General features: G+C 72.2%; 49 protein-coding genes, 2 tRNA genes and 1 pseudogene. 29 read left to right on the top strand and 23 right to left on the bottom strand.

Going from position 1 to position 56860, the window contains the following annotated elements; translation table 11 throughout:
* Positions 1-28 precede the first annotated feature (28 nt).
* A complete protein-coding gene (locus ACFVWU_RS00500; protein WP_387613475.1) occupies positions 29-250 on the top strand; it encodes a hypothetical protein in 222 nt (73 codons plus the stop codon).
* Positions 251-322: 72 nt separating this feature from the next.
* Positions 323-898 (top strand): dCTP deaminase, encoded by a 576-nt coding sequence (gene dcd / locus ACFVWU_RS00495; RefSeq protein WP_387613472.1) that lies wholly within the window; start codon positions 323-325, stop codon positions 896-898.
* Positions 899-965: 67 nt separating this feature from the next.
* Here dcd and ACFVWU_RS00490 read toward each other — a convergent pair whose 3' ends face one another.
* The 4 genes and pseudogenes from ACFVWU_RS00490 to ACFVWU_RS00475 form a co-directional block, all read right to left on the bottom strand.
* Entirely contained in the window at positions 966-1856 is an 891-nt protein-coding gene (locus tag ACFVWU_RS00490; protein WP_387613469.1) for a metal-dependent hydrolase, read from the bottom strand.
* Between the two features lie 86 nt (positions 1857-1942).
* On the bottom strand, positions 1943-2965 hold the full coding sequence (locus ACFVWU_RS00485) for a Yip1 family protein (RefSeq protein WP_387613466.1): 1023 nt from the start codon (positions 2963-2965) through the stop codon (positions 1943-1945).
* A 181-nt stretch (positions 2966-3146) separates the two neighbouring features.
* Positions 3147-4220 (bottom strand): annotated as a pseudogene (locus ACFVWU_RS00480) (sugar phosphate nucleotidyltransferase); the annotation flags it as partial.
* Positions 4221-4510: 290 nt separating this feature from the next.
* Complete coding sequence (locus ACFVWU_RS00475; RefSeq protein WP_387613463.1) at positions 4511-6739, bottom strand: (Fe-S)-binding protein; 2229 nt, start codon at positions 6737-6739, stop codon at positions 4511-4513.
* 292 nt (positions 6740-7031) lie between these two features.
* On the opposite strand from ACFVWU_RS00475, the gene dnaK reads away from it, so the two are divergent.
* The 6 genes from dnaK (at position 7032) to ACFVWU_RS00445 (ending at position 13815) form a co-directional block, all read left to right on the top strand.
* Entirely contained in the window at positions 7032-8870 is a 1839-nt protein-coding gene (dnaK, locus tag ACFVWU_RS00470) for a molecular chaperone DnaK (RefSeq protein ID WP_387613460.1), read from the top strand.
* Positions 8867-9487, top strand: coding sequence for a nucleotide exchange factor GrpE (grpE, locus tag ACFVWU_RS00465; RefSeq protein WP_387613458.1), 621 nt, complete (start codon positions 8867-8869; stop codon positions 9485-9487). The genes dnaK and grpE overlap by 4 nt, the downstream gene beginning before the upstream one ends.
* A gap of 223 nt (positions 9488-9710) precedes the next feature.
* Positions 9711-10865 (top strand): molecular chaperone DnaJ, encoded by a 1155-nt coding sequence (gene dnaJ, locus ACFVWU_RS00460; RefSeq protein ID WP_387613456.1) that lies wholly within the window; start codon positions 9711-9713, stop codon positions 10863-10865.
* A gap of 7 nt (positions 10866-10872) precedes the next feature.
* The gene (locus ACFVWU_RS00455; protein WP_387613453.1) at positions 10873-11400 is read left to right on the top strand and encodes a heat shock protein transcriptional repressor HspR; all 528 of its coding nucleotides are present in this window, start codon (positions 10873-10875) and stop codon (positions 11398-11400) included.
* 274 nt (positions 11401-11674) lie between these two features.
* A complete protein-coding gene (locus tag ACFVWU_RS00450; RefSeq protein ID WP_387613450.1) occupies positions 11675-12601 on the top strand; it encodes a helix-turn-helix domain-containing protein in 927 nt (308 codons plus the stop codon).
* A 596-nt stretch (positions 12602-13197) separates the two neighbouring features.
* The gene (locus tag ACFVWU_RS00445) at positions 13198-13815 is read left to right on the top strand and encodes a hypothetical protein (RefSeq protein WP_387613447.1); all 618 of its coding nucleotides are present in this window, start codon (positions 13198-13200) and stop codon (positions 13813-13815) included.
* Between the two features lie 119 nt (positions 13816-13934).
* Here ACFVWU_RS00445 and ACFVWU_RS00440 read toward each other — a convergent pair whose 3' ends face one another.
* The 4 genes from ACFVWU_RS00440 to ACFVWU_RS00425 form a co-directional block, all read right to left on the bottom strand.
* Entirely contained in the window at positions 13935-14900 is a 966-nt protein-coding gene (locus ACFVWU_RS00440; RefSeq protein WP_387613445.1) for a LuxR C-terminal-related transcriptional regulator, read from the bottom strand.
* Between the two features lie 78 nt (positions 14901-14978).
* Positions 14979-15932 (bottom strand): LuxR family transcriptional regulator, encoded by a 954-nt coding sequence (locus tag ACFVWU_RS00435; protein ID WP_387613442.1) that lies wholly within the window; start codon positions 15930-15932, stop codon positions 14979-14981.
* Positions 15922-16914, bottom strand: a complete 993-nt coding sequence (locus ACFVWU_RS00430; protein ID WP_387613440.1) for a LuxR C-terminal-related transcriptional regulator — start codon at positions 16912-16914, stop codon at positions 15922-15924. The genes ACFVWU_RS00435 and ACFVWU_RS00430 overlap by 11 nt, the downstream gene beginning before the upstream one ends.
* A 632-nt stretch (positions 16915-17546) precedes the next feature.
* A complete protein-coding gene (locus ACFVWU_RS00425; protein ID WP_387613437.1) occupies positions 17547-18665 on the bottom strand; it encodes a TDT family transporter in 1119 nt (372 codons plus the stop codon).
* A 70-nt stretch (positions 18666-18735) separates the two neighbouring features.
* Between ACFVWU_RS00425 and ACFVWU_RS00420 the strand changes: the two genes are divergently transcribed.
* The gene (locus ACFVWU_RS00420; RefSeq protein ID WP_387613435.1) at positions 18736-19668 is read left to right on the top strand and encodes a LysR family transcriptional regulator; all 933 of its coding nucleotides are present in this window, start codon (positions 18736-18738) and stop codon (positions 19666-19668) included.
* A gap of 138 nt (positions 19669-19806) precedes the next feature.
* Positions 19807-22428 (top strand): ATP-dependent chaperone ClpB, encoded by a 2622-nt coding sequence (gene clpB / locus ACFVWU_RS00415; protein WP_387613432.1) that lies wholly within the window; start codon positions 19807-19809, stop codon positions 22426-22428.
* 109 nt (positions 22429-22537) lie between these two features.
* Here clpB and ACFVWU_RS00410 read toward each other — a convergent pair whose 3' ends face one another.
* A complete protein-coding gene (locus tag ACFVWU_RS00410; protein WP_387613429.1) occupies positions 22538-22807 on the bottom strand; it encodes a helix-turn-helix domain-containing protein in 270 nt (89 codons plus the stop codon).
* A gap of 346 nt (positions 22808-23153) precedes the next feature.
* Here ACFVWU_RS00410 and ACFVWU_RS00405 point away from each other — a divergent pair, with 346 nt between their 5' ends.
* The 6 genes from ACFVWU_RS00405 to pyrE all read left to right on the top strand — a co-directional run bounded on the left by ACFVWU_RS00405 (position 23154) and on the right by pyrE (position 29557).
* Entirely contained in the window at positions 23154-23708 is a 555-nt protein-coding gene (locus ACFVWU_RS00405) for a YbjN domain-containing protein (RefSeq protein ID WP_387613426.1), read from the top strand.
* Between the two features lie 118 nt (positions 23709-23826).
* A complete protein-coding gene (locus tag ACFVWU_RS00400) occupies positions 23827-24990 on the top strand; it encodes a pyridoxal phosphate-dependent aminotransferase (protein ID WP_387613423.1) in 1164 nt (387 codons plus the stop codon).
* A gap of 489 nt (positions 24991-25479) precedes the next feature.
* Positions 25480-26007 (top strand): DUF2617 family protein, encoded by a 528-nt coding sequence (locus tag ACFVWU_RS00395; protein WP_387613420.1) that lies wholly within the window; start codon positions 25480-25482, stop codon positions 26005-26007.
* A 154-nt stretch (positions 26008-26161) separates the two neighbouring features.
* Entirely contained in the window at positions 26162-27793 is a 1632-nt protein-coding gene (locus ACFVWU_RS00390) for a polyamine aminopropyltransferase (protein WP_387613417.1), read from the top strand.
* A 141-nt stretch (positions 27794-27934) separates the two neighbouring features.
* Positions 27935-28951: a hypothetical protein gene (locus tag ACFVWU_RS00385; RefSeq protein WP_387613415.1), complete on the top strand. Its 1017-nt coding sequence runs from the start codon at positions 27935-27937 to the stop codon at positions 28949-28951.
* A 69-nt stretch (positions 28952-29020) separates the two neighbouring features.
* The gene (pyrE, locus tag ACFVWU_RS00380; protein ID WP_387613412.1) at positions 29021-29557 is read left to right on the top strand and encodes an orotate phosphoribosyltransferase; all 537 of its coding nucleotides are present in this window, start codon (positions 29021-29023) and stop codon (positions 29555-29557) included.
* An 89-nt stretch (positions 29558-29646) separates the two neighbouring features.
* Here pyrE and ACFVWU_RS00375 read toward each other — a convergent pair whose 3' ends face one another.
* The gene (locus ACFVWU_RS00375; protein ID WP_387613409.1) at positions 29647-30363 is read right to left on the bottom strand and encodes a DedA family protein; all 717 of its coding nucleotides are present in this window, start codon (positions 30361-30363) and stop codon (positions 29647-29649) included.
* A 322-nt stretch (positions 30364-30685) separates the two neighbouring features.
* On the opposite strand from ACFVWU_RS00375, the gene fbaA reads away from it, so the two are divergent.
* Positions 30686-31708, top strand: a complete 1023-nt coding sequence (gene fbaA, locus ACFVWU_RS00370) for a class II fructose-bisphosphate aldolase (protein ID WP_380608809.1) — start codon at positions 30686-30688, stop codon at positions 31706-31708.
* Between the two features lie 105 nt (positions 31709-31813).
* Here fbaA and ACFVWU_RS00365 read toward each other — a convergent pair whose 3' ends face one another.
* Entirely contained in the window at positions 31814-32233 is a 420-nt protein-coding gene (locus ACFVWU_RS00365) for a DUF3151 domain-containing protein (RefSeq protein ID WP_387613407.1), read from the bottom strand.
* Positions 32234-32496: 263 nt separating this feature from the next.
* On the opposite strand from ACFVWU_RS00365, the gene ACFVWU_RS00360 reads away from it, so the two are divergent.
* Positions 32497-33282: a DUF3152 domain-containing protein gene (locus tag ACFVWU_RS00360; RefSeq protein ID WP_387613404.1), complete on the top strand. Its 786-nt coding sequence runs from the start codon at positions 32497-32499 to the stop codon at positions 33280-33282.
* A 61-nt stretch (positions 33283-33343) separates the two neighbouring features.
* The gene (locus tag ACFVWU_RS00355; protein WP_387613402.1) at positions 33344-34054 is read left to right on the top strand and encodes a hypothetical protein; all 711 of its coding nucleotides are present in this window, start codon (positions 33344-33346) and stop codon (positions 34052-34054) included.
* Here ACFVWU_RS00355 and ACFVWU_RS00350 read toward each other — a convergent pair.
* From ACFVWU_RS00350 to purS, 4 genes are all read right to left on the bottom strand, one after another.
* Entirely contained in the window at positions 34051-34863 is an 813-nt protein-coding gene (locus ACFVWU_RS00350) for a sterol carrier family protein (protein ID WP_387613399.1), read from the bottom strand. The genes ACFVWU_RS00355 and ACFVWU_RS00350 overlap by 4 nt on opposite strands.
* Before the next feature lie 74 nt (positions 34864-34937).
* The gene (gene purL, locus ACFVWU_RS00345) at positions 34938-37193 is read right to left on the bottom strand and encodes a phosphoribosylformylglycinamidine synthase subunit PurL (protein WP_387613396.1); all 2256 of its coding nucleotides are present in this window, start codon (positions 37191-37193) and stop codon (positions 34938-34940) included.
* The gene (gene purQ, locus ACFVWU_RS00340) at positions 37193-37870 is read right to left on the bottom strand and encodes a phosphoribosylformylglycinamidine synthase subunit PurQ (RefSeq protein WP_354641513.1); all 678 of its coding nucleotides are present in this window, start codon (positions 37868-37870) and stop codon (positions 37193-37195) included. Before purQ ends, purL begins: the two co-directional genes overlap by 1 nt.
* Positions 37867-38121 (bottom strand): phosphoribosylformylglycinamidine synthase subunit PurS, encoded by a 255-nt coding sequence (gene purS / locus ACFVWU_RS00335; protein WP_030278336.1) that lies wholly within the window; start codon positions 38119-38121, stop codon positions 37867-37869. The genes purQ and purS overlap by 4 nt, the downstream gene beginning before the upstream one ends.
* A gap of 468 nt (positions 38122-38589) precedes the next feature.
* Here purS and ACFVWU_RS00330 point away from each other — a divergent pair, with 468 nt between their 5' ends.
* The 7 genes from ACFVWU_RS00330 (at position 38590) to ACFVWU_RS00300 (ending at position 43214) form a co-directional block, all read left to right on the top strand.
* On the top strand, positions 38590-38907 hold the full coding sequence (locus tag ACFVWU_RS00330; protein WP_380608816.1) for an Lsr2 family protein: 318 nt from the start codon (positions 38590-38592) through the stop codon (positions 38905-38907).
* A gap of 142 nt (positions 38908-39049) precedes the next feature.
* A tRNA-Gly gene (locus ACFVWU_RS00325) sits at positions 39050-39122 on the top strand.
* A gap of 40 nt (positions 39123-39162) precedes the next feature.
* Positions 39163-39238: transfer RNA gene (locus ACFVWU_RS00320), tRNA-Gly, on the top strand.
* Positions 39239-39407: 169 nt separating this feature from the next.
* A complete protein-coding gene (locus ACFVWU_RS00315; protein ID WP_387613393.1) occupies positions 39408-40418 on the top strand; it encodes an ABC transporter ATP-binding protein in 1011 nt (336 codons plus the stop codon).
* Complete coding sequence (locus ACFVWU_RS00310; protein ID WP_387613390.1) at positions 40415-41251, top strand: ABC transporter permease; 837 nt, start codon at positions 40415-40417, stop codon at positions 41249-41251. The genes ACFVWU_RS00315 and ACFVWU_RS00310 overlap by 4 nt, the downstream gene beginning before the upstream one ends.
* 93 nt (positions 41252-41344) lie before the next feature.
* Positions 41345-42577, top strand: coding sequence for a sensor histidine kinase (locus ACFVWU_RS00305; protein ID WP_387613387.1), 1233 nt, complete (start codon positions 41345-41347; stop codon positions 42575-42577).
* A 13-nt stretch (positions 42578-42590) separates the two neighbouring features.
* Positions 42591-43214, top strand: coding sequence for a response regulator (locus ACFVWU_RS00300; protein ID WP_387613384.1), 624 nt, complete (start codon positions 42591-42593; stop codon positions 43212-43214).
* 25 nt (positions 43215-43239) lie between these two features.
* Here the strand turns inward: ACFVWU_RS00300 and ACFVWU_RS00295 are convergent, their stop codons facing one another.
* From ACFVWU_RS00295 to purD, 4 genes are all read right to left on the bottom strand, one after another.
* The gene (locus ACFVWU_RS00295; RefSeq protein WP_387613382.1) at positions 43240-44139 is read right to left on the bottom strand and encodes a phosphoribosylaminoimidazolesuccinocarboxamide synthase; all 900 of its coding nucleotides are present in this window, start codon (positions 44137-44139) and stop codon (positions 43240-43242) included.
* Between the two features lie 89 nt (positions 44140-44228).
* A complete protein-coding gene (locus tag ACFVWU_RS00290; protein WP_387613379.1) occupies positions 44229-45767 on the bottom strand; it encodes a N,N-dimethylformamidase beta subunit family domain-containing protein in 1539 nt (512 codons plus the stop codon).
* Between the two features lie 295 nt (positions 45768-46062).
* Positions 46063-47646: a hypothetical protein gene (locus ACFVWU_RS00285; RefSeq protein ID WP_387613377.1), complete on the bottom strand. Its 1584-nt coding sequence runs from the start codon at positions 47644-47646 to the stop codon at positions 46063-46065.
* A gap of 631 nt (positions 47647-48277) precedes the next feature.
* The gene (gene purD / locus ACFVWU_RS00280; protein WP_387613374.1) at positions 48278-49525 is read right to left on the bottom strand and encodes a phosphoribosylamine--glycine ligase; all 1248 of its coding nucleotides are present in this window, start codon (positions 49523-49525) and stop codon (positions 48278-48280) included.
* 367 nt (positions 49526-49892) lie between these two features.
* On the opposite strand from purD, the gene ACFVWU_RS00275 reads away from it, so the two are divergent.
* Positions 49893-50678 carry an SLATT domain-containing protein gene (locus ACFVWU_RS00275; protein WP_387613371.1) on the top strand — a complete coding sequence of 262 codons (786 nt, stop codon included), beginning with the start codon at positions 49893-49895 and terminating at the stop codon, positions 50676-50678.
* A 73-nt stretch (positions 50679-50751) separates the two neighbouring features.
* Here ACFVWU_RS00275 and ACFVWU_RS00270 read toward each other — a convergent pair whose 3' ends face one another.
* The 3 genes from ACFVWU_RS00270 to ACFVWU_RS00260 all read right to left on the bottom strand — a co-directional run bounded on the left by ACFVWU_RS00270 (position 50752) and on the right by ACFVWU_RS00260 (position 53459).
* Complete coding sequence (locus tag ACFVWU_RS00270) at positions 50752-51399, bottom strand: hypothetical protein (protein ID WP_387613368.1); 648 nt, start codon at positions 51397-51399, stop codon at positions 50752-50754.
* Between the two features lie 116 nt (positions 51400-51515).
* Positions 51516-52523 (bottom strand): GntR family transcriptional regulator, encoded by a 1008-nt coding sequence (locus ACFVWU_RS00265; protein ID WP_387613366.1) that lies wholly within the window; start codon positions 52521-52523, stop codon positions 51516-51518.
* 138 nt (positions 52524-52661) lie between these two features.
* On the bottom strand, positions 52662-53459 hold the full coding sequence (locus ACFVWU_RS00260) for a carbon-nitrogen family hydrolase (protein WP_387613363.1): 798 nt from the start codon (positions 53457-53459) through the stop codon (positions 52662-52664).
* A 173-nt stretch (positions 53460-53632) separates the two neighbouring features.
* Between ACFVWU_RS00260 and ACFVWU_RS00255 the strand changes: the two genes are divergently transcribed.
* The gene (locus ACFVWU_RS00255) at positions 53633-54454 is read left to right on the top strand and encodes a maleylpyruvate isomerase family mycothiol-dependent enzyme (protein WP_387613361.1); all 822 of its coding nucleotides are present in this window, start codon (positions 53633-53635) and stop codon (positions 54452-54454) included.
* Positions 54455-54612: 158 nt separating this feature from the next.
* Positions 54613-55440, top strand: coding sequence for a Bro-N domain-containing protein (locus ACFVWU_RS00250; protein WP_387613359.1), 828 nt, complete (start codon positions 54613-54615; stop codon positions 55438-55440).
* 70 nt (positions 55441-55510) lie between these two features.
* Here ACFVWU_RS00250 and ACFVWU_RS00245 read toward each other — a convergent pair whose 3' ends face one another.
* The gene (locus ACFVWU_RS00245) at positions 55511-56848 is read right to left on the bottom strand and encodes a nitrate/nitrite transporter (RefSeq protein WP_387613357.1); all 1338 of its coding nucleotides are present in this window, start codon (positions 56846-56848) and stop codon (positions 55511-55513) included.
* Positions 56849-56860: the final 12 nt, after the last annotated feature.

Raw genomic sequence — 56860 nt, 5'->3', positions numbered from 1 at the left:
TACTGGGTTAGGGATGGGAAGGGGATCGATGGAGCAGCGCGCCGTCGTTCGTTGTGCCGAGGGGCACCTGTTCAGCACCACCACGTTCCCGATGCAGAACCTCGGTCCCGGGCGGCTCGGGCCCGGGCGGTTGATCCGCTGTCCGCAGTGCGGACGGCTCCGGAGCTCGGTGCTGGCCGACGCACGGGAGCTGTCGACGGCGCAACTGGCGCGGGCGATGCGGACGGAGGCCGCGGAGTTCCTGGCCTGACGGCCGTCGGAAGGACGTAGCGGGCCCCGGGCGGATTCGTCCGGGGCCCTGTCGTGCACGTAACCTCGAAGCGTGCTGCTCTCTGACAAGGACATCCGGACCGAAATCGACCTGGGCCGGGTCGGCATCGACCCGTTCGACCCGGCGATGATCCAGCCGTCGAGTATCGACGTGCGCCTCGACCGCTTCTTCCGCGTGTTCGAGAACCACAAGTACCCGCACATCGACCCCTCCGAGGAGCAGCCGGATCTGACCCGGCTGGTCGAGCCGGACGGCGACGAGGCGTTCATCCTGCACCCGGGCGAGTTCGTGCTGGCCTCGACGTACGAGGTCATCACGCTGCCCGAGGACGTGGCCTCCCGGCTGGAGGGCAAGTCGAGCCTGGGCCGGCTGGGCCTGCTCACCCACTCCACGGCCGGCTTCATCGACCCCGGTTTCAGCGGCCACGTGACGCTGGAGCTGTCGAACGTCGCGACGCTGCCGATCAAGCTGTACCCGGGGATGAAGATCGGGCAGCTCTGCCTGTTCCGGCTCTCCTCGCCGTCGGAGCACCCGTACGGCTCCGAGCGCTACGGCTCGCGCTACCAGGGCCAGCGCGGCCCGACGCCGTCCCGCTCCTACCTGAACTTCCACCGCACCGAGGTCTGATCCCGGCAGAGTGCACGCACGGCGGGCGGCCGCCCCTCACCGCGAGGGGTGGCCGCCCGCGGCGTTCTCAGGCCCGCTTGGGGCTGGTGACCGCGACCAGCTCGGTGCCGTCCTCGGACAGCCGCAGCTCGGTGCGCAGTTCGGCGAGCTCGCCGAGGTGGTGCAGGTGCGTGCCGCCGCAGAAGATCTGCGCGCCCCCCTCGGGCAGTTCGCAGTGCCACTGGCGGCGGGCGGTGAGCTCGGGGCCGGGGACCTCGATCCGGACCGGCGCGTCGGCCGCGACCCAGGCCGCGAGCCGCGCGTTGACGGCCTCGGTGAGGGCGGGCAGGGCGTCGGCGAGGGCGGGGAACTCCTCGGTGGCGTCCGCCGTGAAGCCCTTCTTCTTCAGCGACTTGCCCAGCCGGTAGGTGTCGGTGCTGGCCTCGGTGTCCATCACCGAGCTCGCCATCGCGAGGCTGTCGAAGTCGGGGTTGCCGAAGGCGTCCGAGCGGCCCGGGTCCTTGCGCCAGCGCGGGGCGAGCGCGGCGTTCAGGGCGAGGGCGAGCAGGTGGCAGCCGCTGTGCGAGGCGCTCAGGGCGGCCCGGCGCCCGGCGTCGACGGCGAGGGTCGCGGTGCGGCCCGTGATGTCGCCGGGGTCGGTGTCGAGGACGTGCAGGACCAGCCAGGACCACGCCTCGTCCCCGCGCTTCACCGGGATCTCGGCGCCGACCAGCAGCGCGCCGCCGTCCGGGCCGACCGCGCCGGTGAGGCAGTCCACCACGGCCAGCTCGGCGCCGTCGACGGTCAGGGTGCCGTGGTCGGCCGGCTGGTCGGGCCAGGTGTGGTCGAGCGGGTGGAACGGGGTCGTCCCGGTCACCACGGCGTACCGGCCGTCGGCCAGCGGGTGCACCGCGAGCACCGGGGACTCTCCGGTCACCGCCCCGGCCGGGAAGCTGACGTGGGTGGTGGGGAGGGTCATGGCTGGCTCCGGTGGCTGTGGACGAACGAGGTCGAGCGGGCCCTGGCCTACCGGCCCGACCCGCCCACCATTCTGCCTCCCGCCCCTCAGCCCAGGGTCGGCAGCTTGATCAGCACCAGCAGCGCGACCAGCTGCACTGCCGCGGCCGCCGCCGCCTTGCCCCAGGGCAGGTCGTGCAGCCGCCGGACCATGCTGGTCAGCAGGTACGCGCAGAACATCCAGGTGGCCCAGCCGACGACCTGGACCACCGCGCTGCCGGAGGGCAGCACCAGGTCCAGCAGCAGCCGGGGGGCGTCGGTCAGCCAGCCGACCAGCGCGGCCAGGCCGACCGTCGACTTCCACGGGCCGTCGCCGCCGAGCTGGCGGGCCAGCGCGTAGGTGACCGCGCCGAAGATCCCGCCGGCCAGGGTGAAGCCGACGGCGGCGGCGAACAGGCCGGTCAGCGCCACGGAGAAGGTCGAGTTGACGATGTCGTCGTGGGTCAGCCCGATGGCGAGCACCGCGAGCGCGCCGTACAGCAGCGAGACGGTGAGGGCGGGCAGCCAGACCTGGTGGTCGCGGGTGCGGTCGAAGATCGCGGTCGGGCTGCGGAAGAGGCCGGTGAACAGCTCGCGCCACTGCGGCCGGGGCCCGGCGACGTGCGGCGCGGACTGGCCGCCCGCCCGGTAGACCGCGACGTTGTCCTGGCCGTACGGCGGCTGCGGCTCCTGGCCGTACGGCGCGTGCTGGTCCTGGCCGTACGGCGGCTGCTGCCCGTAACCGTCGTCGTAGTGGCCGGGACCCGGGCCCTGGCCGTACCAGCCCCGGTCCTGGCCCGGACCGGGCTCGTGACCGTACGGCTGCTGCCGGCCGTACGGGTCGCCGACCGGGAAGGAGCGGGTGCTGCCCGGCCGGTCGGCCGCGTACGGGTCGTACCCGTCGCCGACCGTACCGCCGGGACCGCCGGCAGGACCCCCCGGGCCACCGGCCGCCGTCGGGTGCGGGGCCGTGAAGTACTCCGGCCCGTCCGGCTGCCCGTGCCCCCCGGGCGCCCCCGCCGACGGCGGGGCCGACCATCCGCCGTGCGGGCGGTCGGCGCCCTGACCGCTGTCGTATCGATTACCAGCCACGCTCCGAAGGTACCCGTCCGGCCCAACGCGCGTCGGCCCCGGACGGAGCCGGGGCCGGTTTGCAGCGAGCCTGAGACGAACGGGTCCGAAAGCCCCCGGGATGTCGCTACCGCTGGGCGGTGACCGACGGCCCGTGCACCGCGGCGGCCGCGCTGGTGCCGGCCGGGCAGCCGCCCGGGCCGGCCGAGACGCGCACCGCGCCGACCGGCAGCAGGGTGCCGCAGGCGACCCGGATGCCGCTGGGCAGCTCGTTGTCGGACTCCACGATCGCGCCGTCGCCGATCACCGCGCCGTCCAGCGCCGAGCGGTCGCCGACGGTGGCGAAGGCGCCCACGATCGAGTCCTTGACCAGGGTGTCCGGGCCGATCACCGCGCCGGGCAGGATGACGCTGCCCTCGACGATCGCACCGGCCTCGATCACCGCGTCCTCGGAGACCACGGTGCCGCCGCTGAGCACCGCGCCCGGGTGGACGGTGGCGCCGGGCAGCAGCAGGGCGTCGCCGGTCGGGCCGGGGACGGCCGGGGAGTCGACCTTGCCGAGCACCAGGTCGGCCGAGCCGCGGACGAACGCGGCCGGGGTGCCGAGGTCCAGCCAGTACGAGGTGTCGACGACGCCGCGCAGCAGCGCGCCGGTGGCCAGCAGCTCGGGGAAGGTCTCGCGCTCGACGGACACCTCCCGGCCGGCCGGGATGCGGTCGATGACGGAACGGGTGAAGACGTAGCAGCCGGCGTTGATCTGGTCGGTGACGATCTGCTCCGGGGTCTCCGGCTTCTCCAGGAACTCCAGCACCCGCCCGTTCCCGTCGGTCGGGACGAGGCCGAAGGCGCGCGGGTCCTCGACCCGGGTGAGGTGCAGGGTGACGTCGGCCCCGGCGGCCACGTGGCCGTCGCGCAGGGCGGCGATGTCCAGCCCGGAGAGGATGTCGCCGTTGAAGATCAGGACCGGCTCGTCCGGCCCGCAGGTCAGCCCGGAGGCGGCGTTGCGGATGGCCCCGCCGGTGCCCAGCGGCTCGCGCTCGGTCAGGTAGACCAGCTCGATGCCGTACGGGGTGCCGTCCTGGAAGTGGTCCTCGAACACTTCGGCCAGGTACGAGGTGGCCAGCACCACGCGGGTGACCCCGGCTGCGGCGGCACGGGCCAGCTGGTGCGCGATGAACGGGACACCCGCCACGGGCAGCATCGGCTTGGGGGTGTGGGTGGTCAGCGGACGCAGTCGCGTGCCCTTACCACCGACGAGCATGATCGCCTCGGTCATGGTCTGCGCTGTTCCCCTTGTGGTCTCTGCGGCCCGGCCCGGCGGGCCGATACCTCCGTCGGTCTTCTGACCCGTCCGGAACGGGTCGACCGGCCTCGCGGCCGGTCCGGCGCCTACTGTATTTCCTTCCGACCGAATGCCCGTCCGGCGGCCGTGCGATCGATGTCACCCTCCGCCCGGCCGCCCGGCCCCGGGGCCCCGACCGGGGGCGCCAAAAGCCCGGCCCGGCGGGCGCGTTGGCGGCGTCCACCGGGCCGGGCGGTTGTAGCAGAACTGTCGAACAGCGGTCGCTACGCGTCCACCGTCGCGGGCTCCTCGGCCTCGGCCGGCGGGGTCGCCTTCACCGAGTCGAGCAGCAGCTGGGCCACGTCGACCACCTTGAGGTGCTCCTTGGCCGCGCCCTCGTTCTTCTTGCCGTTGACCGAGTCGGAGAGCATCACCAGGCAGAACGGGCAGGCGGTGGAGACGATGTCCGGGTTGAGCGACAGCGCCTCGTCCACGCGCTCGGTGTTGATCCGCTTGCCGATGCGCTCCTCCATCCACATCCGGGCACCGCCGGCGCCGCAGCAGAAGCCGCGCTCCTTGTGGCGGTGCATCTCCTGCTGGCGCAGACCGGGGACCTTGTCCATGATCTCGCGCGGCGGGCTGTAGACCTTGTTGTGGCGGCCCAGGTAGCAGGGGTCGTGGTAGGTGATCAGGCCCTCGACCGGGTTGACCGGGACGAGCTTGCCCTCGTCGATCAGGTGCTGCAGCAGCTGGGTGTGGTGGATCACCTCGAAGTGCCCGCCGAGCTGCGGGTACTCGTTGGCGATGGTGTTGAAGCAGTGCGGGCAGGTGGCCACGATCCGCTTGGTCGGGGCGTCCTCCAGCGCGGCGTTCAGCGTCTCGACGTTCTGGGCGCCGAGCATCTGGAACAGGAACTCGTTGCCCAGGCGGCGCGGGGAGTCACCGGTGCAGGTCTCCTCCTTGCCGAGGATCGCGAACTTCACGCCCGCGGTGTGCAGCAGCTCGGCGAAGGCCTTGGTGGTCTTCTTGGCGCGGTCCTCCAGGGCACCTGCGCAGCCGACCCAGTAGAGGTACTCGACCTCGGCCGGGTCGATGTCCTCGCCGATCACCGGCACCTCGATGCCGGTCTCCTTCTTGAGCTCCTTGACCCAGTCCAGGCGGGCCTTGGTGGCCATGCCCCACGGGTTGCCCTTGTTCTCCAGGTTCTTGAGCATCGTCCCGGCCTCGGTCGGGAAGTTGCTCTCGATCATCACCTGGTAGCGGCGCATGTCGACGATGTGGTCGATGTGCTCGATGTCCACCGGGCACTGCTCGACGCAGGCGCCGCAGGTGGTGCAGGACCACAGCACGTCCGGGTCGATGACGCCGTTCTCCTCGGCGGTGCCGATCAGCGGGCGCTCGGCCTCGGCCATGGCGCTCGCCGGGACGTCCTTGAGCTGCTCGGCGGTGGCCTGCTCGGTGCCCTCCATGTCCTTGCCGCCACCGGCCAGCAGGTACGGCGCCTTGCCGAAGGCGTGGTCCCGCAGGCTCATGATCAGCAGCTTCGGGGAGAGCGGCTTGCCGGTGTTCCAGGCCGGGCACTGCGACTGGCAGCGGCCGCACTCGGTGCAGGTGGAGAAGTCGAGGATGCCCTTCCAGGAGAAGTGCTCGACCTGGGAGACGCCGAAGACGGCGTCGTCGGCCGGGTCCTCGAAGTCGATCGGCTGGCCGCCCGAGGTCATCGGCTGCAGCGCGCCCAGCGCGACGGCACCGTCGGCGTTGCGCTTGAACCAGATGTTCGGGAAGCCCAGGAAGCGGTGCCAGGCCACGCCCATGTCGGTGTTCAGCGAGACCGTGATCATCCAGATGAAGGAGACGGAGATCTTGATCATCGCAACCAGCCAGAGCAGGTTGTGCAGGGTGCCGACGCTCAGTCCGGAGAACAGCTTCACCAGCGGGTACGAGACCACGTACGCGACCGAGTAGTGGTCGACACCCAGCTGGGCGCCCTCCAGGCCGCGCAGGGTCAGGATGGCCGCGCCGATGACCAGGATGACCGCTTCGATGAAGTACGCGAAGCCCATGTTGGAGCCCGCGAAGCGGGACTTGCGGCCCGCCTTGTTCGGCAGGCTCAGCTGGCGGATCACGGTCAGCACCGCGATGCCGAGGAAGGTCACGAAGCCGAGCAGTTCCTGGAACACCAGGTACGGCGTCCAGTCGCCGACGATCGGGACCTCGAAGTCCGGGTCGAAGAGCTGACCGAACGCGCCGACCAGGGTGAGGATCAGCGCGTAGAAGCCGACCGCGACAGCCCAGTGGGCGACGCCGACGACGCCCCACTTGTTCATCCGGGTGTGCCCGAGGAACTCACGGATCAGGGTCACCGTGCGGGCCACCGGGTCGTTGATCCGCGCGCCCTTCGGGACGGGCTGGCCGAGCCGGACGAACCGGTAGATCTGCGCGATGGCACGAGCGAACAGCGCTACGCCGACCACGGTCGTGCCCAGTGAGATGACGATCGCTGCTAGCTGCATCCGGCTTCTCCGTACTCCAGCGGCGGTGAAGGTATAGGTCGGTCAAGTGTACTCGTGGGTAACTTAACCACCCACCGGCCGGACCTTACCGCCCGTTAGCGCCGATTCAGAAGGTGCTCAAGATATGGCGGCAGTCACGTAAGGCCATAGTCATCCATTCGGAGCAAAACGGAAGAGGGGAATCACCGCCGCAGCAAAGTTGAGCCAGGACAGCTCAAGGCTGTTGACTCGTTCGTGGACCTCGTGCATGCTTGAGCCCGTAAAGCTCAACTCTTCCGTGGAGGTATCTACGATGGCACGCGCGGTCGGCATCGACCTCGGCACGACGAACTCGGTCGTCAGCGTTCTCGAGGGTGGCGAGCCCACCGTCATCACGAACGCCGAGGGCGCGCGGACCACGCCGTCCGTCGTCGCCTTCGCGAAGAACGGCGAGGTCCTGGTCGGCGAGGTGGCCAAGCGCCAGGCGGTCACCAACGTCGACCGCACCATCCGCTCGGTCAAGCGCCACATGGGCACCGGGTGGAAGATCAACATCGACGGCAAGGACTTCACGCCGCAGCAGATCTCGGCCTTCGTGCTGCAGAAGCTGAAGCGCGACGCCGAGGCGTACCTGGGCGAGACCGTCACCGACGCCGTCATCACCGTCCCGGCGTACTTCAACGACTCCGAGCGCCAGGCCACCAAGGAGGCCGGCGAGATCGCGGGCCTGAACGTCCTGCGCATCGTCAACGAGCCGACCGCGGCCGCCCTCGCGTACGGCCTGGACAAGGACGACCAGACCATTCTGGTCTTCGACCTCGGCGGTGGCACCTTCGACGTCTCCCTGCTGGAGATCGGCGACGGGGTCGTCGAGGTGAAGGCCACCAACGGTGACAACCACCTCGGTGGTGACGACTGGGACCAGCGCGTCGTCGACCACCTGGTCAAGGTCTTCCAGTCCGGCCACGGCGTCGACCTGTCCAAGGACAAGATGGCCCTGCAGCGTCTGCGCGAGGCCGCCGAGAAGGCCAAGATCGAGCTGTCCTCGTCCTCCGAGACCTCGATCAACCTGCCGTACATCACGGCCTCCGCCGAGGGTCCGCTGCACCTGGACGAGAAGCTCACCCGGGCCCAGTTCCAGCAGCTGACCTCGGACCTGCTGGAGCGCTGCAAGGTCCCGTTCCACAACGTGATCAAGGACGCCGGCATCTCGCTCTCCGAGATCGACCACGTCGTCCTGGTCGGTGGCTCGACCCGCATGCCGGCCGTCGCCGAGCTCGTCCGCGAGCTGACCGGCGGCAAGGACGCCAACAAGGGCGTCAACCCGGACGAGGTCGTCGCCATCGGCGCCTCGCTCCAGGCCGGTGTCCTCAAGGGTGAGGTCAAGGACGTCCTCCTGCTGGACGTCACCCCGCTGTCCCTCGGCATCGAGACCAAGGGCGGCATCATGACCAAGCTGATCGAGCGCAACACCACGATCCCGACCAAGCGCTCCGAGATCTTCACCACGGCCGAGGACAACCAGCCGTCCGTGCAGATCCAGGTCTACCAGGGCGAGCGCGAGATCGCCGCGTACAACAAGAAGCTCGGCATGTTCGAGCTGACCGGCCTGCCGCCGGCGCCGCGCGGCCTGCCGCAGATCGAGGTCACCTTCGACATCGACGCCAACGGCATCATGCACGTCGCGGCCAAGGACCTCGGCACCGGCAAGGAGCAGAAGATGACCGTCACCGGCGGCTCCTCGCTGCCGAAGGACGAGGTCGATCGCATGCGCCGCGAGGCCGAGCAGTACGCCGAGGACGACCACAAGCGCCGCGAGGCCGTCGAGACCCGCAACTCCGCCGAGCAGCTCGTCTACTCGACCGAGAAGTTCATCGCCGACAACGCCGAGAAGCTCCCGGCCGACGTCAAGACCGAGGTCGAGACCGCCATCGGCGAGCTCAAGGAGGCCCTGAAGGGCGAGGACATCGCGACGATCCGCGAGGCCTCGGAGAAGGTCTCCACCACCGCCCAGAAGCTCGGCCAGGCGCTGTACGCCGACGCCGGTGCCGGTGCGGCCGCGGCCGGCGAGTCCACCCACGCCAAGGAGGACGACGTCGTCGACGCCGAGATCGTGGACGACGAGAAGCCCAAGGGCGGTGCGTCGGCATGACGGACAAGCCGCAGGGCGGCAAGCCCGGCGACGACTCCGCCGCCGAAGAGGCCGTGATCAAGGCTGCCGAGGAGGCCGCGGCGGTGGGTGCCGGCGAGGGTTCCGAGGACCTCGCCACGGCCAAGCGCGAGCTGGCCGAGCGCACCGCGGACCTGCAGCGACTGCAGGCCGAGTACCAGAACTACCGCAAGCGGGTCGAGCGCGACCGGCTGACCGTCCGCGAGATCGCGGTCTCCAACATCCTGGAGTCCCTGATCCCGGTCCTGGACGACATCGGCCGCGCCCGCGAGCACGGCGAGGTGACGGGCGGCTTCAAGTCCGTCGCCGAGTCCCTGGAGACGGTCGTCGCCAAGCTGGGCCTCCAGCAGTTCGGCAAGGAGGGCGAGCCCTTCGACCCGACCCAGCACGAGGCGCTGATGCACAGCTACTCCTCGGACGTCACCGAGGACACCTGCGTGCAGATCCTCCAGCCCGGCTACCGCATCGGCGAGCGGATCATCCGCCCGGCGATGGTCGCCGTGGCGGAGCCCCAGCCGGGCACACAGACGACGTCCGCCCCGGACGCCGAGGCGAAGTCCGCCGACTCGGACACGTCCGACGGTGGCTCGGACAGCTGACAAGCTGTGACAGCTGACAACCAGTGCGCTGCGGAGTCGTACGCCGGCCAACACGGCGGCCGGCTCCGCAGCGCGTTGTCAACGGCTCTTCTTCCAGTTGCCGTTGACAGCGCAGTGACGATGGACATCGGGAGGTGGCGGAGGCCGTGAGCGAGCGCAGCGAGCGAACCGTCAAGAGGTGCGCGTGCCGCGAATCGGCTGCCGAGCGAAGCGAGGTGGGCGCATGAGCGGCAAGGACTTTGTCGAGAAGGACTACTACAAGGTCCTCGGCGTGCCCAAGGACGCCACCGCCACCGAGATCAAGAAGACCTACCGCAAGCTGGCGCGCGAGTTCCACCCGGACGCGAACAAGGGCGACGCCAAGGCCGAGGAGCGCTTCAAGGACATCTCCGAGGCGTACGACGTCCTCTCCGACGAGAAGCGCCGCAAGGAGTACGACGAGGCCCGCAGCCTCTTCGCCAACGGCGGCTTCCGCACCGGCGGCCCCGGCACCGGCAGCTACAGCTTCGACTTCGGCGACCTCTTCAGCGGTAACCAGGGCGGCGGCAGTGGCGGCGGGCTCGGCGACGTCTTCGGCGGCCTGTTCAACCGCGGCGGTACCCGGCAGGCCCAGCCCCGGCGCGGCGCCGACGTCGAGACCGAGGTGACGCTCTCCTTCGAGGAGGCGGTGGACGGCGCGACCGTCCCGCTGCGGATGACCAGCCAGGCCCCCTGCCGCGTCTGCAACGGCACCGGCGCCAAGTCCGGCACCACCCCGCGGGTCTGCCCGACCTGCGTCGGCTCCGGCACCGTCAGCCGCGGCCAGGGCGCCTTCGCGCTCTCCGAGCCGTGCAAGGACTGCCGCGGCCGGGGCATGATCGTCGACGACCCGTGCACCGACTGCCACGGCAGCGGTCGGGCCAGCTCCGCCCGCACCATGCAGGTCCGCATCCCGGCCGGCGTCCAGGCCGACCAGCGGATCCGGCTCAAGGGCAAGGGCGCCCAGGGCGAGCGCGGCGGCCAGCCCGGCGACCTCTACGTCACCGTCCACGTCGACCCGCACCCGGTGTTCGGTCGCAAGGGCGACAACCTGACCGTCACCGTCCCGGTCACCTTCCCCGAGGCGGCCCTCGGCGCCACCATCGAGGTGCCCACGCTCGGCGGCCCCGCCGTCAAGCTCAAGCTGCCCCCGGGCAGCGCCAACGGTCTCACCATGCGCGCCCGTGGCAAGGGCGCCACCCGCAAGGACGGCACCCGCGGCGACCTCCTCGTCACCGTCGAGGTCGTGGTGCCTCAGCACGTCGACGGCGACGCGCTGAACGCCCTGGAGCAGTACCGCGAGGCCACCGCCTCCGACGACCCGCGAGCCGCCCTCTTCCGGGCGGCGAAGGGAGCGTGACGACCAGATGTCCCCGAACCCGATGACCCCCGACAGCCCGATCGGCCCCGGCCTCGGCGAGGGCCTTCCCGGCGACGGCCCCCGCCGCACCCGGCGCACCGCCGCGGCCCCGCCGCAGTACGTGCTCACCGAGGAAACCCCGGTGTACGTCATCTCGGTCGCCGCCGAGCTGTCCGGCCTGCACCCGCAGACCCTGCGCCAGTACGACCGCCTCGGCCTGGTCTGCCCCGACCGCACCGCCGGCCGTGGCCGCCGCTACTCCGCCCGCGACATCCAGCAGCTGCGGGAGGTCCAGCGGCTCTCCCAGGACGAGGGCATCAACCTGGCCGGCATCAAGCGGATCATCGAGCTGGAGAACCAGGTCGCCGCCCTCCAGGCCCGCATCACCGAGCTGGTCGACTCGCTCGAAGGCGCCGCCACCGCCCTCCAGCAGCGCGAGGCCGCCGTCCACGCCTCCTACCGCCGCGACCTCGTCCCGTACCAGCCCCCCACCCCCCAGTCCAGCGCCCTCGTCGTCTGGCGCCCCAAGCGCTGACCCGGGGCACCGCTCACCTCGCCAGCCGCCGGCTCCCTCCTGTTCGGGGGGTGCCGGCGGCTCTGTTGCGGTGAGAGAGTGTCACCCAACCAACCGCCGGGATCCACTCCGGATCAGCATGACCATCCTCCGATCGGGGATCGGCACCCTAAAATCCAGGAGACCAAATCTTGGACATCTTCGGAACGACGACAGGGAGCCGCAGATGAGTGGACGAGCCCACGCGGGTTCCACTCCAGCTGGGACGCACGCCCTCTCAGCAGAAGCGCGCGCCGTGTACCTGGAGATCGTCAAGAATGGCGGCCGCTTTCCTTGCGACACGCATTCCCTCGAGGACGGCGATCGACTGGCCGAGTTGCTCGGCATGGGGTTGCTGGTTCCTGATTCGGATGAACCTGACGTCCTGGTCGCCGTCGATCCCGCGCAACTCGCCGACCGCATCAGCAACACCTGGCAACGGCAGGCACTGGATCTGCTGTCGCGCGCGGTTTCACTTCCACTTGAACTTCAGGAACTCTCCCAGGAGTTCCACTCCCAGCGGCAGACCGGCGGCTCGATCGAATACGTTCACGGAAAGGTTCTGATAAACCAGCGCCTGGGACAGTGCATTTCTGCCGGAATGGAGGAGGCGCTGGCGCTCCAACCTGGGGGTCCGCGCCCGCCCGAGCTCCTTGACGCCATGATCGAGCGCGATCTGGAGACGCTGGAGCGCGGCACCACGATGCGCACGATCTACCATGCCAGCACCCGCTACCATCAACCGACGCGGGACTATGTGGCAAAGCTCGCCGGAGCCGGCGGACAGTTCCGCACCTTGGACGAACCGTACATCCGCCTGATTGTCATCGACCGGCGAATTGCTGTCGTGCCGATCGCGGACGACATGACATCAGCCGCCTTCATATTCGAGCCGACGATCGCGAATTACCTGGCCGAGGCGGTGTTCGAACCGAGCTGGAATCGGGCACTGGATTTCGACGGCGACCGCGCCGTACCACAGCAGGTGGTGCCTCGCCTGCGACAGACGATCATCGACCTGCTCCTCGCTGGAGCCAACCACCGTGTCATCGCACGGCGGTTGGGCATCAGCGAACGAACACTGGCTCGGCACATCGCGGAGATGAGGGAGGAGTACAACGTCGATTCCCTCTTCCAGCTGGGGTACGCCCTCGCCAGAGCCTCGGAGGGATCCCCCGAGTAGTGCCGTCGCCCTGGAACCGGCGTCCCGGCGCCTCGGACCACAGCAGGGGATCAGCACCTATCCAGCGCCCGACCCCGAAGGGGTCATTCGCAGGAATGTCAGGACCACCCCAGGTCCTCAGCGACAACGGTGGCCGCAGAAACCGACGGGGGCTGGGCGTCCGTGCCACCTGCCGCGAGATGCGCACTCACCAAAGCAGCCGCACCAATAACCAGAGGCAGCATCACCTTACGGACAAACCGGTGCATACGAGACATGCGCCCACCCCTTCCGTCTTGTATCGAACGAATCATCAAGAGAAGCACTATCGTCCACCATGCTGCCGCACACCACTCATAGCTGCCAAGCTCTCCCACCTTGGCAGCCGCGTCATCTCCCTGCCAGGCATCCAGATGACACGGGGCAACCCTGGACGCGGCGGGCCGGCTCGATGGACGATCAGTTCGCTCTCGATGGTCTCAGCAAGACCCGCCAACTTGGCAATGCTCATTCAAATGAGCAGCCACCGCCTCACCACACAAGTCCAGAGCCTGAGCAGCCACCGTTCCCGCCAGTCGGCGTGCCGATAGGCCTTAAGGCAATCCCCCGGAGTCGACATGACCGAGCCCTACCTGCGTCACCACGACAGCCAGGCCCCTGAGGGTCGGCGTGCACGTGTGTTCCTGGCCGCGCCGCTGATGCGGCTGACCGGCCCCGCGGACAGCGTGGTGACGCTCGCCAGCCGGACGCGGCTGACGACGCTTCGCACCACCCTGCTCCGCAGCGGCGCCGCCGTGTACAGCGCGCACCACAGCGATGCCTGGACCGTCGCGGGCCGTGCGCCCGAGCCCCGGGTGCCGTCCGACTTCCGCGCCCTGCAGTCCGCGGACCTGGTCTTCGCCTACGTCGGAGCGCCGCTCTCGGCCGGGGTGAGCCTGGAGCTGGGCTGGGCGTCGGCCCTGCGGAAGCCGATCGTCCTGCTCGTCGACGAGGCGATCACCCACAACCCGCTGATCGCCACCATCGAGCAGGTCGCCCCTGTCCTGCCGCTGGTCTTCGACGACACCTGGTCGCAGGAGGCCCTCCACCACACGGTGGAGACCGCCCTGGACTGGGCCGGTATGGCGCTCTCCCTCCGCGAGGGCTTCTGGACCGCCCCCGGCGACCGGTTCAACGTCCCCCGACAGCAGTCCTCCGTCCCCGGCTACTGGCCGACCGGCGCCGCGACCGGCTGAGCAGAGCGCACCCCCCGGATCCCCCTCCGGGCTCTTGCTTCCGCCGCTTGCCGCGCAGCCCGGCTGCCTCCGCCCGGGCTGCGCGGCTCAATGGCAGCCCGGGCAGGTCGAGTACCGGCTCAGGCATCGCGGGCTCCCCTCATCTGCCAGCCGAGTTGGAAGAGCGTCTCGGCGTCGTACCGCTCGCGCAGACGGGCGATGTGACCGGCCACCGTGCGCTCGCTCAAGCCCAGTCGGGTGGCGATGGCGCGCTGGGTGAGGCCCTGAGCGAGCAGGCGGCCCACCTGCTCGTGAGCGGCGGAGTCGGTGGCGCCGGCGGCCAAGGCGGCCCAGTTGACGCCCTCGGCGAGTTGCCAGAAGCGCTCGAAGACCTCGGCCAGGAAGGCGACCGTGGCTGGGTCCTCCACGAATGCCGCGGCGCCGAGGTCCGCCGAGGCCGGGATGACGGCCACCGCGCGGTCGAAGATCATCATCTTGGTCAGGGAGAAGGGCACGACCCTGATGTGGCACCCGATGCCCGTCAGCCGAGCGGCCAGAGCGACCGTCGGACCGTCGGACCGGGCTGTCGACTCGTAGACGGTGCGGATCGAACCGCCGCCCTCCAGGATCCGGCGGTCGTAGTCCACGATGTCGTCGACGGCGTCCATGGGACGCGCTCCGCCCGGCTGAAGGGACAGCACCTCGTGGCGCAGCTCTTCGGAGATCTGGGAGATCCGGTGCCGGATGTTCTCCGCACCCTCGACGATCCGAACGACTCCGGTGCAGTCGTGGCGCCGCGGAGCAGTGTCGTAGGCCGCGGTCAAGTCGCCCAGTAGGTCCGGGAGTTGTTCGGCCTGTACCAACAGGCGGGTACCCGCCGCCCGGAGGTCGGCGCCGAGGCGGGCGGTGACCGAGCGCGGGTTGATCGCGCTGAGCGACCCGTCCGAGATGTACGGCTTCAGCAGGCCCAGGTCCAGCAGCGTCTGGACGGTCGCCGCGTCCTGCTCCGGGATGTCGGCGATGCGGATGCGGCCGCCCTCGCGGAGGATCGCGCGGTAGAGCTCGCGGGCGGCCTCGTCGGGCAGGGCGAGGCTGCGGTTCGTCACGGCTGTTCTCCCGTCGTCTGCCGGGCCGGCTCGAGCGGTTCCCCTGCACCTCCTGCACCGAGGAGGAGGGTGGTCGGGTCAGTCATGCCGCTCCCCCCGGAGGTGCCAGCCGAGGTGGAAGAGGGTCTGGGCGCCGTAGTGGTCGCGCAGGCGGGCGATGTGGCCGGCGACGGTGCGTTCGCTGAGGCCCAGTCGGGTGGCGACGGTGCGTTGGGTGAGGCCGCGGGCGAGGAGGCGGCCGATGCGGACGGTGGTGGGGTGCGGGGCTTCGAGGTGGCGGTCGGCGGGGGTGGCGCGGGCCCAGTCGCGTTCGAAGTGGGCGACCAGGTAGGCGACGGTGGTGGGGTCGGTGAGGAAGGCGGCGCGGCTGCGGTCCTCGGCTGCCGGGATGACGGCCACCGAGCGGTCGAAGACCAGTAGCCGTTCGTAGGGTTCGGCGAGCACCCGGACCTGGGCGCCCTGCCGGGTGCGGAGGGCGATCTGCCGCAGCACGGCGCGGTCGGTGAGGGTGACCGGCTGGTAGAGGGTGCGCATCGAGCAGCCGCGGCGGAGCAGGGAGAGGTCCTGGGAGAGGGCCATCTGGAGGCCGTCGACGGGGCGCGGCCCGGGTTGGGCGGCAAGCAACTCCTCCTTGCACTCGGAGATGAGCTCGGCGATGCGCTGGCGGATGTCGATGGCGGTGTCGAACTCCACGCTCTCCGGCCCGAAACCGCCCGGCCCGTCCGGCCCGTCCGGTCGGCGAACCGCCTCGTAGGCCCGGGTGAGCGGTCCGAGGGCGACCGGGAGGCGCTCGGCGTGGAGCAGCAGGCGGGTGGCGCGGGTGCGGAGTTCGACGCCGAGGCGGTCGCCGAGGGCGCGCTGGTTGGCGGCGGTGTAGCCGGTGGCGGTGGGGTTGAGGAGGCCGCGGGCGACGAGGGCGGCGACGGTGGGGCGGTCGGCGGGGGCGAGGTCCTCGGGGCGCAGCCGGCCGCCGCCGCGGACGGCTGCGAGGTAGAGGACGCGTTCGGCCGGGCCGGGCTCGTCAGTCGTCACGGGAGCCTCTCATCAGCCACCCGAGCTGGAAGAGGGTCTGGGCGCCGTAGCGGTCGCGCAGTCGGGAGATGTGGGCGGCGACGGTGCGCTCGCTCAGGCCCAGCCGGGTGGCGACGGCGCGCTGGGTGAGGCCGCGGGCGAGCAGGCGGCCGACCCGGTCGGGGATGGTGCGGGCGGGGCTCTGGCCGAGGCAGCCGGCGGCCTCGGTGGTGTCGGCGCGGGCCCAGTCGCGTTCGAAGGCACCGATCAGGAAGGTGAGGGCGGCCGGGTCACTGATGAAGGCGGCGGTGCTGTTGTCGTCGTTGGCGGCGATGACGGCGACGCTGCGGTCGAAGACGATCAGCCGCTGGAAGGGCTCGTCGAGGACCCGGATCTGCGAGCCGTGCCGGGTGACCTCCTCGGCGTAGGCGAGCGCGGGCGGGTCGGCGAACGCGACCGGCTGGTAGATGGTGCGCAGCGAGCAGCCGCGCTGGAGGAGCTGGACGTCCTGGGTGAGGGCGACCTGCAGGGTGTCGGCGGGCCGGTGGCCGGGCTGGGCGGTGAGCACCTCGACGCGGCAGTCGGAGACCAGTTGGGAGATCCGTTGGCGGATGTGCACGTGGCCCTCGACGTAGACCGCGCCGCCGGACCGGCCGGACGGGCGGGGCATCGTGTCGTAGGCACGGGTGAGGCTGTCCAGGGCACCCGGGAGGTTCTCCGCGCGGACCAGCAGGCGGGTCGCCTCGCTGCGGAGTTCGGCGCCGAGGCGGTCGCTGACCGAGCGCGGGCTGACGGCGGTGTAGCAGTGGTCCATCCGGTTGGCCATCAGCAGGCCGATGTCGAGGAGTTGCCGGAGCGCGTCGCGGTCGGTGTCCCCGATGTCGGCGCAGGGGATGCGGCCGCCTTCGGCGATGATCGCCAGGTAGAGCTGCCGGGCCGCCTCGTCGGGCTCCCCGCCCGCGGGTACCGCGTGGTGCGGCGTGACCGCCGGTTCCGCCGTCACGTCGCACTCTCCCTGCCGGACGCCTCTCGCCTGGTGTTGCCCCTGCCCGTACGCGCGAGTCGCGGGTGCGCGGTACCGGCTGCCGGGCGTGCTCACGGTACCGGTCGGACGGCGGGCCCCGGGTCCGGGTGCCGTCGCACACCGGGTGTCCGGGGGCCGCCGTCGGCGCGCCAAGGCCCGGGCGCTTCCGTCGAGCCGGAGCAGCAACGCCTCGACGGATCCGGGTCCGGAGTCCATCACCACACATGGACCCCGGCCGGAGCTCTTCCCCCCCGTTCCACGCGTGCGGAACGTTGCACACGCGGTCAGACCTGAAGAGCAAGTCGCCACCATCGGGCTGCGGTTGCCCGGCGACCTTGGCGTGCCTCCACCCTCACAGCGTGACGCCCGGTGGACAAGTGCCGCCCGAGTGCAGGTTCGCGCATTTGCAGTTACCTGCATCCCGGTGCCGGTGCGGTGCCGTGGGCGGCGGGCGGGATTCCGGTAAAGCCCGAGGCCAGCGGGGGGTGCGGGCGGCGGCGGCCGGTTGGCTGTGCACGGTCAGCCCGAAGGTGCGCATTCCTGCAACGGCGGCGTGCTCCTGAGCTGGGGTCATTCCTCCGACTGACCGTCCGGCCGGGCGTCCGACCGGGTCAGCGCGCCAGCAGTCGCCCGCGCACCAGCCCCGCGGCGGTACCCCCCGCCGCCAGCACCCAGGCGACGACCAGCAGCAGGTAGAGCCCGGCGGCCAGCGCGGTGAAGCCGCCGAAGCCGGTGTGCCGGGCGAGCGCGGCGGCGCCGGTGACGCAGGTGCCGATCGGGAAGGTGTAGGCCCACCAGGTCATCGCGAACGGCATCCCGGCCCGGCGGGCCCGCAGGTTGGCGGTGAGCGCGACAGCCAGCCAGAGCATCGCGACGCCGATCACCGCGATGCCGTACAGCTCGGCCAGCGGCAGCATGACGGGCGCCAGGGAGGGCAGCACCGGGCGGGCGGCGTCGGCGAGCTGGTGGATCGCGGTGACGGACTGGCCGAGCGGGCCGAGCACCAGGAACAGCGCGGGGGTGAGCGTCAGGACGGGCAGCTTGCTGTGGAACAGCCCGGTGAACACCACCGGCAGCAGCACCAGGGTGGCCAGCAGGCCGACCCCGAACAGCGCCCAGCAGCCGTACAGCAGGGCCTGTTGGGGCGCTCCGGCGGGCAGGTGCGGGACGAGGGCCGGGCCGCAGGCGGAGGCGACCAGCGGGGCGACCACCGGCAGCAGCCAGGTCGGGTTGGCCTCCAGCGCGGACACCGGGTGCCGGGTGATCATCAGGTACGGGATGCCGGCGGCGACGGTCAGCGCGTACAGGGTGCCGACGCCCCACAGCACGGCGTCCAGGGCGACCGCCGGACCGGTGCCGATGACCCGGGAGCCGAGCAGCAGGGTGCCGAGCCCGACCGCCAGCAGCGCCATCGGCGGGCAGCCGTAGAAGACCGCGGTGGCCGGGTTGTCCAGCAGCTGGGCGCGGGCCGCCTCGCGGTGCCGGGTGAGGTGGACCAGCCGGGCCCCGGCCAGCACCAGCAGGGCGGCCAGCCCGAGCGCCCACATCGCCTCGCCGAAGCCGATCAGCCCGGGCACCCGGACCGGCAGGGCGGCGGCGCCGTTGGCGATGATCGCGGTGCCCATCACGGCGGCGTACCAGTTGGGGCCGAGCTGGGCGAGGTCGAACCGGAAGAGCCGGGTGCGGGGAGCGGGACGGGTGAGCGGACGGACATCGGCCGAGGTGGACATGGTTCCACCCTGGCCCGGCGGCCCGGCCGCCGGTAGCGCCGCGGATCCTATGAGGACATAGCCTGAACCTATGCCTCTCTCCCCGCACGTCCCCGAACTGGGCGCCCTGGAACTGCTGCTCGCGGTGGCCCGGCTGGGCAGCGTCGGCCGGGCCGCGGCCGAGCTGGGCGTCAGCCAGCCGACCGCCAGCGCCCGGATCAAGGGCATGGAGCGGCAGATCGGCGTCGCGCTGCTGGAGCGCTCGCCCCGGGGCAGCCGGCCCACCGAGGCGGGCCGGCTGGTGGTCGAGTGGGCCCGACAGGTGGTGGAGGCGGCCCAGGCGCTGGACGCCGGGATCGACGCGCTGCGCGAACGGCGGGACGCCAAGCTACGGGTGGTGGCCAGCCTGACCGTCGCCGAGTACCTGATGCCGGGCTGGCTGCTGGCGCTCGCCGAGGCCAGCCCGGGGACGGCGGTGACGCTGCGGACGGCGAACTCGGCGGAGGTCGCCGGGCACGTGCTGGCCCGGGAGGCCGACCTCGGCTTCGTCGAGGGCCCGTCCACCCCGCCCGGACTGGCCGGCGCCGTGGTGGCGGCGGACCGGCTGGTGGTCGTGGTGGCGCCCGGCCACCCGTGGTCGCGTCGGCGCACCCCGCTGACCGGGACCGAGCTGGCGGCCACCCCGCTGGTGCTCCGGGAGCCCGGCTCGGGCACCCGGGAGGTGCTGGAGATGGCGCTGACGCCGTACGGGGGCGCGGCCCGGCCCCGACTGGAGCTGGCCTCGTCCACCGCGCTGAAGGCGGCGGCGATGACCGGGGCGGGGCCGGTCTGCCTGAGCGAGCTGGCGGTGATGGAGGAGCTGGCCACCCGGCGGCTGGTCGAGGTGCCGCTGGCGGAGGAGCTGGACCTGCGGCGGCCGCTGCGCGCGGTGTGGCCGGCCGGGCACCGGCCGAGCGGGCCGGCCCGGGAGCTGCTGGGGCTGACCCGGCGGACGAACGGCCGGACCACCAAGAGGAAGAGTTAAGGGTCGGGCAAGAGGAAGAGTTGAGGGTCGGGCCAGGGGAAACCCGGGCCCGATGGAAAAACTTGAGCGGAATAGACTCAAGTTAGTGCATGCTGTACGTAGCAGTAGTGAAGGACGACGAGGGAGGATCCCCCAGCAGTGGACGCCAGCAAGTTCACCACCAAGACGCAGGACGCCCTGTCCGCCGCGATCCGGCAGGCGGGCGCGGTCGGCAACCCGGACGTCAAGCCGGTGCACATCCTGATCGCCCTGCTGGAGCAGCCCGAGGGCATCGCCCGGCCCCTGCTGGAGGCGGTCGGGGCGAACGCCGCCCGGATCGACGCCGAGGCGCGCCGCCAGCTGACCGCGCTGCCCAGCGCGATGGGTTCGACGGTCGCCGCCCCGCAGCTCGCCCGGGACACCCTCGCCGTACTCACCGAGGCCGGCAAGCGCGCGGACGACCTGGACGACCAGTACGTCTCCACCGAGCACCTGATGGTCGGCCTGGCCGCCGAGGGCGGGCCGGTGGCCGAGCTGCTGGTGCAGCAGGGCGCCACGCCCAAGGCGCTGCTCGCCGCCTTCAAGGACGTCCGGGGGAGCGGCCGGGTCACCTCCCCGGACCCGGAGGGCACCTACAAGGCGCTGGAGAAGTACGGCACCGACCTCACCCAGGCCGCCCGGGACGGCAAGCTCGACCCGGTGATCGGCCGTGACCACGAGATCCGCCGGGTGGTCCAGGTGCTCTCCCGCCGGACCAAGAACAACCCGGTGCTGATCGGCGAGCCCGGCGTCGGCAAGACCGCCGTGGTCGAGGGCCTGGCCCAGCGCATCGTGGCCGGCGACGTGCCGGAGTCGCTGCGCGGCAAGCGGCTGGTCGCGCTGGACCTCGGCGCGATGGTGGCCGGCGCCAAGTTCCGCGGCGAGTTCGAAGAGCGGCTGAAGGCCGTCCTGAACGACATCAAGGCCTCCGACGGCCAGGTCGTCACCTTCATCGACGAGCTGCACACCATGGTCGGCGCGGGCGCCGGCGGCGACTCCGCGATGGACGCGGGCAACATGCTCAAGCCGATGCTGGCCCGCGGCGAGCTGCGGATGGTCGGCGCCACCACGCTGGACGAGTACCGCGAGCGGATCGAGAAGGACCCGGCCCTGGAGCGCCGCTTCCAGCAGGTGCTGGTCGGCGAGCCCAGCGTGGAGGACTCGATCGCCATCCTGCGCGGCCTCAAGGGCCGGTACGAGGCGCACCACAAGGTGCAGATCTCGGACGCCGCCCTGGTCGCCGCCGCCACCCTGTCCAACCGCTACATCACCTCCCGCTTCCTGCCCGACAAGGCGATCGACCTGGTCGACGAGGCGGCCTCCCGGCTGCGGATGGAGATCGACTCCTCCCCGGTCGAGATCGACGAACTCCAGCGCGCCGTCGACCGGTTGCGGATGGAGGAGCTGGCCCTGGAGAAGGAGTCGGACCCGGCCTCGGTCGACCGGCTGGCCCGGCTGCGGCGCGATCTCGCCGACCGGAACGAGCAGTTGAGCGTGCTGACGGCGCGCTGGGAGCAGGAGAAGAAGAGTCTCAACCGGGTCGGCGAGCTCAAGGAGCGGCTGGACGACCTGCACGGCGCGCTCGAACGGGCCCAGCGCGACGGGGACTTCGAGCGGGCGTCCAAGCTGATGTACGCCGAGATCCCGGCTGCCGAGAAGGAGCTCACCGACGCCCAGGAGCGCGCCGCCACCGCGAACGACGAGACCGGGTCCGCCTCGCCGTCGATGGTCAAGGAGGAGGTCGGCCCGGACGACGTGGCCGATGTGGTCGCCTCCTGGACGGGCATTCCGGCCGGCCGCCTGATGGAGGGCGAGAGCGCCAAACTCCTACGCATGGAGGAGGAGTTGGGCAGGCGCCTGATCGGCCAGACGGAGGCCGTGCAGGCGGTCTCGGACGCGGTGCGCCGCACCCGCTCGGGCATCGCCGACCCGGACCGCCCGACCGGCTCCTTCCTGTTCCTCGGTCCGACCGGTGTCGGCAAGACCGAACTCGCCAAGGCGCTGGCCGACTTCCTGTTCGACGACGAGCGGGCGATGGTCCGGATCGACATGAGCGAGTACGGCGAGAAGCACTCGGTCTCCCGCCTGGTCGGCGCCCCGCCCGGGTACGTCGGCTACGAGGAGGGCGGCCAGCTCACCGAGGCGGTCCGCCGCCGCCCGTACAGCGTCGTGCTGCTGGACGAGGTGGAGAAGGCCCACCCGGAGGTCTTCGACGTCCTGCTCCAGGTGCTGGACGACGGCCGGCTCACCGACGGCCAGGGCCGCACGGTGGACTTCCGCAACGCGATCCTGATCCTCACCTCCAACCTGGGCAGCCAGTACTTGGTGGACCCGGCCACCCCCGAGGACAAGAAGAAGGCCCTGGTGCTGGACTCCGTCCGGGCCGCGTTCAAGCCGGAGTTCCTCAACCGGCTGGACGACATCGTGGTCTTCGACCCGCTGGGCACCGGCGAGCTCAGCCGGATCGTCGACATCCAGGTGGCCCGCCTCGGCGAGCGGCTGCGCGAGCGGCGGCTCACCCTGGACGTCTCCTCGGCCGCCCGTGACTGGCTGGCGCTCACCGGGTACGACCCGGCGTACGGCGCCCGCCCGCTGCGCCGGCTGGTGCAGTCCGCGATCGGCGACCAGCTGGCCCGGGCGATCCTGTCCGGCCAGGTGCACGACGGGGACACCGTCCTGGTCGAGCGGGACGAGGAGGGCGACCGCCTCACCGTCCGCGGTCGAGGCCCGCTGGAGAAGTAACCCCTGAAGGGCCGGTTCGGGCCGGTTCGGGCCGCTCCCCGCGCTCAGGCGCGCGGAGCGGCCCGAACCGCGTCGTGCCGACTCCCCGCAGTCGGTCGGCTCCCCGCGGTCAGTCCGCCGCGCCCCGCCGCTGCCGCCGCGAGCGGTCCCGCCAGGTGCGTGCCAATTGGTGCAGCTCGGCCCCCTGCGCCTGTGGCAGGCTCCACGTCTGGGTGAGCAGCCGCAGCGTGGAAACCCGCGGGCAGGACACCCCTCGCTCCAGGTCGCGGATCGACCGCACGCTCAGTCCCGACACCTCCCCCAACTGCTCCTGCGTCATCCCCCGCTCCAGCCGGATGTTCCGCAGCAGCCTCCCGAGCGAGGCACCCTCCCCGGTCACCGTACGCTCCATCCCGCTTCCCCCCTTCAGCTCAAATCACCTCAACTCGCCCACCGGATACGGATGTTGCCAACGGCGAGTTCCGTCGCACGCTAACCGCATCCGGCCGGTACGGCAGCCGAACCCGGGCGCCGGGCGCGTGACTTGGCTCACCCGCGCACCGGGCGCGCCGCCCTGCCTCCGCTCGCCGGGCACCCTGGGTGACCGGTGTGCGCCGTACCCCGAAAGGAAGATCGACGCGCCCCCGGGTGCCCCTGTGAGCGAGGCCCCGAATGAGGCAGGATGGGAGGTGGAAAGGGCGGCCTCTCATTGCCGGCCACCACGTGCACTGAGGAAGAGGACCCCCATGAGCATCGACCCGTCGTCCATCCCGTCCTTCGGCGTACCCGGAGGCGGCCAGCCCGGTGGCCAGGGCGGGCGGCCGGCCGGCCCTCCGCCGATCATCGTCCCGGACCAGGGCCTGGTCACCCAGCTGCTCGACCAGATGCAGCTCAAGCACGTCGTGGACGAGGAGGGCGACCTCACCGCCCCCTGGGAGGGCTTCCGCGTCTACTACATGTTCCGCGGCGAGCAGAAGGAGCTCTTCGCGGTGCGCGCCTTCTACGACCGGGCGTACCCGCTGGAGAAGAAGGGCGAGATCCTCGACCTGATCGACGAGTGGAACCGCGAGACCCTCTGGCCGAAGGTCTACACCCACACCCACGAGGACGGCGTGGTCCGTCTGATCGGTGAGGCCCAGATGATCGTCGGCACCGGCGTCAACCTGGACTACTTCGTCACCACCACCGCGAACTGGACCCAGGCCGCGGTGGGCTTCGAGCAGTGGATCGTCGAGCGCCTGGGCCTGCAGAACGAGATCGAGGGCGAGGAGGGCGAGGGCGAGGGCTCCGACGAGGCCTGATCCCCGCTTCCCCCCGTACGGCCCGCCACCGCGTTCACGTCGCGGTGGCGGGCCGTCCTTGTCCCCGGCCCCCGGCTGCCCCAGGATGGGCGCGACGACGACGCGTGAGGAGCCACCGATGGGTACCAGGCCGCTGCTGAACCGCCGACTGGCCGGGATGGGAACGACGATCTTCGCCGAGATGTCCGCCCTGGCCACGGCCACCGGCTCGATCAACCTCGGCCAGGGCTTCCCGGACACGGACGGGCCCGAGGAGGTCCGGGAGACCGCCGTACGGGCCCTGCGCGAGGGCCGCGGCAACCAGTACCCGCCCGGCCCCGGCATCCCCGAACTGCGCACCGCCATCGCCGAGCACCAGCAGCGCTTCCACGGCCTGAGCTACGACCCGGACACCGAGGTGCTGGTCACCGCCGGCGCCACCGAGGCCATCGCCGCCGCCCTGCTCGCCCTGCTGGAGCCCGGCGACGAGGTGATCGCCCTCGAACCCTTCTACGACTCCTACGCCGCCTGCATCGCGATGGCCGGCGCCACCCGCGTCCCGCTGACCCTGCGGGCCCCGCACTTCCGCCCCGACCTGGACGAGCTGCGCGCCCTGATCACCCCGCGCACCCGACTGCTGCTGATCAACACCCCGCACAACCCCACCGGCACCGTCCTCACCGCCGAGGAACTCGCCGGCATCGCCGAACTCGCCGTCGAGCACGACCTGCTGGTGGTCACCGACGAGGTCTACGAACACCTCGTCTTCGGCACCGCCGCCCACCACCCGATCGCCGCCCTCCCCGGCATGCGCGAACGCACCGTCTCCATCTCCTCGGCCGGCAAGACCTTCTCCTTCACCGGATGGAAGGTCGGCTGGGTCACCGCGAGTCCGGCCCTCGTATCGGCGGTCCGCACCGCCAAGCAGTACCTCACCTATGTCAGCGCCGGCCCCTTCCAGTACGCGGTCGCCGAGGCGCTCCGCCTCCCCGACAGCTACTTCGACGCCCTGCGCACCGACCTGCTGCGAAAGCGGGACCTGCTGGTTGACGGTCTCTCGTCGGCGGGCTTCCGCGTGTTCAACCCCGAGGGCACCTACTTCATCACCACCGACATCACCCCGCTCGGCGAGAAGGACGGCATCGAGTTCTGCCGCGCCCTGCCCGAGCGCTGCGGCGTGGTCGCGATCCCCAACGCCGTCTTCTACGACGACACCGCGGCCGGCCGTAGCCTGGTCCGCTTCACTTTCTGCAAGAAGGACGAGGTGCTCCAGGAGGCCGTGGCGCGACTGCAGCGCCTCTGAGCGCCCGCGCGCCCCCTCGAACGAAAGCAATTCCGGCCCGACACCAGGTTTGATTGGCCATCAACTCTCCTGAGTGGCATGCTCGTTTGCTGCCAGGGAGGCAATTCAGCCGACCTCCCTGGCACACCCGCCCGCCCTCCACGCCCGGTGTGTGGAGGGCGGCGGCACGTAAAGCGCGCGGACAGCGCACTCCCGGCGCGCACGGCGCACGGGCCGGTTGCAGGGGCGCGCGCTGTGCAAAGTCGCACACCGGGTCGATCAGAGCCGGGAAGTAGGTGTGCTCTTAACGGTGAATGCTTGACAAAGATGGGTAAATCACCGACGGACCCGGCGTATTCGTGCTTCTCTGCTGCTGAATCTCCAGCCGGAATCCTTCCTTCCACGGTCGGCCGCGCCCAGGGCCGCACAGCCACGAACAGCCTCGCCATCGCCTAGGCCTACTCGCTGCTGCTCGGCGGGCGCGCACGGAGCTGAAACGCGGAGCCGAGCATGCTCACCACACTGCAGACCTCCTACACGGACACCCGCGCCGGTGACCTGGCCTGGTGCCTCGGCGGCGAACCGCTGCCCGCGCTCGCGGTCCGCGACCTCAGACTCGACGGCGGCCGCCCCGGCACCCCCGGCACCATCCAGCTGCGCCTGCTGGGCGCCTCGCACCAGGTGGTGATCGACGCCGGACCCGGCAGCTGCCTGGAGACCGTCGCCTGCCTGCCCGGCCGCAGCACTCCGCTGCCCGCCCGGGTGGCCAAACAGGTCGGCGGCTGGGAGTACGAGTTCGCCGCCCGGATCGAGGTCCTGCCCCCGCACGACTTCGCGGCCCGCGCCCAGGAACTGCTGGCCCTGGTCGAGGGGCACCCGCGCGGCCTCGCCGGGGTCTTCCCGGGCGACCCGAGCGCCTTCACCGCGCTGGTCACCCAGGGCGGCACGGACCGGCTGCTCTGGCGGACCTGGCACGCCTACCCGCAGGAGGGGCAGCTGGTCTGCACCCGCTCCTCGCTGGTGGTGTCGGGGGCATGACCGCCCGAAGCCCGGGCGGGAGCACCGGTCCGGCCATACGTCACACGGCGCGAGCTGACGAATCGTACGCAGGAACGGTTCGTCAACCCGAGGGCCCGCACTGTCCGTCGGATGGGCGCAGCTATCCGTCCCGCACGTCCCCTAGCGTTTGTTCGTGATCAACCATCCGGCCGGTCCGCCCGCACGCCCGCGAGTGGACCTCGACGACGGCACCCCACCCCTGACCGGGCGAAGCCTCACCCCCCTGCCCACCCGCCGTCGATCCCGGCTGCGATCCCGCCCCCGGCTCGCCCGCCTGGCCGTCCTCCTGGCCGCGTTCGTCTGCGCGGCCTGCGGACTCGTCTACGAGCTCGAACTCGTGGCGCTCGGCGACTACCTGCTCGGGGACACCGTCACCCAGACCTCGGTCGTGCTCTCCGTGATGGTCTTCGCGATGGGCCTCGGCTCACTGCTCGCCAAACGACTCACCAGCCGGCCCGCCACCGCCTTCGCCCTGGTCGAGTGCGCCCTCGCGCTCACCGGCGGACTCTCCGTCCTCGCCCTGTACTCCTGCTGGGCCTGGATCGGCCGCTACCAGGCCGCGACGGTCAGCCTCACCTGCCTCATCGGCATCCTGATCGGCGCCGAGATCCCGCTGCTGATGACCCTCATCCAACGGATCCGACGCGAGGACGCCGGCCGCGCCGCCGCCGACCTGTTCGCCGCCGACTACGTGGGGGCACTGATCGGCGGCCTCGCCTTCCCCTTCCTCATCCTCCCCGGCCTCGGGCCCGGCGACGGCGCACTGCTCACCGGGGCGGTCAACGCCGTCGCCGGAGCCGCCGTGGTGCTCTGGCTCTTCCGCGAGGAACCGGCCCCCCGGATACGACGCCTGCTCTGGCTCGGCTGCGCAGTCGTCCTCACCCTGCTCGCGGCCGCCGCCGTCGGCTCCGACGCGATCGAACGCGCCGCCCGGCACGCCCTCTACGGCGACCAGATCCGCTACGCCACCCGCAGCCGGTACCAGGAGATCGTGCTCACCGGCCCCGCCGAGGGCCCGCTCCGGCTCTACCTCGACGGACGACTCGCGGTCTGCGGACCCGACGAGTACCGGGGCAGCGAGGCACTCGTCCACCCGGCCATGGCCGCCGGGCCCGACACCCGGGTCCTGCTGCTCGGCGGCGGCGACGGCCTCGCCCTGCGGGAGGTGCTCCGGCACCGCGGCGTCCGCTCCGTCCGGCTGGTCGACGCCGACCCGGCCCTCCCCCGGCTCGCCCGCACCGACCCCGGGCTCGCCGACCTCACCGGCCACTCCCTGGACGACCCCCGGGTCAGCACCACCGCGGCCGACCCGATGGCCTGGCTGCGCGGCGCGCCCGACGCGGAGTACGACGTGGTGCTCGCCGACCTGCCCGCCCCCGCGGACGGCGGGCCGGTCAAGTTCCACTCCCAGGAGTTCTACGGCCTCGCAGCCCGGCTGCTCGCCCCCGGCGGCCGGATCGCCGTCCGGGCCGGCGGGGACGAGGGCGGCCTCTGGCAGATCGAGTCCGGCCTCCGCTCGGTGGGCCTGCGGACCACCCCGTACGCCGTCCGGGGCAGCCCCACCGCCGCCTGCCGCCCCGGACCCGCGGACGCCACCCAGGACTTCCTGCTCGCCGCCGCCACCCAACCCCCACTCACCCTCGCCCCCGACGCCCCGCCACCCCGCGCCCTCACCCCCGACACCCTCCGCAGTTCCACCGCCCGCCTCACCGCCCTCCGCCCCACCTGCCCCCCGGCGCCACTGACCCTGCTGGGGCTGCGCTGAGCACAAGCGGGCCCCGGGCGGCAGCGGAAGGCCCTGTTCCCGACGGGAGCAGCGGGTTGCAGGCCGTGGTGGGCCGGGTGGGGGAAAGTCGGGTGGCGGTAGGTAGGGACCGGGCCGGGCCCAGTCGGTAGGCTCCGTGGCATGGAGCATGAGGTTGTCGTCCCGATGTCCGCAGAGCTGGTGCGGGAGGCCTTGCAGGATCCGGCGCTGCTGGCGCGGAGCGTGCCGGGGCTGAGCACCGAGCCGGCGGCGGTCGGGAGTGGGTCGGCCGAGGAGATCGGTGGGCGGCTGAAGCTGCGGGTCGGCGGCTCCACGATCACCTACAAGGGCGTGCTGTCGCTGATCGGGGGCCGGGAGGGTGTGCTCACCGTGCTCGCCGAGGGCCAGGAGGCCCGGGGCAGCGGCGAGGCGACCGCCACCGTGCGGGTCAGCGTCGTGGACGGCGCCGAGGAGGGCACCGCGGCGATCCGCTTCACCGGCGATCTGAGCGCCACCGGCCGGCTGACCGAGTTCGACGCCGAGACCCTCGACGCCACCGGCCGCCGTCTGCTGGAGCGCTTCGCCGCCGCGCTCACCTCCCAGGACGCCGAACCGGCGGACGAGGAAGCCGAGGAGACCGAGGAGGAGACCAGCGAGGGAGCCGGGGAGGAGACCGGGACCCAGGCCGAGGTGGTCTCCATCGAGGACCGCCAGGACCTGCCCGGCGACGACCTGGACGACGACCTCTCCGACCTGATCGCCTTCTCCGACGCCGACGCCGAGCGCTTCGGCCTCCCCACCGGCTCCGCCGACGACGACGAGGACGGCGAGGACGCCGAGGCCGAGGGCGGCGGCCGCACGGACGAGGTCGCCGAGGAGGTACCCGTCGAACCGCTGTTCGCCTACGAGGACGAGCCGGAGCTCAGCGGCCCCGTCCGCCGCAGCATCGTCGGCCGCTCGGCCGAGGAGGTGGACCACGCCCCGCCGCGCGGCCGGTACGCCCCGGCGATGCCGGCCCGCAGTGCGCGGGCCCGGGCGGCGTCCCGCTGGGGCGGCGAGGCCGGCGGCATCGTGGTGCCGGGCAGCGGTGGCCGCAGCGCGGTGCCGTGGGTGATCGGCGGCTCGGTGGCACTGCTGGGCGGCGCCGTGGTGCTGGTGAGGGCGCTGCGCCGCCGCTAGGGCCGGTCGAAAGCGCCGCGCGCGGCGGGGCAGGCGGGGGTCCGAGGACAGGCCCTAGACTGAACGCTCATGAGCAACGACCGCGACGCCCTGCTGGCACAGATCAAGGACAAGGCCGTCGTACACGGCAAGGTCACCCTTTCCTCCGGCAAGGAGGCCGACTACTACGTCGACCTGCGCCGGATCACGCTGGACGGCGAGGCCGCCCCGCTGGTCGGTCGGGTGATGCTGGACGCGACCTCCCACCTGGAGTACGACGCCGTCGGCGGCCTGACCCTGGGTGCCGACCCGGTGGCCACGTCGATGCTGCACGCCGCCGCCGCGCGCGGGCGGAAGCTGGACGCCTTCGTGGTCCGCAAGACGGGCAAGGCGCACGGCCTGCAGCGCCGGATCGAGGGCCCGGACGTGAAGGGCCGCCGGGTGCTGGCGGTCGAGGACACCTCCACCACCGGTGGCTCGGTGCTGACCGCCGTCGAGGCGCTGCGCGAGGCGGGCGCCGAGGTGGTCGGCGTCGCGGTGATCGTCGAGCGCGGTGGCGCGGGTGCCGTCGAGGAGCAGGGCCTGGAGTACGTGACCGCGTACGACCTGGCCGACCTGGGCCTCTGACCCCGTCGAGCCCTAACGGACCATGCGAAGGGCCGGGCTGTTCCACGTGGAACAGCCCGGCCCTTCGCATGGAACCCAGCCGATCGGCCTCAGCCGCGCCGGTGCCGCCCGCCGCCGCTCTGCGCGGTCTCGACGGCGGTGTCGGCGACGCCCGCCTTCTTCTTGCGGCGCTCCCGCATGACCTCGATCAGGATCGGCGAGATCGACAGCAGGACGATCAGCAGCACCGCCGGGATCAGGTACTTGTCGATCACCGGGGCGAGCGCGTCACCGAAGAAGTAACCGATCAGCAGCATGGACTCGGTCCAGAGCACACCGCCGATGGCGTTCCACAGGAAGAACGTCTTGGCGGGCATCTCCAGGGTGCCGGCGACCGGGTTCAGGAAGGTCCGGATGATCGGCATGAAGCGGGCCAGCACCACGGCCTTGCCCGAGCCGAACTTGTTGAAGTACTCCTCCGCCTTCACCACGTACTCGCGGCGGAAGATCTTGGAATCGGGCTTGTCGAACATCTTCGGCCCGACCTTGGCGCCGATCAGGTGCCCCAGCTGGGCGCCGGCGATCGCCGCGATCGGGCAGCCGATGAGCAGGACGGCGATCGGCAGCTTGGCGCCGTCGCCGAGCACCGAGGAGGCGGCGTTCGAGGCGGCGACGCCCGCGAGGATCAGCAGCGAATCGCCCGGGAAGAAGAAGCCGACCAGCAGGCCGGTCTCCGCGAAGATGATCGCGATGAGCCCGATGGCGCCGAGGGACGAGATCAGGGATTTGGCGTCGAGCAGATTGACGGCCAGCTGGTTGTAGTCCACGGGCGCAGGATAGCGGGCGTACCTTGCCGACGACTTCCGGCCGAGCCCTGCGACGGCTTCCGGCCGAGCGTCCCAGCTCGGCGTTCCGACAGGCGGGCTCCTGCTGACCTGCGGGCACGAGTCTGGGAAGATGGCACCGGCGTCCTGCCCCGCGTCGGCCCACCACCCTCATGGTCGTACCGCGGAGGCCGCCTCGAACCTTGGTGCCGGAGAGCCACACCGCAGCGCCGCGCGTCGGCGGGCCGGCACGGAGTCGTCACGAAGGCGTACACAGCGTCGGACAGCACCGTCCGTACGCCGCAACCCGACAGGAGCGGATCGCATGCCCATCGCAACTCCCGAGGTCTACAACGAGATGCTGGACCGGGCCAAGGCGGGCAAGTTCGCCTACCCGGCCATCAACGTCACGTCGTCGCAGACCCTGCACGCCGCTCTGCGTGGTTTCGCCGAGGCCGAGAGCGACGGCATCATCCAGATCTCGACCGGTGGCGCGGAGTTCCTGGGCGGCCAGCACAACAAGGACATGGTGACCGGCGCGGTCGCGCTCGCCGAGTTCGCGCACATCGTCGCCGCCAAGTACGACGTCACCGTCGCGCTGCACACCGACCACTGCCCGAAGGACAAGCTGGACGGCTACGTCCGCCCGCTGCTGGCGATCTCCGCCGAGCGCGTGGCCAAGGGCGAGAACCCGCTGTTCCAGTCGCACATGTGGGACGGCTCGGCCGAGACCCTGGCCGACAACCTGGCCATCGCCCAGGAGCTGCTGGCCCAGGCCGCCGCCGCCAAGATCATCCTTGAGGTCGAGATCACCCCGACCGGCGGCGAGGAGGACGGCGTCTCGCACGAGATCAACGACGAGCTGTACACCACCGTCAACGACGCCGTGCGCACCGCCGAGGCGCTGGGCCTGGGCGAGAAGGGCCGCTACCTGCTGGCCGCCTCCTTCGGCAACGTGCACGGCGTGTACAAGCCGGGCAACGTCGTGCTGAAGCCGGAGCTGCTGCGCGAGCTGCAGGACGCGATCGGCAAGCAGTACGGCAAGACCGACCCGTTCGACTTCGTCTTCCACGGCGGCTCGGGCTCCACCGCGGAGGAGATCGCCACCGCGCTGGAGAACGGCGTCGTGAAGATGAACCTGGACACCGACACCCAGTACGCCTTCACCCGCCCGGTGGCCGGCCACATGTTCGCCAACTACGACGGCGTGCTGAAGGTCGACGGCGAGGTCGGCAAGAAGAACACCTACGACCCCCGCACCTGGGGCAAGCTGGCCGAGGCCGGCATGGCCGCCCGCGTGGTCGAGGCCGCCGAGCAGCTGCGCTCGGCCGGCAAGCGCCTGAAGTGAGCCCGCTGGAACGAGCGTGACAACGGCTGTGCCCCCGGCGGTCCTCCGCCGGGGGCACGGTCATGTGGTCCTACCGCTCGGGCTCGGCGGTCGTTGCTGCCTGCGCTACTGCTTGAGCTCCGCGTACGCCTCCGAGCTGCTGTCCTTCAGGAACTGCCAGCAGCGGGCCTCCTCCTCGGTCTCCTTGATCGCGCCGGCCGCCCGGGCGAGCGCCGCCAGGCAGCGCAGGAAGCCGCGGTTGCCGCGGTGCTCCCACGGCACCGGCCCGTGGCCCTTCCAGCCGCTGCGACGCAGCGCGTCCAGGCCGCGGTGGTAGCCGGTCCGGGCGTAGGCATACGACTCGACGTAACGACCGGCCGCGTAGGAGTCGTCGGCGAGCATGGCCCAGGCGAGGCAGAAGGCCGGGAAGTCGGCCGCCACCTGGGTCGGTGAGGCCGACTCCTCCGCCAGCATCCGGTAGGGCTGCTCGTCCTCCGGCAGGAGGGTCGGTTCGGGGCCGTCGAGAAGATTCTTGTGAATCGCCATGCAGTGCAGTCTGCCATCCGAGGCCCAGGGGTCAACCGCCCCGCCGTGATCGGCCGCCCGCTCCCGGGCCGGCCTACGCACGGCCCGCCCCCAACGCCCAGCCCGCCCCGAAGGTTGCATACCGGGTATATGGACATTCACCCGTTCGCCATGCCAGGGTGTGGCTCGTGCCCGCAGCCAGACCCGCCCGCCGACGAGCCACCCAGCCCGAGAACGCTCGCAGCAGATGCCGCCGCAGGTCACGCCGCAGGATCGGCCCCGGCATGCGCGCGGCACTGATCGCCTCCGTCGTGCTGCTGGGCGTCGCGGCCTTCGCGCTCGAGCGCCCCTCGGACGCCCCGGCCCCCGCCGCCACCGCCCAGGCCCGGGTCGCCCCACCGGCCGAACAGTCGCCCACCGCGGCAGCCACGCCGACCCCCACACCCACCCCGACGTCCCCGCCCGCACCCACCCCGACGCCGACCCCCACGGCACCGGACCCCGGCCCCACCAAGGGCTCCGGCACCTTCAGCATCGCCCCCGCCAGCGCCAAGGCGGTCGGCCGCGGCACCATACGCCGCTACCGGGTCGAGGTCGAGGACGGCATCGGCATCGACGCCGCCTCCGCCGCCGCGCAGATCCACGGCATCCTCGGCGACCAACGCGGCTGGACCAACGACCACAAGAACGGCTTCCAGCTGGTCGCCGGCGGCTCGTACGACTTCACCGTGAAGATCGCCTCCCCGGCCACCGTCGACAAGATCTGCGGCGCCTCCGGCCTGGACACCCACGGCGAGGTCAACTGCAACATCGGCAACCAGGTGCTCGTCAACTCCAAGCGCTGGAACACCGGTTCGCCGCAGTTCAGCGGCCCGCTGGACGAGTACCGGGCACTGATCGTCAACCACGAGGTCGGCCACCGGATCGGCCACGGCCACGAGACCTGCCCGGGCCCGGGCAAACCCGCGCCCGCGATGATGCAGCAGATCTACGGCCTCAAGGGCTGCGCGCCGAACGCCTGGCCGTACTCGGCGGACGGCACCTACCTGAGCGGACCGTCCGTCCCGTAGTGCAACGGAGTTGAGACCTGAACGGCAAGTGGACGGGACGACCTCGCACTAGCCTGCGATCATGACCGCTGCCCAACGCCGAAGGCTCACCGCCGCGTTCGCCATCGCCGGGATCGCGCTCGGCGCCGCCGCCTGCTCGTCCTCGACCGACACCGCCACGAGCGGCGGAGCGCTCTCCTACGACCGCGTCCGGTCGACCGCCCTGGACCTGTTCAAGAACAAGTCCAGCACCTGCCCGTTCGGCCTCGACTTCGCCAAGGCCGCGTCCGAGGCCGGGATCACCGGCGCCGTCGCCCCCGCCGTGACGGACGGACGCTCCGTCAAGGGCGACGCCGGGGACGGCGTCCCGGCCCAGCCCTGGCCCTCGGGGGCCACCCACCCGCCGACCATGACCGAGATGCCGGCCACTCCCCCGAACGCCCAGATCACCTGCTCGTACACGGTCGGCCCGTCCACCGTCGACGTCGAGCTGCTGGCCGTGCCGAAGAACGACTACGGCATCAGCATGATGCTCCCCTCGATCGCGCGCGCCGGGCTGCTCGGCGTGGACCAGCTGTCCCAGTTCTCCAGCGACCGGCCCGCCGTCGGGCAGACCAAGCTCACCCCGGGCGGCGGCACGGCCGCCGTCGCCCGGATCGCGCTCCACGGCGAGGGCGACCTGGTGCTGATGCTCGACCAGAACACCACCGGCCAGGACGCCCGGAACCCGGCCCTCGCCGGCGAGCCGCTGCGCAAGGCCGCCGAGGCCCTGGCCGGCCAACTCAAGGGCTAACCCAGGATCGGGAGGTACTCCCCCAGGTCGCTGCGCTCCCCGGAGGCGGACACCCCGGCGTCCGCCACCGCCGTCGCCCAGTCCGCCCGGCCGGTGGCCAGCCGGATCCAGGTCAGCGGGTCGGTCTCGACCACGTTCGGCGGGGTGCCGCGGGTGTGCTTGGGCCCGGGGACGGCCTGGACGACCGCGTAAGGCGGAATCCGCAGCTCGACCGCGCCGCCGGGCACCCGGTCGGCGAAGGCGTCCGCCAGCAGCCGGGTGACGGCGGCGACGGCCTGGCGGTCGTGCGGGAAGGCGGCGAGGCCCAGCGCGTCGGCCAGGTCGTCGGCGTGCACCACCGTCTCCACCAGCCTGGTCACCAGCAGGTCGGAGAGCAGCATCGACCCCAGCCGGATCTCCAACCGCCGTACCGGGTCGGCGGCTTCGGGCCGCTCCAGCAGCCCGGTCAGCGCGTCGGCGGCCCGTCCGAAGGCGGCCGCCACCGAGGCCGCGTCCCCGCCGAATCCGGCGGCCGCCCGCTCCCGGGTCTGGGCGTCCAGCGCCGGTGCGACGGTGCCGACCGCCGAGACCCAGCCCAGCAGGTCCAGCGCCGGCCGCCCCTCCAGCGGGTCGTCCAGGTGCACCGGGAGGAAGTCGAGCTGGACGGCCAGGTGCGCGAGCAGCTCCCGCACCCGCCAGTCCCCCAGCCTGGTCGGCAGGTCCAGCTGTTCGTCGCCGAGGCCGGCCACGGCGGCGCGCAGCGCCCCGGTCTGGGCGGCCAGCGCGGCGCGGACCTTCTGCGGCTGGTACGTACGGGACTTGGGAGGCATGGGGCCCAACATACGCCCAGGGGCGAACGGTCCCCGGATTCCGGAGGACCGCCCGCCCCTCGAAGGCGCGCCGGTCAGGCCAGCAGGGCCTCGATGACGCCGGTGTGGGCGTCCTTCAGCTCGGCCAGCGAGACGGTGAACTGCCCCTGGACGTCCAGGCTGTCGCCGTCCACGACACCGATCCGGGTGGCCGGCAGGCCACGCGCGGTGCACATGTCGTTGAACCGGAGCTCCTCGCTGCGCGGCACCGCCACGACGGCGCGGCCGGCCGACTCCGAGAACAGGAACACGAACGGGTCCTGGCCCGCGGGCACGACGATCCGCGCGCCGTGACCGCCCTTGAGGCAGCTCTCCACCAGCGCCTGGCCGAGACCGCCGTCGGACAGGTCGTGCGCGGCGTCGATCATGCCGTCACGCGAGGCGGAGATCAGGATCTCGCCGAGCAGCCGCTCGCGCTCCAGGTCCACCTTGGGCGGCAGGCCGCCGAGGTGGTCGTGGACGACCTGCGACCAGGCCGAGCCGCCGAGCTCGTCCGCCGTGTCGCCGAGCAGGTAGAGCAGCTGCCCCTCCTCGGCGAAGGCGACCGGGGTGCGCCGGGTGACGTCGTCGATGACGCCGAGCACCGCGACCACCGGGGTCGGGTGGATGGCGACCTCGCCGGTCTGGTTGTACAGCGAGACGTTGCCGCCGGTGACCGGGGTGCCGAGCACCAGGCAGGCGTCGGCCAGACCACGGGTCGCCTCGGCGAACTGCCACATCACGTCCGGGTCCTCGGGGGAGCCGAAGTTGAGGCAGTCGGAGACGGCGAGCGGCTTGGCACCGCCGGCCGCGACGTTGCGGTAGGCCTCGGCCAGGGCCAGCTGGGCGCCGGTGTACGGGTCCAGCTTGGCGTAGCGGCCGTTGCCGTCGGTGGCGACGGAGACGCCGAGGTTGGTCTCGTCGTCGATCCGGATCATGCCCGAGTCCTCGCCGTGCGAGAGCACGGTGTTGCCGAGCACGTAGCGGTCGTACTGGTCGGTGATCCAGGACTTGGAGGCCTGGTTCGGGTGGCTCGCGACCTTCAGCAGGTCGGCCTTGAGGCCCTCGCCGGTGGTCGGGCGGGCCAGCCGCTCGGCGGTGGGGGCGTCGGCCTGCAGCGCGTCCTGCCAGCTCGGGCGGGCGTACGGACGCTGGTAGGTCGGGCCCTCGTGGGCGACGGTGCGCGGCGGGACGTCCACCACGAGCTCGCCGTGCCAGAAGATCTCCAGGCGCTCGCCGTCGGTCACCTCACCGATGACGTTGGCGATGACGTCCCACTTCTCGCAGATCTCCAGGAAGCGGGCGACCTTGTCGGGCTCCACGATCGCGCACATGCGCTCCTGCGACTCGCTCATGAGGATCTCCTCCGGCGAGAGCGTGCGGTCGCGCAGGTGCACGGTGTCGAGGTCGATCCGCATGCCGCCGGAGCCGGCCGAGGCCAGCTCGCTGGTGGCACAGGACAGCCCGGCGCCGCCGAGGTCCTGGATGCCCTTGACGAGCTTCTCGCGGAAGATCTCCAGGGTGCACTCGATGAGGAGCTTCTCCTGGAACGGGTCGCCGACCTGGACCGCCGGGCGCTTGGCCGGCTTGGTGTCGTCGAAGGTCTCGGAGGCCAGCACCGAGACGCCGCCGATGCCGTCGCCGCCGGTGCGGGCGCCGTACAGGATGACCTTGTTGCCGGCGCCGGAGGCCTGCGCGAGGTGGATGTCCTCGTGCTTCATGACGCCCACGCACAGCGCGTTGACCAGCGGGTTGCCCTGGTAGCAGGAGTCGAAGACGACCTCGCCGCCGATGTTCGGCAGGCCCAGGCAGTTGCCGTAGCCGCCGATGCCCGCGACGATGCCGGGCAGCACGCGCCGGGTGTCCGGGTGGTCGGCCGCACCGAAGCGCAGCGGGTCCATCACGGCGACCGGGCGGGCGCCCATCGCCAGGATGTCGCGCACGATGCCGCCGATGCCGGTGGCCGCGCCCTGGTAGGGCTCGATGTACGACGGGTGGTTGTGCGACTCGACCTTGAAGGTGACCGCGTAACCCTGGCCGACGTCGACGACGCCGGCGTTCTCCCCGATGCCGACGAGCATCGCGTCCGAATCCGGCTTCTTCTCGCCGAACTGCTTCAGGTGGACCTTGCTGCTCTTGTACGAACAGTGCTCCGACCACATCACCGAGTACATCGCGAGTTCGGCGCCGGTCGGGCGGCGGCCGAGAATCTCCCGGATGCGCGCGTACTCGTCCTGCTTGAGGCCGAGCTCGGCCCAGGGCTGGGCGGCGTCCGGGGTCTGCTCGGCGTTCTTGACGGTGTCGAGGCTCATCAGGCGTTCACCAGCTGCTTCAGGACGGAAGTGAAGAAGCCCAGGCCCTCGGTGGTCGGACCGGTGAGCGGCTCCACGGCGTGCTCCGGGTGCGGCATCAGGCCGACGACATTGCCGGCGGCGTTGGTGATGCCGGCGATGTCGCGGTACGAACCGTTCGGGTTGACGTCCAGGTAACGGGCGACCACCCGGCCCTCCGCCTCCAGCTCGTCCAGGACGTGCTCGTCGGCGACGAAGCGGCCCTCGCCGTTCTTCAGCGGGACGACGATTTCCTGGCCCGCCGAGTAATCCCGGGTCCAGGCCGTGCCCGCGTTCTCGATCCGCAGCTTCTGGTCGCGGCAGATGAAGTGCAGCGAGTCGTTCCGGGTGAGCGCGCCGGGCAGCAGGTGCGATTCGCACAGCACCTGGAAGCCGTTGCAGATACCGAGCACCGGCATTCCGAGCTTCGCCTGCTCGATGACGGTCTCCATCACGGGCGAGAAGCGGGAGATCGCGCCGCAGCGCAGATAGTCGCCGTAACTGAATCCGCCCGGCAGGACGACGGCGTCGACCTGGTGGAGATCCTTGTCACGGTGCCAGAGGGCGACCGGCTCGGCGCCGGCCAGGCGGACCGCACGCTGGGCGTCGCGGTCGTCGAGGGAGCCGGGGAAAGTGACGACGCCGACGCGGGTGGTCACTTCGCCGCCTCCTCGACCCGGACGGTGAAGTCCTCGATCACGGTGTTGGCGAGAAAGGTCTCGGCGGCTTCGCGGATACGGGCGAGCGCGGCGTCGTCGACCGGGCCCTCCAGCTCCAGCTCGAAACGCTTGCCCTGGCGGACGTCGGCGATCCCGGTGAATCCGAGACGGGGCAGTGCACGCTGCACCGCCTGTCCCTGGGGGTCGAGGATCTCCGGCTTGAGCATGACGTCGACTACGACGCGTGCCACTGGCACTCCCGGTGGTGTCTTCGGTGAGGCGGGGGAACTCCAGACTACCGGCCGTTTCGGGCCGCATTGCTGGCCGGGGAGGGTGACGCGCGTAGACCCAGGACCCTTACGCCACAAGGGATCCGGACCCCCGGCCCCCCGCCCGGACCGCTCCGTTTCCGGCGATTCACACCCCCGAGCGTGAACGCCCGAAGAACACCCGAATACGGCACTTGGGGACAGATCGGCCCGTCCCGCGCATCGGTATCCGGGAGGCCCGCGAAGATTCGTGAATATCCGGAAAAGAATGCCGAACTCTTCGATTTCGACCCCCTTCGGGTGCAGAATAGGGCCACCTGTCGCGGCAAGTGCTGCGTATCCGGCGGGCCACCAGGCCTGCCCGTGTGCGCTTGCGCGAGTTGGTGCACATCAGGCCACGGGACGTACCCCGCGAACCGGCGGCCGAATTGCCCGAGAGGATTGACACCCATGGCTCAGCGTGTAGTTGTCACGCTCTCCGACGACCTGGACGGCGGCGCCGCCGCGGAAACCGTCCACTTCGGCGTCGACGGGAAGTCGTACGAGATCGACCTGTCGCTGGACAACGCGGAAAAGCTGCGGGAGGCCCTCGCCCCGTTCGTCGCCGCGGGCCGCCGTCAGAGCCGCACCGGAAAGTCCTTCCGGCGCACCGCGCTCACCCCGGACCCGGCCGCCGTGCGCGCCTGGGCCCTGTCCCGCGGCATGGAACTCCCGGCCCGCGGCCGGATCCCCAAGCACGTGTACGAGGCGTTCGCCGAGGCGAACTGACCCTCCCGGGGCGCAGCCCCTGGTCGCCCTGCCCGCCCGGACCGAAAGGGTGGGGCGACCACCCCGAACGATGCTGTAGAGTATTCCTCGTCGCCGCAACGGAGAGATCCGAAGAGGCGGCGGGTGCCCCACCAGGCACCATGCGGACGTGGCTCAGTTGGTAGAGCATCACCTTGCCAAGGTGAGGGTCGCGAGTTCGAATCTCGTCGTCCGCTCGCAGTGCGCGAGCACAGCACAACTCAATAGTTCAATCCTGCGGACGTGGCTCAGTTGGTAGAGCATCACCTTGCCAAGGTGAGGGTCGCGAGTTCGAATCTCGTCGTCCGCTCCAGAACGAAGGCCCCCTCGATCGAGGGGGCCTTCGGCATTCCCGCTTCCCCTGACCGCGGTCCGCCGCCGCTCCTCCCATGACATTTGTCATCGCCGACCCGTGGATTCGCACCGCCGACTCATGACGGCGCGCACTGCCCGCGCGACCGGGGCGGCGGAAGGCTGGAGGCATGGAAACGAGCCAGCCCTCCCGCCCCGGCGACAGCGTGATCGAGGTCACCGACCTGCACCGCCGCTACGGCACCGGCGCCACCGAGTACCACGCCGTCCGCGGCGTCGACCTGACCGTCGGCCGCGGCGAGCTGTTCGCCCTGCTCGGGACCAACGGGGCCGGCAAGACCTCCACCATGGAGGTCATCGAGGGCATGGCCGCTCCCACCCGCGGCACCGTCCGGGTGCTCGGCCGCGACCCCTTCGCCGAGCGCGCCGCCGTCCGCCCGCGGATCGGCATCATGCTCCAGGAGGGCGGCTTCCCCGGCGAACTCACCGCCGCCGAGACCGGCCGCACCTGGGCCGGGATGACCAGCGGCGCCCGTCCGGTCGCGGAGGCGCTGGAGCTGGTCGGCCTCGGCCACCGCGCCGACGTCCGGGTCAAGCAGCTGTCCGGCGGTGAACGGCGCCGGCTGGACCTCGCGATGGCCCTGCTCGGCCGCCCCGAGGTGCTGTTCCTGGACGAGCCCAGCACCGGCCTCGACCCGGAGGCGCGCGCCGCCGTCTGGCGGCTGGTCCGCGAACTGCGCGCCCAGGGCACCACGGTGCTGCTCACCACCCACTATCTGGAGGAGGCCGAGGAGCTCGCCGACCGGCTGGCCATCATGCACGGCGGCCAGGTCGTCACCACCGGCACCGTCGCCGAGGTGATCGCCGGCCGGCCCTCCCGGATCACCTTCGAGCTCCCCGAGTTCACCGGGACCGCGCTGCCCGTCCTGGCCGGGGCCGAGGTCGCCGTCGACGGCCGCAAGGTCACCGTGCAGACCGCCCGCCTCCAGGACACCCTCACCGACCTGCTCGGCTGGGCCCGGCACCACTCGATCGCGCTCGGCGCCCTGGACGCCCGCAGCGCCTCGCTGGAGGAGGCCTTCCTCGCGATCGCCTCCGAGGCCGCCCACCAGGCCCCGCCGCAGGCCCCCGCCGCCTCCGCCCGTCCCGCCCGCCGCCGCCTGATCGGATCCGCCCGATGACCACCGCCGCTCCCACCGACACCCGCGCCACCGGTCCGCAGAGCACCACGGCCGGCCGGCTGCTCGCCCTCGGCCGCGCCGAGGCCACCCTGCTGCTGCGCAACCGGACGGCGCTGTTCACCGCCCTGGTGCTGCCGGTGGTGCTGATCAGCACCCTGCAGGGGACGCTCAAGAAGCAGTCCGAGAGCACCCCCGGGCTGGACGTCCACTCGCTGCTGGTCTACGGCTCGGTCGGGATGGTCCTGGCCTTCGTCGTGTACTACAACCTGACCGCCGCATACGTCGGCCGGCGCGGCGAGCTGGTGCTCAAGCGGCTGCGCACCGGCGAGGCCAAGGACCTGGAGATCCTGCTCGGCACGGCCGTCCCCTCGCTCACCCTCGGTCTGCTGATGGCCGCCCTGATCGGGGTCGGCGGCAGCCTCGGCCTGCACCTGGCCGTGCCGGTCAACCCGGTGCTGATGCTGGTCGGCCTGGTGATGCTGCTGGCCACCATGATCGCCCTGGCCGCGCTGTCCAGCGCCTTCACCAAGACCGTGGAGAGCGCGGGCATCACCACTCTGCCGGTCATGCTGGTCATGCAGCTCGGCTCCGGCCTGTTCGTCCCGCTGGAGGTCATGCCCTCGCAACTGGCCGACGTCTGCCGCCTGCTGCCGACCACCCCGGCCTTCCAGCTGATCCGGGTCGGCTGGTTCGGCACCGACGGCTCCGCCGCCGCGACCGACTTCCTCGGCAGCTGGGGCGCCGCCGCCCCGCACCTGGTCACCGGCGCCGTCTGGCTCGGCCTGGCGGTCTGGGGCGCGGTCCGCTACTTCCGCTGGGAGCCGCGCCGCTGACCAGCGCGGCTAACGGAAACCGAAGGATCCGCCCCCGTTCCACCTCTGATATGAAGGCAGCAACACGATCGTGATCAGACGGGGAGCACATCGATGGTCCGGGGGCCGATCCGCCGCTGGAAGGGCTACGGCAAGCCGCAGCGCGCCGAGCTGTACTTCCGGTGGTCGCTGTACCTGGTGGCGTGGTTCATGCTGCCGATAAACCTGCTGTCCAGCGCCTCCGCCGTGAAGGTCCAGGGCGTGACCACCGCCGCCCAGGTCGCCCTGGTCCTGTCGCTCGCCTCCATCCTGGTCACCCTCAGGGCGTACCGCACCTCGCTCGACCACTACCTGGGGCGGCCCAGCCCGTACCGGCGCTGGCTGATCGTCAACGCCGTCCTGACCGTGGCCGGTTCCTGGACCGTCCTCCTGCTCGGCCCGTCCTCCGACGGGCTGTCGCCCTACCCGGGCCCGCCGTTCACCACGGTGATCGCCGCCGCCCTGGTCGGAGCCGCCGCGGGCCCCACGGGGGTGGGCCTGCGGTGGCGGTGGGCCCTCCTCGCCGGAATCGGTCTGCCGCTGGTGATCGCCCCGGCGATGCTGCTGGCCGGAATCAGCTTCGCCACCACCTTCGGATGGGTCTGCGGAGCGGTCTTCGGCACCCTCGTGCTGACCGGCAGCTGCCGCAGCTTCGCCTGGGTGACCGCGATCGTCTGGGAGCTGGACGCCGCCCGCGAGGCACAGTCCCGGCTCGCCGTCGCCGAGGAGCGGCTGCGGTTCTCCCGTGACCTGCACGACGTGATGGGCCGCAACCTCACCACCATCGCGCTGAAGAGCGAGCTCGCCGTCCAGCTCGCCCGGCGCGGGCGTCCGGAGGCCGCCGACCAGATGTCCGAGGTGCAGAAGATCGCCCAGGAGTCGCAGCGCGAGGTCCGGGACGTCATCCGCGGCTACCGCACCGCCGACCTGCACGCCGAGGCGATCGGTGCCCGTGCGGTGCTGCGCTCCGCCGACATCGCCTGCGAGATCGACCTGGGCGAGAACGCCGACGGGCTGCCGCTGCCGGTGCAGTCGGTGCTCGGCTGGGTGATCCGCGAGGCCACCACCAACGTGCTGCGGCACAGCGAGGCCGCCCACTGCCTGATCCGGCTGCGGCGGGAGGACGGCCGGGCGGTGCTGGAGCTGGAGAACGACGGGGTGCCCGAGGTCCCGGTGCCGTCCCAGGGCGCCGGCACCGGACTGCGCGGCCTGCGCGAGCGGCTCGCCGCCCACGACGGCGAGTTGACCGTCCCGACGGCCGCGCCGGGCACCTTCCGGATGCTCGCCGCCGTACCGCTGCCATGCTGAGAGAGGCTGCCCGATGACCGAGAACACCGCGCCCGTCCGCGTCCTGCTCGCCGACGACGAGCACCTGATCCGCGGCGCGCTGGCCGCGCTGCTCTCGCTGGAGGACGACATCGAGGTGGTCGCCCAGGCCGGCTCCGGCCCGGAGGCGCTGGCGATGGCCGCGGCCCACCGGCCCGACATCGCGGTGCTGGACCTCCAGATGCCCGGCAAGGACGGCATCGAGACGGCCACCGAGCTGCGCCGGCTGCTGCCGGACTGCCGCTGCATGATCGTCACCGGCCACGGCCGGCCGGGCTATCTGAAGCGGGCGCTGGAGGTCGGGGTGCGCGGCTTCCTGCCGAAGACCGTCTCGGCGGCCGACCTGGCCGGCATCATCCGCACCGTGCGCTCCGGCGGACGGTACGTGGACCCGGAGCTGGCGGCGGACGCGATCAGCGCCGGGGAGACCCCGCTGACCCCGCGCGAGACGGACGTCCTGGAGCTGGCCGCGGACGGCACCCCGATCGCGGAGATCGCCGAACGGGCCGCGCTCTCCCAGGGCACCGTGCGCAACTACCTGTCCTCGGCGGCCACCAAGCTGGGCGCGGAGAACCGGCACGCGGCGGTGCGGATCGCCCGCGAGCACGGCTGGATCTAGTGCTCGCGGGCGTCACCGCCGCGGATCAGACCCAGCTGGTGCCGGTCAGCCGCTCGTACACCTCGATGTACCTGGCCCGGGTCTGCTCGACCACCTCGGCCGGCAGCTCCGGCGGCGGCTGCTCGCTGTAGCGGTCCCAGCCGGAGGCCGGGGAGACCAGCCAGTCGCGGATCAGCTGCTTGTCGAAGGACGACTGCGAGCGGCCCGGCTGGTACTCGTCGGCCGGCCAGTAGCGGGAGGAGTCCGGGGTGAGCACCTCGTCGCCGATCACCAGTTCGCCGTCCAGCAGGCCGAACTCGAACTTGGTGTCGGCCAGGATGATGCCGCGCTCGCGGGCGATGTCCCGGGCCCGGGCGTAGATGTCCAGGGTGGTGCGGCGCAGCCGGCTGGCCAGCTCGGCGCCGATCCGGCGGGCGGTCTCCTCGTAGGAGACGTTCTCGTCGTGCTCGCCGACCTCGGCCTTGAGCGCCGGGGTGTAGATCGGGGCGGGCAGCTCGGAGCTGTTCTCCAGGCCCTCCGGCAGGGCGATGCCGCAGACCGTACGGCTCTCGTTGTACTCGGTCAGGCCGGAGCCGGCCAGGTAGCCGCGGGCGACCGCCTCGACCGGGATCATCTCCAGGCTCTTGCAGACCAGCGTGCGGCCCTTCCAGTCGGCCGGGGCGCCGACCGGGATCTCGGTGGAGATCACGTGGTTGGGGACGATGTCGGTGATCCGCTCGAACCACCACAGCGAGAGCTGGGTGAGGATGCGCCCCTTGTCCGGGATCTCGTTCGGCAGCACCCAGTCGTGGGCGGACATCCGGTCGCTGGCGACCATCACCAGCTCGCCCGACTCGGTGCGGTACAGGTCGCGCACCTTGCCGGTGTGCAGGTGGACCAGGCCGGGTACCTGGACGGGCTCGGGCTTGGTGACAAATCCGCTCAAGGTGTTCAGTCCTCAGGGGTCGTTCACGGGCGTGGGGCACCGCGAAAGGGGAGGTCACTGCCCCCGCAGTCTTTCACGACCGCTGAACGTCAGTTCTTGCAGAGCCGGTCCAGCAGGTTGGCGGTGGCCCGCTGGATCCGTTCGTCGGTCAGTCCCGGGCGGCCCAGCGCGGGCGACCAGGCGAAGGTGCCGGCCGCGAAGACGTACGCGCCGCTGGGTGCCCGGTACAGCGAGGTCTCCTGGTAGCGGGTGCGGCCGGACAGGTCCTGGTACGGGGAGTGCGCCAGCAGCACCCGCTCGGTGTGCTCGGGCAGCGCCACCTTGGGGTAGTACCGGTCGGCCTCCCCCGCGACCAGGCCTGGCAGCTCGTCGCCCTCCTGCAGCCCGGTGCCGTCCCAGAGCCAGTGCGCGGTGTGCCGGGCGACCAGCGGGACGGGCGCGGCGACCCGGCCCGAGTACTGCACACCGAGCAGGTGCTGCTCGGGCGCGCCGGCGTCCCGCCACAGCGCGCTGGCCGCGCCGGGCACCCCGGCGGCCGAGCTGCCCGGCGCGACCTTCTGCCGCTTGCGGCAGTTGAGCAGCCGGTTCGGCTCGCCGGAGGCGGCGGCGGTCAGCTCGACCCGCCAGTACATGGTGTTGGCGGACAGGAAGACCAGCGAGGTGCCGCCGTCCCGGGCCCGTTCGGCGGCCCGGCGCATCGGCTCGGACCAGTACTCGTCGTGGCCGGGGAAGACCAGCGCCCGGTGGTCGGCCGGGTCCACCAGACCGGCGTGCAGGTCGGTGGCGGTGGCGTAGGAGAGGTCGTAGCCGTAGCGCTCGGCCCAACGGATGAAGTCGTACGCGTGGCCGACGTGCAGCGGCAGCCCGGCGGTGGCGTGCGGGCGGTCGAAGGAGACGGTGACGGCCGCCTCCGGCTCGCCGACCAGGCCGCCCCGGCCGTCCCAGGCGTGGTAGAGGCTGGCGCCGGTGCGGCCGTCCTCGGGGAACAGGTTGTACGCCTGCCAGGTCACGTCCGGGAGCACCAGGAGCAGTTCGGCCTTGCGCCCCTGGTCCGCGAAGTCCCGCACGGTGAAGGGGACGTGGCTGCGGTGCAGCATGTCCGCGGTGGTCAGCACGGCGACGTACGCGCCGGGCTTCCAGTGCGCCGGGATCTGCAGCCGCCAGGAGTGCCACCAGTGGTGGCAGGAGACCGTCCGCTCGACCACCAACGGGGCCGGCTGGGCGAGGCCGGCCACCAGTGGGCTGTCGATCATGTGACGGGCGCCGTCGCCGCCGTAGTGGCCGATCCGGTAGACGCTCACGGTGAAGTCACGGGGCGGGTTGACGGTGACCCGGAAGTCCACCGAACCGCCGGGACGGACCACCCCGGCCGAGGCGAAGCCCTTGATCTGCTGGTCCACGTCGTTGGAGCTCTGCGGGGTGCCGACCGGCGGCTTGGTCCGCACGCCGGCCGACAGCGGCTGCTGGCCGGGCGCGTCCACCGAGACGTACCAGGGCACGGCGCCCTCCGCCCCCGCCAGGTACTGGTCGGGGCTGCGCAGCCACGGCAGCGGGCCCTGGCCGAAGGGGTCGGAGACGCTGTAAGCGTGCGTTCCCGACTCCCAGCGGCGGTTGAGTTCGGTCCCCACGCGCCCCTCCCAGGTGCACTTCCGTCCGGCTGGCACGTGCCCCCCGGATGTGCGTGCGGTCTAATACACCACACAGTTCTGGCGCTGCGTCACCCCACGGTAGCAATTGGTGTCGGGAATCTCGCGAGCCGTCCGGACAGGGCCTCCGGCCTGCGGAGACGGCCGGAGGCGGGGCCCGACGGGGGCGCGTGCCGGGGCGCCGAGCGCCGTCTGCGGCCGCTGGGGCGGCAGAGGCGTGTCGGGCCGTTCGCGCCCGGTGGGAACGGTCAGCCGCGCCTTGACGGTCAGACACGCCCTAGAGGCGTACGGGTTTCTCCAGGCGGACCTCGGCGGTGTCCAGCCAGGCGCGCAGCGGTCCGTCCTGGCCCTGCTCGACGGCCTGGGCGACCGGGCCGGCCAGGTCGGTGCGGCGGACCCCGCCGAGCAGCAGCACCGGGCCGTCCAGCCAGTCCAGACCGGGGGCGCCGCCGGCGGTGTCCACGGCCGCGCAGCAGACCATCGCGGTGACGTGGTCGACCAGCAGGTCACGTCCGGTGCGGTCGGGTTCGAGCAGCGGGGCCGGGGCGGTGGTGCGGGCGAGCTGGGCGGCGAGCGCGGCGGCCAGCCGTTCACCGTCGCCCTCGGCGAGCCGGACCAGCAGCCGGGTGAGGGTCGGGGCGCCGGGACGGGACTGCGGGGCGAGTCGGTCCAGGGCGGACTGCAGGGCGGCGGCGCGGGCCCGCCAGTCGGCGTCCACCACGTCGGCCGGGTAGTCGGCCCACTCCAGCTCGTCCCAGGCGCCGGCCGGCGGGCGGCCGAAGAACAGCTCGGCCGCGAGCCGGGACACCGCCCGGTCCACCGTGCCGGGCTCCTCCAGCAGGTCGCAGGCGGGGCGGTCGCCGAGCCGGTTGCCGTAGCCGTCGGCCAGCCGGTCGCGGCGGGACAGCTCCGTGAGCGCGGCGGCCACTCCGGCGTTGAGGTGCGCGGGGTGGCGGCCGAGCCGCCAGGCGGGCAGCGCGACCCGGGTGAGCAGCCGGTCCCAGCCGGCGTAGGCCAGGCCCACCTGCTCCTGGGCGGCGATCCGCAGGCCGTAGTCGACCGTCCGGGCCTGCTCGGAGGCCCAGCTCGCGACGGAGCGCTCCAGCTCGGCGGAGTGGCCGCGACAGGCGCCGAGCATGCGGCGGGTGATCCGTCGGGTGATCCGGTCGGCGAGCGCGGCCGGGCCGCGGCGGGGCGGCCGGGGCGGGGCGGCCAGGGTGCCGCCGCCGAGCCCGGGGGCCGCGCCCGCGCCGGAGTCCACGCAGGCGTCCAGACTGCGCAGGAAGCGGCGGGCGGCGGCGATCTCCGGGTCGGCGGAGGCGGCGGTGCCGGCCACCACGGGGGCCAGCAGGGCGCGCAGCTCGCCGGCCCGCATCCACCACAGGAACGGCGAGCCGATCACCAGCACCGGCGCGGGCGACGCGGGGTGCGGCCGCAGCGGTCCGGGCCGCCGCACCGGCGGGAGGTCCTCCAGCCAGCTGTCGCAGTCCGGGGTGAGGGCGATGGCGGAGGGCGCGGGCACGTCCAGCCGGTCGGCCAGTTCGCCGATCAGCCGGTACAGCTCGGGGGCCTCGGCTCGGGCGACCGGGACGGCCGGGATCTGCGGCGGGACGGCCCGGCGGTAGGCGCAGGCGGTCAGCCCGGCCACCAGCAGGGTCAGCGCGGCGACCGCGCCGAAGGCCCAGCGGGCGGCGTCCCAGCCGGCGGCGTCCGGAGCACCGGGCGCGCCGATCCGGCCGGTGAACCGGCCCGCGAGCAGGACCACCGTGACGGCGGCGGGCACGACGGCGGCGGCCAGGGCCAGGCCTCGGACCCGCAGGACCGCCTGGGCGTGAGCGCGCGTGGTGTCGACTGCGGCCATACGGTGCGGCACCCCCTTCGGAGCCCTCGGGCGCCCGGATCCGGGCCCTGAGCCGACTCGAAATGATCAGTTCCGACCGGGAAGCGGAGGCGTCCGATCCCCGGCAGTGCAGGCTGTGTGGCGCTACTGACATTTTCGACGCCCCGGTCCGGGCGGGCGTTCCGGAACGACCCGGTTTCCACTCGTCCCGGTGACGCCGCCCGGATTCCGGACGCCTGCGACCGGTCCGGTGCGAAGCACCCGGGCGACCGCCCGGCCGGACGCCGTCCAGCATCCCCCCGCGGGCGCGCCGCTACCCGGCGGCGACCCCGGCGCACGGCCCCGTCGCACTGCGATCCAGCGCACCATAAGGCCGAGCGCGCGGTTACGTCAGCTGGATGCGGTTGCTGTCACCCGATGGGCTGGAATCCGGCCGCCGAACGGTGCGTCGGCCCCCGGAACCGCTCCGGCCCGGGAAACGCCGAGGGCGCTGCGCCCTGCGGGTTGTTCCCCCTCTCTCCGGGCTCGCTCGCGACCTTACGGCTCGCTCGCGACCTTACGGCTCGTGCGCGGCCCTTCGGCTCGCTCGCCCCTGACGAGCGCGGCCCCCGTGCGAGCGATTCGCACGGGGGCCGCAAGGGGTGCCACTGCTTCAGGCGGTGGCCGCCTTGAGCGCGATGTCGGTGCGGTGCTGCCCGCCCTTGAGGGAGATCCGGTCCACGGCGGCGTACGCGCGGTCGCGCGCCTCGGCCAGGTCGGCGCCGGTCGCGGTGACCGACAGGACGCGGCCGCCGGCACTCAGCACCCGGCCGTCCTCGTCCGCCTTCGTGCCGGCGTGCAGCACGAACGCGGTGCCGTCGGCCTCGGCCTCGGCCAGGCCCTCGATCGGGTCGCCGGTGCGCGGCGCGGCCGGGTAGCCCTCGGAGGCAATCACCACGGTGACGGCGGCGCCCTCGTCCCAGCGCAGCGGCTCCAGCTGGTCCAGGGCGCCGGTGGCGGAGGCCAGCAGGACGCCGGCCAGCGGGGTGCGCAGCCGGGCCAACACGACCTGGGTCTCCGGGTCGCCGAAGCGGGCGTTGAACTCGATCACCCGGGTGCCGCGCGAGGTGAGCGCCAGGCCCGCGTACAGCAGGCCGGAGAACTCGGTGCCGCGGCGGCGCAGCTCGTCCACGGTCGGCTGCAGGACGGTGTCCAGGACCTCCTCGACCAGGCCGTCCGGCGCCCACGGCAGCGGCGAGTAGGCGCCCATGCCGCCGGTGTTGGGGCCCTCGTCGCCGTCCAGCGCGCGCTTGAAGTCCTGCGCGGGCTGCAGCGGCAGCACGGTGGTGCCGTCGGTGATCGCGAACAGCGAGACCTCGGGGCCGTCCAGGTACTCCTCGATGACCACGCGCTCGCAGGCGGCGGCGTGCGCCAGCGCGGCCTCGCGGTCGGAGGTGACCACGACGCCCTTGCCGGCGGCCAGGCCGTCGTCCTTGACCACGTACGGCGCGCCGAAGGCGTCCAGCGCCGCGGCGGCCTCCTCGGGGGTGGTGCAGACGTAGGAGCGGGCGGTGGGCACCCCGGCCCCGGCCATCACGTCCTTGGCGAAGGCCTTCGAGCCCTCCAGCTGCGCTGCCGCGCCGGAGGGGCCGAACACCGGGATGCCGGCCGCGCGCACGGCGTCGGCGACGCCGGCCACCAGCGGGGCCTCGGGGCCGACCACGACCAGGTCGGTGCCCAGTCGCACGGCCAGTTCGGCGACCTGGGCGCCGTCCAGCTGGTCGACCGGGTGGACCGTCGCGACGCCGGCGATCCCGGCGTTGCCCGGGGCGCAGTGCAACTCGGTCACGGAGGGATCTTGGGACAGGGAGCGGCACAGGGCGTGTTCGCGGGCGCCGCCGCCGATGACGAGGACCTTCACGCCAGGCAGCGTAGTCGGTGGCCCGTTCCGGCCGCTCTCCGGTCCCGTCGGATCCTCCAGGAGAAGAGCTCCGTACGCCGACGACGTCGGAGGAACCTCCAGGCCCGGAGGGTCCGGATGCGCGGCGGGTGTCCGGGTCAGGACGGCGGGTCACCGGCGCCTCGCTCGGACGGGTGAAATCTCGCCGACCCCCGCAACCCGCTCACCTCGGGTTCCGGTGGCCGAAACCGGTAACGATCACCGTGGAAGCGCCCCCACGGTCAGCCATTTGGCGGTAAGAAGTGCTGTTGGACAACCACCGGCAGACGCCACGTCAGCCGATGCGCCGCCAGACCAAGCCGCCCGCCCGCCACAGGGAGCCCCACAGGTGAGCCAGCCGGAAATGCAGCCCGAGGAGAGTGCCTGGGGCAAGGAGATCGGTGAGGAGGACCCGCCCGCCGCCGCCGTCGCCCGGCGGGCCTCCACCCGCCGCCGGACCGATCTGAGCACCCGACAGTTCCCGCTCGGGGACTGGGGCGAGCCCGCCGAGCGGCTGGAGGAGCTCTACCGCTGGTCCGAGGAGCGGGCGGTCGAGGCGATCGAGTGGTACCGCCGGGACCGGGTCTGGAAGCGCCGCTGGGCCCGCCTGCTGCGCTTCGGCACGGCCGGCTTCGCGGTCGGCGGGGTGACCGCCCCGCTGGTGGACCTGACCGGCGAGCTCTCGCACGGCGCCGGCTGGGGCTACGTGGGCTTCGCGCTCGCCGCCGCCTGCTACGGCGCCGACCGGGCCTTCGGCCTCACCTCCGGCTGGATGCGGGACGTCTCCACCGCCCAGGCGCTGCAACGCCGTCTGGAGGCCTTCCAGTTCGACTGGGCGTCGGAGTGCGTGCGCGAGGTGCTCGGCCCGACCGAGGGCACCGCGGGCGAGGCCGCCGAGCGCTGCCTGGGCGTGCTGCGGCGGTTCTGCGAGGACGTCTCGGACATGGTCCGCACCGAGACCTCGGAGTGGATGCTGGAGTTCCGCGCCTCGATGACCCAGCTGCCCACCCAGGCCCCCGGGACCTGGGGCGGGCGCACCGAGCCCGGGGTGGGCGCCCAGGTGCGGGTGCTGCCGCCGCCGGGGACCAGGCCCACCATGCCGCGCCAGCGGCCGCCGGAGGGGCCGCTGCGGTAGGGCGCGCCCCTGGACGTGTCCGACGGTTCCCGCCGGGCACGCGGATCGACGGACGCGCCCCGGCGGGACGGCGCTACGCGAAGACGATCATCGAGCCCTGGGCGAGGCTCCGGGTCGCCGCCGCGTACAGGCCCGACCAGGCGTGGCGCTCGCGGGCGAAGGGGTGCACGTCGTCGATCGGCGGCCCGAACGGCTGCTCCAGGCCGGTCGGGCCGAGCGGCCTGGTCGGGTCCGGCGGGTTGAGCGGGTCGATGCCCAGCGCCGGTGCCACGGCCTGCAGTTCGCGCAGCAGCCCGTGGCTGGAGCCGAGCGGGCCGCCGCCGGCGAGCAGCGCGTCGTCCACCAGCGGGGTCGGGAACTCGATCGGCACGTACGCGCCGGCGTGGTCGAAGTGCCAGACCAGGTGCGACTGTTCGGCGCTGCTCTCGAACATCTCCAACAGCTGCTCGTAGTCGCCGCCGAGCGCGTCGACCGGGGTGATGTCCAGACCGGTGAGGCCCAGCAGGTAGGCGCGGCGCAGGAAGTGCAGCGAGTCGTAGTCGAAGGCGGCTATCGGCTCGACCGCTCCGCTCAGCCCGGGGACGTACTGGTAGACCGGCACCTGGGGCAGCCCGCGGGAGGTCAGCACCGCGTTGTAGAGCGCGAGGTCGTCCCGGAAGGGGTTGTCGGGGCTGTGGCTCAGCACGTCCACCAGCGGGACGAGCCAGAGGTCGCAGGCCATGGCCGGCAGTTCCTCTCCGGACGGCGGGGATCGCCCGCGGGGCGGGGCGACGACGGGGGGCGGAGTCGGTACCCGGACGGCCCTTGCCAGGGCACCGGGTTCGACGCCCGCCCACCCTACCGGCCCGGCGCGGCGTGCGGATCGGGCCGTCCCTGCGGAGCCCCGGCCGGCGGCTCGGCCAGCCGCCGGCCGAACCGCCCGTGCGGCACCCAGCGCGGCTGCGGCACCAGGCCGAGGCCCAGGCCCAGTTCACGGCCCAGTTCCCGGCCGACCTCCCCGCCCTGCCGGGGCCGCCCGGCCCGGGCCGTCCCGGGCTCCGCGGCGGGCTCCGCCGGGAGCGGCGGCGAGGGCACCGGCGGCTCGACCGGTACCGGCAGCGGCTCCGCCCCGGCGGCCTCGGTGAGCAGCCCGAGCACCGTCACCGACTCCAGCGGGCGCCCGGCCAGCCCGGCCAGCAGCCGGACGGTGAACAGGTTGTACTCGCAGATGATCCGGTGCGCGGCTGCGAGGTCGTGGGCCCCGATCGCCTCGACCAGGTCCAGGTGGCGGTCCCAGCAGACCCCGCCCAGGGCGGGCATCTCCCGCAGGTAGGGCGCGGCGAACATCCAGGACTGCACCCGCAGCCAGTCCAGGTAGTCCCCGATCCGCCGGTTGCCGAGCAGAGCGGAGACCTCCTGCCAGAACCGCCGGTCGCAGCCCACCATCACGTCCAGGTTCCCGGCCCGGGCGGCCCGGACCGCCGCGTCGGCCCGGCGGCTCAGCGAGGGCAGCCGGGTGAGGTCGGGCAGCGCCCGGCGGGTGGAGAACTGACGGAAGAAGCTGTCGGTGAGCAGGACCCTGGACTCGAAGATCTCCAGGAAGTCCTCCCAGCACAGCTCCGGCACCGTGAAGCCGCGGTGGTGCTCGGCCCGCAGCAGCCCCTGGGCGCCGAGGTCGACCAGCGCCTCGCGAGCCGGGGTTGCGGAGACGCCGTACAGCTCGGCGATCTCCTTGACGGTGAAGTTGCGGCCGGCCGCCAGCCGGCCGGCCATCATCTCCTCGCGCAGCGCGCCGGCGATCTGCTCGCGCAGGCTGTTGCGGTGGATGACGGGACGGGGGGTGTCGCTTGCGCCGTTGCCGGACATGCGCGCGACCTCCTCGGGCAGGCCGCCAGGCCGACCCGCGACGGACCGGCCGACCAGCGGCAGGGAACACGACGAGTGCTCATCTTCTCAAACCGGCCCGGAGCAGGTACGAACCAACCCTCCGGAACGCCCCGGGCCCTACCGCTGGACGGGCGCCGGGATGCCGAGCAGGCGGTCCCGCAGCACCGGGAACTCCTCACGCGCCTTGCCCACCTCGGCCGGGTCGAAGTCGACGGTCAGCACCTGCTCGTCGTCCCCGGCCTCGGCCAGCACCCGGCCCCACGGGTCCACCACGATGCTGTGCCCGGCCTGCTCGACCCCGGCGTGCGTCCCGGCGGTGTTGCAGGCCAGCACGAAGGCCTGCTCCTCCACCGCCCGCGCCCGGGCCAGCAGCGTCCAGTGCTCGCGCCGCCGGGCCGGCCAGGCGGCCGGGACCACCAGCAACTGCGCGCCGGCGTCCAGCAGCGCCCGGAACAGCTCCGGGAAGCGCAGGTCGTAGCAGGTGGCCAGGCCGAGGGTGGCGAAGTCGGTGGGCGCGGTGACGATCTCCTGCCCGGCGCCCATCACCACCGCCTCGCCGCTGTCGAAGCCGAAGCGGTGGATCTTGCGGTAGGTGTGCACCAGCTCGCCGTCCGGGGCGAACAGCATCGAGGTGTTGTAGATCGGCCCGTCCGGGTCGCGTTCGACGATCGAACCGGCGTGCAGCCAGACCCCGGCGGCCCGGGCGGCCGCCGCCATCGCGTCCGAGGTGGGCCCGTCCAGGGTCTCGGCGCCCTCCGACCAGAGGTCGTAGGCGAAGCCGCCGAGCGGCCACAGCTCCGGCAGCACCACCAGGTCGGCGTCCGCCTGCGCCCGTACCAGCGCCGCGGCGCGGGCCCGTCGCTCGGCGGGCGGCTCGGCGTCGGAGACCCCGAGTTGGATCAATGAAGCGCGCACAGTACCACCGTCCACGGCAAGAGTCCTACGATCGTCACCCGAAAGCGCTGCCCAGCTGTCTCCCGGCAGCGTAACGTGCGGTTAGCGTGAGCGCCCGGAAGCCGGACCATCCCGGCCGGCCGCGATGACCGGGCGCGGACCGTAGGAAAGCTGACGGAGGGCCGGAGATTCCCGTGACGGACAACCAGACCGTGCAGGCTTACACCGAGGCGTGGACGCACAGTATCGAGTCCATATCGGAGCTGGTCGCCCCCCTCCCCGAGGGATCCTGGAACCGGGCGACGGAGTGCCCCGGCTGGTCGGTCCGGGACATCGTGTCGCACGTGATCGCGGTCGAGTCCGAGCTGCTCGGCGATCCCCGTCCGATCCACTCGCTGCCGCGTGATCTTCGCCACGTGACCACCGAGTTCGCCCGCTACATCGAGCTGCCGGTCGACAAGCGCCGCTGCCACACGGCGCTGGAGATGACCAGCGAGCTGGAGTACACGATCATCCGCCGCTCCCGCGCGCTGCGGAACGCCAAGCAGGCGCCCGACGAGCCGGTGCGCTGGTCGGCCGGCCCGCTCGCCGGGAACGTCCCGTACCACGAGCTGCTGCGGATGCGGGCGTTCGACGTCTGGGTGCACGAGCAGGACCTGCGCCGGGCCCTGGAGACCCCCGGCAACCTGGCCTCCCCGGGCGCGCTGATCACCCGGGACTTCCTGCTGGAGCGGCTGCCCAAGGCCGTCGCCCACAACGCCGGCGCCCCGGCCGGGACGGCCCTGGTGGTGGACGTCACCGGCCCGGTGGAGTTCCTGCGCACCGTCCGGGTGGACGCCGCCGGGCGCGGCACCGTGGACGAGTCGATCGGCCTGGCCCCCGACGTCCAGCTCACCATGGACTGGGAGACCTATCTGCGGCTCGCCTGCGGCCGGGGCCGACCGGGCCCGGTGAGCGTCGAGGGCGACAAGGAGCTGGCCGAGCGGGTGCTCGCCAACTTCGCCGTCACCATCTGACGCCTGCGGCGCGCACCACCCGGCGTACACGTACCAACGCACGCCGGGTCGGCACCACTCGTGCATCCATGCGTCAACCCAGCACCAATCACCTCACCTGTTTGGCCTCGTTGTTCCGGGCAGTCCAACCATCACCCGGAAGAAGGAGGAGCGTCCCCATGGACGACGGACAGGAACAGCAGGAACAGATGGTGCTGGTGCGGTCGAGCTTCCCGGTCACGGGGCAGCCGATCAGGGTCGTGATGATCGACGGGGAGCCGTGGTTCGTCACGGCGGACGTGTGTCGGGTGCTGGGCCGAGGAAATCCAACCGACACCGTCAAGGTGCTGGACTCTGACCAGCACCGCATCGTCGACCTTCGATCGGTAACCCTTGTTCGGAACAAGGGTTACCGCGTTTCCGCAGGTCAGAAAGCCTATCGGCGGGGGAATCCCCTACTCGGCGTCGTAAGCGAGGCCGGGCTGTATGGCCTCCTCATGAGGTCGGACAAGAACGCAGCCCGGCCGTTCCGAAATTGGGTGACCGGGGAACTGCTGCCCTCCATTCGCCGAGGGGACACCGACATCCCGACCCAGCAACAACGGATGGCGGAGACCCTGGCCGAGGCGATCGGGCAGCAGGTGCGGATCGTCGCGGAGATCGACCACGAGGACTGGCCGGGTCTGACCGTCCACTCGGACGGAACGGTCCACTGCCGACACGGGGAGATGGTCCTCCACCTGCCGAGTCGAGAGGAGGACAGCGGGCCACCGTTCGGCGCGTACTTCGCGTGCCCCGGCGGGGAGCGGGTCGGGATCCGGGGCAGCCGGGTCGTTCCGGGCTGCCCGAAGCTGAAGCTGGTGGACTTGATCCGTCTGCGTCGCTCAGCGCAGCCTCGGCCCAACCGAGTACCGGGTCAAGGAGCGTTGATCGTGGAGATGCACGGCGCCCGGATCTACGGAACGGCGCCACAGATCGCTGAGCTCATGCGTGAATACGGCGGCTGACCCACCTCCGCCGGTGACGGATTACCCTAACTTCAAGTTAGGGTAATCGCGTTTCCGCAGGTCAGAAACCCTACGATCCCGTCGCCATAACCCTCCGCCGCAGCCGCAGGATCATCGCCGTCCCCACCGCCAGCGGCACGTACTGCCAGCAGAACGCCCAGCGGAAGGCGGTGGCCGAGTAGGTCTCGGCGCCGTCCGGGGAGAGCGCGTCCAGCAGCACGCCGATGCCGAACAGGGTGATCATCGTGCCGATGAAGCCGCCCATGTTGACGATGCCGGAGGCGGTGCCGAGCCGCTCGACCGGGTTGCGGGAGCGCGCGTAGTCGAGGCCGACCAGTGAGGCCGGGCCGTTGCTGCCCATCACCAGGATGATCCCGACCAGCAGCCACATCGGCGGGTGGCCGCCGGGCCAGGCCAGCACCAGCGCCCAGCCGAGCGCGGTGGTGGCGATGACGGTGAGCACGATGGGCATGCGGGCCCGCGCCGAGCGGGAGAGCAGCCGGCCGAAGACGAAGCCGCAGGTCATGTTGGAGAGCACCAGCAGGGTCAGCAGCCCGCCGGCCGCGGTCCGGGACATGCCCTGCGCCTCGACCAGGTAGGGCATGCCCCAGAGCAGGCCGAAGGCGTTGCCGGGGAACTGGGTGGTGAAGTGGATCCACAGGCCCAGCCGGGTGCCCGGCTCCCGCCAGCAGTCCAGGACCTGCCGTCGGACCTTCGGGCGGGCAGCCGGCGGGTCGACCGGTCGTACGACCGCCGGTGCGTCCTTGAGGAACAGCGCGACCAGCGCGAACACCGCCACGCCGAGCAGCGCGATCGCGGCGAAGGTGGGAGTCCAGCCCTCGCTGTGCAGCGCCTGGGCCAGCACCACCGTGGTGACCAGGTTGCCGCCCATCCCGGCCAGGCCGGTCAGCTGGGCGACGAACGGGTTCTTGGCCGCCGGGAACCAGCGGGCGGCGATCCGCAGCACGCTGATGAAGGTCATCGCGTCGCCACAGCCGAGCACCGCCCGGGAGGCCAGCGCCGGGGCGAAGGAGGAACTGAACGCGAAGGCCAGCTGGCCGGTGCTCAGCAGCAGCACGCCGAGCAGCAGCACCCGGCGCGGCCCGAACCGGTCGACCAGCAGCCCGACCGGGACCTGCATGGCCGCGTAGACCAGCACCTGGAGGATCGAGAAGGTGGACAGCGCCGAGGCGCCGATGCCGAAGCGCTCGGCGGCGTCCAGTCCGGCCACGCCGAGGCTGGTGCGGTGGATGACGGCCAGGATGTAGACACTGACGCCGATGGACCAGGCCAGCCAGGCCGCGCGGCCGCCGGGCGGCGAGGGCGCGGTGGCGGTCGGGGGCTCGACGGTGGGTCGGGGAGCGGGGACGGACAGGGACGGGGCTGAACGAGCTGGCTCCACGGTCATAGTTCGTCCAGA

Source organism: Kitasatospora sp. NPDC058190, assembly GCF_042883685.1.
In the GTDB taxonomy this organism is placed as follows: Bacteria; Actinomycetota; Actinomycetes; order Streptomycetales; family Streptomycetaceae; genus Kitasatospora.
This window is presented reverse-complemented; position numbering and strand designations above follow the sequence as displayed.

Excerpts from the sequence above, each read along its gene's own strand:
- ACFVWU_RS00500 (WP_387613475.1), top strand. The coding sequence starts at position 29 with ATGGAGCAGCGCGCCGTCGTTCGTTGTGCCGAGGGGCACCTGTTCAGC.
- ACFVWU_RS00490 (WP_387613469.1), bottom strand. The coding sequence starts at position 1,856 with ATGACCCTCCCCACCACCCACGTCAGCTTCCCGGCCGGGGCGGTGACC.
- ACFVWU_RS00475 (WP_387613463.1), bottom strand. The coding sequence starts at position 6,739 with ATGCAGCTAGCAGCGATCGTCATCTCACTGGGCACGACCGTGGTCGGC.
- dnaK (WP_387613460.1), top strand. The coding sequence starts at position 7,032 with ATGGCACGCGCGGTCGGCATCGACCTCGGCACGACGAACTCGGTCGTC.
- grpE (WP_387613458.1), top strand. The coding sequence starts at position 8,867 with ATGACGGACAAGCCGCAGGGCGGCAAGCCCGGCGACGACTCCGCCGCC.
- dnaJ (WP_387613456.1), top strand. The coding sequence starts at position 9,711 with ATGAGCGGCAAGGACTTTGTCGAGAAGGACTACTACAAGGTCCTCGGC.
- ACFVWU_RS00455 (WP_387613453.1), top strand. The coding sequence starts at position 10,873 with ATGTCCCCGAACCCGATGACCCCCGACAGCCCGATCGGCCCCGGCCTC.
- ACFVWU_RS00445 (WP_387613447.1), top strand. The coding sequence starts at position 13,198 with ATGACCGAGCCCTACCTGCGTCACCACGACAGCCAGGCCCCTGAGGGT.
- ACFVWU_RS00425 (WP_387613437.1), bottom strand. The coding sequence starts at position 18,665 with ATGTCCACCTCGGCCGATGTCCGTCCGCTCACCCGTCCCGCTCCCCGC.
- ACFVWU_RS00420 (WP_387613435.1), top strand. The coding sequence starts at position 18,736 with ATGCCTCTCTCCCCGCACGTCCCCGAACTGGGCGCCCTGGAACTGCTG.
- ACFVWU_RS00405 (WP_387613426.1), top strand. The coding sequence starts at position 23,154 with ATGAGCATCGACCCGTCGTCCATCCCGTCCTTCGGCGTACCCGGAGGC.
- ACFVWU_RS00400 (WP_387613423.1), top strand. The coding sequence starts at position 23,827 with ATGGGTACCAGGCCGCTGCTGAACCGCCGACTGGCCGGGATGGGAACG.
- ACFVWU_RS00395 (WP_387613420.1), top strand. The coding sequence starts at position 25,480 with ATGCTCACCACACTGCAGACCTCCTACACGGACACCCGCGCCGGTGAC.
- ACFVWU_RS00385 (WP_387613415.1), top strand. The coding sequence starts at position 27,935 with ATGGAGCATGAGGTTGTCGTCCCGATGTCCGCAGAGCTGGTGCGGGAG.
- pyrE (WP_387613412.1), top strand. The coding sequence starts at position 29,021 with ATGAGCAACGACCGCGACGCCCTGCTGGCACAGATCAAGGACAAGGCC.
- fbaA (WP_380608809.1), top strand. The coding sequence starts at position 30,686 with ATGCCCATCGCAACTCCCGAGGTCTACAACGAGATGCTGGACCGGGCC.
- ACFVWU_RS00365 (WP_387613407.1), bottom strand. The coding sequence starts at position 32,233 with ATGGCGATTCACAAGAATCTTCTCGACGGCCCCGAACCGACCCTCCTG.
- ACFVWU_RS00360 (WP_387613404.1), top strand. The coding sequence starts at position 32,497 with ATGCGCGCGGCACTGATCGCCTCCGTCGTGCTGCTGGGCGTCGCGGCC.
- ACFVWU_RS00355 (WP_387613402.1), top strand. The coding sequence starts at position 33,344 with ATGACCGCTGCCCAACGCCGAAGGCTCACCGCCGCGTTCGCCATCGCC.
- ACFVWU_RS00350 (WP_387613399.1), bottom strand. The coding sequence starts at position 34,863 with ATGCCTCCCAAGTCCCGTACGTACCAGCCGCAGAAGGTCCGCGCCGCG.
- purL (WP_387613396.1), bottom strand. The coding sequence starts at position 37,193 with ATGAGCCTCGACACCGTCAAGAACGCCGAGCAGACCCCGGACGCCGCC.
- ACFVWU_RS00330 (WP_380608816.1), top strand. The coding sequence starts at position 38,590 with ATGGCTCAGCGTGTAGTTGTCACGCTCTCCGACGACCTGGACGGCGGC.
- ACFVWU_RS00315 (WP_387613393.1), top strand. The coding sequence starts at position 39,408 with ATGGAAACGAGCCAGCCCTCCCGCCCCGGCGACAGCGTGATCGAGGTC.
- ACFVWU_RS00310 (WP_387613390.1), top strand. The coding sequence starts at position 40,415 with ATGACCACCGCCGCTCCCACCGACACCCGCGCCACCGGTCCGCAGAGC.
- ACFVWU_RS00305 (WP_387613387.1), top strand. The coding sequence starts at position 41,345 with ATGGTCCGGGGGCCGATCCGCCGCTGGAAGGGCTACGGCAAGCCGCAG.
- ACFVWU_RS00300 (WP_387613384.1), top strand. The coding sequence starts at position 42,591 with ATGACCGAGAACACCGCGCCCGTCCGCGTCCTGCTCGCCGACGACGAG.
- ACFVWU_RS00285 (WP_387613377.1), bottom strand. The coding sequence starts at position 47,646 with ATGGCCGCAGTCGACACCACGCGCGCTCACGCCCAGGCGGTCCTGCGG.
- ACFVWU_RS00270 (WP_387613368.1), bottom strand. The coding sequence starts at position 51,399 with ATGGCCTGCGACCTCTGGCTCGTCCCGCTGGTGGACGTGCTGAGCCAC.
- ACFVWU_RS00265 (WP_387613366.1), bottom strand. The coding sequence starts at position 52,523 with ATGTCCGGCAACGGCGCAAGCGACACCCCCCGTCCCGTCATCCACCGC.
- ACFVWU_RS00250 (WP_387613359.1), top strand. The coding sequence starts at position 54,613 with ATGGACGACGGACAGGAACAGCAGGAACAGATGGTGCTGGTGCGGTCG.
- ACFVWU_RS00245 (WP_387613357.1), bottom strand. The coding sequence starts at position 56,848 with ATGACCGTGGAGCCAGCTCGTTCAGCCCCGTCCCTGTCCGTCCCCGCT.